The organism is Kamptonema formosum PCC 10802 (assembly GCF_000332335.1).
GTDB lineage: Bacteria > Cyanobacteriota > Cyanobacteriia > Cyanobacteriales > Oscillatoriaceae > Oscillatoria.
Genome location: NZ_KB235950.1, coordinates 217,070 through 261,926 on the forward strand (window position 1 = coordinate 217,070; position 44,857 = coordinate 261,926).

40 protein-coding genes and 1 pseudogene (1 of these 41 only partly in view) are annotated in these 44,857 nt (G+C 52.5%); 28 read left to right on the forward strand and 13 right to left on the reverse strand.

Annotated features, from left to right (window positions below; translation table 11 throughout):
• From OSC10802_RS0134755 to OSC10802_RS0134790, 7 genes are all read left to right on the forward strand, one after another.
• Positions 1 to 865: the 3' portion of a glycoside hydrolase family 57 protein gene (locus OSC10802_RS0134755; protein ID WP_017721370.1), read on the forward strand. The gene continues 746 nt to the left of window position 1, outside the view; only the last 865 of its 1,611 coding nucleotides appear in the window; the start codon falls outside the window, past its left edge; it ends in the stop codon at positions 863 to 865.
• Between the two features lie 646 nt (positions 866 to 1,511).
• Positions 1,512 to 1,712 (forward strand): glutamine synthetase inactivation factor IF7A, encoded by a 201-nt coding sequence (gifA, locus tag OSC10802_RS0134760; protein WP_026099075.1) that lies wholly within the window; start codon positions 1,512 to 1,514, stop codon positions 1,710 to 1,712.
• Between the two features lie 64 nt (positions 1,713 to 1,776).
• Positions 1,777 to 1,971 (forward strand): glutamine synthetase inactivation factor IF7A, encoded by a 195-nt coding sequence (gene gifA / locus OSC10802_RS0134765; protein WP_017721372.1) that lies wholly within the window; start codon positions 1,777 to 1,779, stop codon positions 1,969 to 1,971.
• 368 nt (positions 1,972 to 2,339) lie between these two features.
• Entirely contained in the window at positions 2,340 to 3,569 is a 1,230-nt protein-coding gene (locus OSC10802_RS0134775) for a pentapeptide repeat-containing protein (RefSeq protein ID WP_017721374.1), read from the forward strand.
• 251 nt (positions 3,570 to 3,820) lie between these two features.
• Positions 3,821 to 4,870 (forward strand): pentapeptide repeat-containing protein, encoded by a 1,050-nt coding sequence (locus OSC10802_RS0134780; RefSeq protein ID WP_026099077.1) that lies wholly within the window; start codon positions 3,821 to 3,823, stop codon positions 4,868 to 4,870.
• A 334-nt stretch (positions 4,871 to 5,204) separates the two neighbouring features.
• The gene (locus OSC10802_RS0134785; RefSeq protein WP_017721376.1) at positions 5,205 to 5,843 is read left to right on the forward strand and encodes a Uma2 family endonuclease; all 639 of its coding nucleotides are present in this window, start codon (positions 5,205 to 5,207) and stop codon (positions 5,841 to 5,843) included.
• 355 nt (positions 5,844 to 6,198) lie between these two features.
• Positions 6,199 to 6,837: a Uma2 family endonuclease gene (locus tag OSC10802_RS0134790; protein WP_017721377.1), complete on the forward strand. Its 639-nt coding sequence runs from the start codon at positions 6,199 to 6,201 to the stop codon at positions 6,835 to 6,837.
• 75 nt (positions 6,838 to 6,912) lie between these two features.
• On the opposite strand, the gene OSC10802_RS0134795 is transcribed toward OSC10802_RS0134790, so the two are convergent.
• Together OSC10802_RS0134795 and OSC10802_RS0134800 are read right to left on the reverse strand one after the other, a co-directional pair.
• The gene (locus OSC10802_RS0134795) at positions 6,913 to 8,625 is read right to left on the reverse strand and encodes a SulP family inorganic anion transporter (RefSeq protein ID WP_232731892.1); all 1,713 of its coding nucleotides are present in this window, start codon (positions 8,623 to 8,625) and stop codon (positions 6,913 to 6,915) included.
• Between the two features lie 232 nt (positions 8,626 to 8,857).
• Positions 8,858 to 9,550 carry an MBL fold metallo-hydrolase gene (locus OSC10802_RS0134800; RefSeq protein WP_017721379.1) on the reverse strand — a complete coding sequence of 231 codons (693 nt, stop codon included), beginning with the start codon at positions 9,548 to 9,550 and terminating at the stop codon, positions 8,858 to 8,860.
• Between OSC10802_RS0134800 and OSC10802_RS52080 the strand changes: the two genes are divergently transcribed.
• The 10 genes from OSC10802_RS52080 to petC all read left to right on the forward strand — a co-directional run bounded on the left by OSC10802_RS52080 (position 9,549) and on the right by petC (position 19,893).
• Positions 9,549 to 9,749 (forward strand): hypothetical protein, encoded by a 201-nt coding sequence (locus OSC10802_RS52080; RefSeq protein ID WP_155969115.1) that lies wholly within the window; start codon positions 9,549 to 9,551, stop codon positions 9,747 to 9,749. The two genes, OSC10802_RS0134800 and OSC10802_RS52080, sit on opposite strands and share 2 nt — an antisense overlap.
• 455 nt (positions 9,750 to 10,204) lie before the next feature.
• A complete protein-coding gene (locus OSC10802_RS0134810; RefSeq protein WP_017721381.1) occupies positions 10,205 to 11,521 on the forward strand; it encodes an NAD(P)/FAD-dependent oxidoreductase in 1,317 nt (438 codons plus the stop codon).
• A 603-nt stretch (positions 11,522 to 12,124) separates the two neighbouring features.
• Positions 12,125 to 13,207 carry a photosystem II reaction center subunit D1 gene (locus OSC10802_RS0134820; RefSeq protein WP_017721383.1) on the forward strand — a complete coding sequence of 361 codons (1,083 nt, stop codon included), beginning with the start codon at positions 12,125 to 12,127 and terminating at the stop codon, positions 13,205 to 13,207.
• A gap of 410 nt (positions 13,208 to 13,617) precedes the next feature.
• The gene (locus OSC10802_RS0134830) at positions 13,618 to 14,487 is read left to right on the forward strand and encodes a sulfite exporter TauE/SafE family protein (RefSeq protein ID WP_017721385.1); all 870 of its coding nucleotides are present in this window, start codon (positions 13,618 to 13,620) and stop codon (positions 14,485 to 14,487) included.
• 400 nt (positions 14,488 to 14,887) lie between these two features.
• Positions 14,888 to 15,586: a 4Fe-4S dicluster domain-containing protein gene (locus OSC10802_RS0134840; RefSeq protein WP_017721387.1), complete on the forward strand. Its 699-nt coding sequence runs from the start codon at positions 14,888 to 14,890 to the stop codon at positions 15,584 to 15,586.
• Between the two features lie 21 nt (positions 15,587 to 15,607).
• Entirely contained in the window at positions 15,608 to 16,654 is a 1,047-nt protein-coding gene (locus OSC10802_RS0134845) for a heterodisulfide reductase-related iron-sulfur binding cluster (protein WP_017721388.1), read from the forward strand.
• 78 nt (positions 16,655 to 16,732) lie between these two features.
• A complete protein-coding gene (locus OSC10802_RS0134850) occupies positions 16,733 to 17,797 on the forward strand; it encodes an FAD-dependent oxidoreductase (RefSeq protein WP_017721389.1) in 1,065 nt (354 codons plus the stop codon).
• A gap of 11 nt (positions 17,798 to 17,808) precedes the next feature.
• Positions 17,809 to 18,396, forward strand: coding sequence for a 4Fe-4S dicluster domain-containing protein (locus OSC10802_RS0134855; RefSeq protein WP_017721390.1), 588 nt, complete (start codon positions 17,809 to 17,811; stop codon positions 18,394 to 18,396).
• Entirely contained in the window at positions 18,393 to 19,259 is an 867-nt protein-coding gene (locus OSC10802_RS0134860; protein WP_017721391.1) for a CoB--CoM heterodisulfide reductase iron-sulfur subunit B family protein, read from the forward strand. Before OSC10802_RS0134855 ends, OSC10802_RS0134860 begins: the two co-directional genes overlap by 4 nt.
• A gap of 100 nt (positions 19,260 to 19,359) precedes the next feature.
• On the forward strand, positions 19,360 to 19,893 hold the full coding sequence (gene petC, locus OSC10802_RS0134865; protein WP_017721392.1) for a cytochrome b6-f complex iron-sulfur subunit: 534 nt from the start codon (positions 19,360 to 19,362) through the stop codon (positions 19,891 to 19,893).
• 171 nt (positions 19,894 to 20,064) lie between these two features.
• Here petC and acsF read toward each other — a convergent pair whose 3' ends face one another.
• A complete protein-coding gene (gene acsF / locus OSC10802_RS0134870) occupies positions 20,065 to 21,138 on the reverse strand; it encodes a magnesium-protoporphyrin IX monomethyl ester (oxidative) cyclase (RefSeq protein WP_017721393.1) in 1,074 nt (357 codons plus the stop codon).
• Positions 21,139 to 21,838: 700 nt separating this feature from the next.
• Here acsF and OSC10802_RS0134875 point away from each other — a divergent pair.
• The 4 genes from OSC10802_RS0134875 to OSC10802_RS0134890 all read left to right on the forward strand — a co-directional run bounded on the left by OSC10802_RS0134875 (position 21,839) and on the right by OSC10802_RS0134890 (position 27,436).
• Positions 21,839 to 22,588: a biliverdin-producing heme oxygenase gene (locus tag OSC10802_RS0134875; protein ID WP_017721394.1), complete on the forward strand. Its 750-nt coding sequence runs from the start codon at positions 21,839 to 21,841 to the stop codon at positions 22,586 to 22,588.
• 174 nt (positions 22,589 to 22,762) lie between these two features.
• Positions 22,763 to 24,160 carry an oxygen-independent coproporphyrinogen III oxidase gene (gene hemN / locus OSC10802_RS0134880; RefSeq protein ID WP_017721395.1) on the forward strand — a complete coding sequence of 466 codons (1,398 nt, stop codon included), beginning with the start codon at positions 22,763 to 22,765 and terminating at the stop codon, positions 24,158 to 24,160.
• Positions 24,161 to 24,374: 214 nt separating this feature from the next.
• The gene (gene bchE / locus OSC10802_RS0134885; RefSeq protein ID WP_026099079.1) at positions 24,375 to 26,411 is read left to right on the forward strand and encodes a magnesium-protoporphyrin IX monomethyl ester anaerobic oxidative cyclase; all 2,037 of its coding nucleotides are present in this window, start codon (positions 24,375 to 24,377) and stop codon (positions 26,409 to 26,411) included.
• 179 nt (positions 26,412 to 26,590) lie between these two features.
• Complete coding sequence (locus tag OSC10802_RS0134890) at positions 26,591 to 27,436, forward strand: acyl-CoA desaturase (RefSeq protein ID WP_017721397.1); 846 nt, start codon at positions 26,591 to 26,593, stop codon at positions 27,434 to 27,436.
• Between the two features lie 227 nt (positions 27,437 to 27,663).
• On the opposite strand, the gene OSC10802_RS0134900 is transcribed toward OSC10802_RS0134890, so the two are convergent.
• From OSC10802_RS0134900 to OSC10802_RS0134925, 6 genes are all read right to left on the reverse strand, one after another.
• Entirely contained in the window at positions 27,664 to 28,203 is a 540-nt protein-coding gene (locus OSC10802_RS0134900) for a ferritin-like domain-containing protein (protein ID WP_017721399.1), read from the reverse strand.
• A gap of 91 nt (positions 28,204 to 28,294) precedes the next feature.
• Positions 28,295 to 28,801: a rhodanese-like domain-containing protein gene (locus OSC10802_RS0134905; RefSeq protein ID WP_017721400.1), complete on the reverse strand. Its 507-nt coding sequence runs from the start codon at positions 28,799 to 28,801 to the stop codon at positions 28,295 to 28,297.
• Between the two features lie 272 nt (positions 28,802 to 29,073).
• Positions 29,074 to 30,075 carry an NAD(P)/FAD-dependent oxidoreductase gene (locus OSC10802_RS0134910; RefSeq protein ID WP_017721401.1) on the reverse strand — a complete coding sequence of 334 codons (1,002 nt, stop codon included), beginning with the start codon at positions 30,073 to 30,075 and terminating at the stop codon, positions 29,074 to 29,076.
• A gap of 251 nt (positions 30,076 to 30,326) precedes the next feature.
• Entirely contained in the window at positions 30,327 to 30,500 is a 174-nt protein-coding gene (locus OSC10802_RS55215) for a hypothetical protein (protein WP_017721403.1), read from the reverse strand.
• Between the two features lie 33 nt (positions 30,501 to 30,533).
• Positions 30,534 to 30,689: a hypothetical protein gene (locus tag OSC10802_RS55220; protein WP_017721404.1), complete on the reverse strand. Its 156-nt coding sequence runs from the start codon at positions 30,687 to 30,689 to the stop codon at positions 30,534 to 30,536.
• 180 nt (positions 30,690 to 30,869) lie between these two features.
• Positions 30,870 to 31,229, reverse strand: a complete 360-nt coding sequence (locus OSC10802_RS0134925; RefSeq protein ID WP_026099080.1) for a hypothetical protein — start codon at positions 31,227 to 31,229, stop codon at positions 30,870 to 30,872.
• A gap of 424 nt (positions 31,230 to 31,653) precedes the next feature.
• Between OSC10802_RS0134925 and OSC10802_RS0134930 the strand changes: the two genes are divergently transcribed.
• Positions 31,654 to 32,088, forward strand: coding sequence for a DUF4332 domain-containing protein (locus OSC10802_RS0134930; protein ID WP_017721405.1), 435 nt, complete (start codon positions 31,654 to 31,656; stop codon positions 32,086 to 32,088).
• A 118-nt stretch (positions 32,089 to 32,206) separates the two neighbouring features.
• On the opposite strand, the gene OSC10802_RS0134935 is transcribed toward OSC10802_RS0134930, so the two are convergent.
• Complete coding sequence (locus OSC10802_RS0134935) at positions 32,207 to 32,827, reverse strand: TetR/AcrR family transcriptional regulator (protein ID WP_017721406.1); 621 nt, start codon at positions 32,825 to 32,827, stop codon at positions 32,207 to 32,209.
• A gap of 169 nt (positions 32,828 to 32,996) precedes the next feature.
• On the opposite strand from OSC10802_RS0134935, the gene OSC10802_RS0134940 reads away from it, so the two are divergent.
• From OSC10802_RS0134940 to OSC10802_RS0134950, 3 genes are all read left to right on the forward strand, one after another.
• Entirely contained in the window at positions 32,997 to 34,592 is a 1,596-nt protein-coding gene (locus tag OSC10802_RS0134940; protein WP_017721407.1) for a M16 family metallopeptidase, read from the forward strand.
• A 39-nt stretch (positions 34,593 to 34,631) separates the two neighbouring features.
• Positions 34,632 to 36,131, forward strand: a complete 1,500-nt coding sequence (locus OSC10802_RS0134945; protein WP_017721408.1) for a M16 family metallopeptidase — start codon at positions 34,632 to 34,634, stop codon at positions 36,129 to 36,131.
• 559 nt (positions 36,132 to 36,690) lie between these two features.
• Complete coding sequence (locus tag OSC10802_RS0134950) at positions 36,691 to 37,785, forward strand: outer membrane protein (protein WP_017721409.1); 1,095 nt, start codon at positions 36,691 to 36,693, stop codon at positions 37,783 to 37,785.
• A gap of 225 nt (positions 37,786 to 38,010) precedes the next feature.
• Here OSC10802_RS0134950 and OSC10802_RS0134955 read toward each other — a convergent pair whose 3' ends face one another.
• Positions 38,011 to 40,836: a zinc-dependent metalloprotease gene (locus OSC10802_RS0134955; protein WP_017721410.1), complete on the reverse strand. Its 2,826-nt coding sequence runs from the start codon at positions 40,834 to 40,836 to the stop codon at positions 38,011 to 38,013.
• A 1,193-nt stretch (positions 40,837 to 42,029) separates the two neighbouring features.
• Here OSC10802_RS0134955 and OSC10802_RS0134965 point away from each other — a divergent pair.
• Positions 42,030 to 42,854 carry a PEP-CTERM sorting domain-containing protein gene (locus tag OSC10802_RS0134965; protein ID WP_017721412.1) on the forward strand — a complete coding sequence of 275 codons (825 nt, stop codon included), beginning with the start codon at positions 42,030 to 42,032 and terminating at the stop codon, positions 42,852 to 42,854.
• A gap of 79 nt (positions 42,855 to 42,933) precedes the next feature.
• Here the strand turns inward: OSC10802_RS0134965 and OSC10802_RS47050 are convergent, their stop codons facing one another.
• Complete coding sequence (locus tag OSC10802_RS47050; RefSeq protein ID WP_017721413.1) at positions 42,934 to 43,158, reverse strand: hypothetical protein; 225 nt, start codon at positions 43,156 to 43,158, stop codon at positions 42,934 to 42,936.
• A 74-nt stretch (positions 43,159 to 43,232) separates the two neighbouring features.
• Between OSC10802_RS47050 and OSC10802_RS52090 the strand changes: the two genes are divergently transcribed.
• Complete coding sequence (locus OSC10802_RS52090; protein ID WP_155969119.1) at positions 43,233 to 43,379, forward strand: hypothetical protein; 147 nt, start codon at positions 43,233 to 43,235, stop codon at positions 43,377 to 43,379.
• Positions 43,380 to 43,420: 41 nt separating this feature from the next.
• On the opposite strand, the gene OSC10802_RS0134975 is transcribed toward OSC10802_RS52090, so the two are convergent.
• Positions 43,421 to 44,161 (reverse strand): peptidylprolyl isomerase, encoded by a 741-nt coding sequence (locus OSC10802_RS0134975; RefSeq protein WP_017721414.1) that lies wholly within the window; start codon positions 44,159 to 44,161, stop codon positions 43,421 to 43,423.
• 307 nt (positions 44,162 to 44,468) lie between these two features.
• Here OSC10802_RS0134975 and OSC10802_RS53700 point away from each other — a divergent pair.
• Positions 44,469 to 44,857 (forward strand): annotated as a pseudogene (locus OSC10802_RS53700) (IS701 family transposase); the annotation flags it as partial.

Consider the following 44,857-nt stretch of genomic DNA (forward strand, 5'->3'; position numbering starts at 1 on the left):
GTGGTCAACTCAGCTGGGCTATCCGAGCGATCCAGTCTACCGGGAGTTCTACAAAGACTTGGGATGGGAAGCGGAGTACGAATACATCAAGCCCTACATCATGCCCAATGGCCAGCGGAAAAATGTCGGCATCAAGTACCACAAGATTACCGGTCGGGGGCTGAGCTTGGCAGACAAGCAGCTGTACGATCCCTACTGGGCGCGAGAAAAAGCCGCCGATCACGCCGGCAATTTCATGATGAACCGGGAGCGCCAAATTTACCACCTGCACAGTATCATGCAGCGCCCCCCGATTGTGGTTTCCCCTTACGACGCCGAGCTATTTGGCCACTGGTGGTATGAGGGCCCGTGGTTTATTGATTTTTGCGCTCGCAAGACTTGGTACGACCAAAAAACCTATGAGATGACGCACTTGGCGGATTATTTGCAAAAGCACCCCAAACAGCAAGTTGCCCGCCCGGCACAGTCGAGCTGGGGGTGGAAAGGGTTCCACGAATACTGGCTCAATGACACCAATTCCTGGATTTACCCCCACCTGCACCAAGCCACAGAGCGGATGATTGAGCTGGCTAGGCGGCTGCCGGCAGACGAGCTGGAGTGGCGAGCGCTCAACCAAGCGGCGCGGGAATTGCTGCTGGCCCAATCTTCTGACTGGGCGTTTATTATGCGCACCGGCACGATGGTGCCCTATGCGGTGCGGCGCACTCGCTCCCACTTGATGCGGTTCAACAAAATTTACGACGACATCAGCCAGGGCAAAATCGACGCCGGCTGGCTGGAAAAAGTCGAGGAGCTCGACAACATCTTCCCCAACATCGACTATCGCGTCTACCAGCCCCTGCCGGTGCCCGCCGCGATCCGCTGACAGTTGGGACAGCCAACCCCTGTAGGGTGCGTTCCCTGAAAAAGCCCCTAAGCCTGGGACTGGCAGCGGGGAACGCACCCTACCTGCTGACAAATTCACCTGACCGGCCCTGGCTCCCTCACTACTCGTGAGGGAGCCTCTGTTATATAGCAGTAGGCACTTAGGTTCGTACATTTCGGCCTCTTTTGCACCCCCACACTCCGGCTCCTATTGTCCTAACCCATATTACTACTGGGATATAGACGTAGGTACGGCGTAGCGCTAACGCGCCGCTGCGCTAACGCCGGGCCTGAAGGTCTAATGTCCTAATCTAAGTGGCTACTGCTATAGCAGCAGTCATATTAGTTAGGACCCGAAGAGCGGGGGAGCTTTTGGAGCGGGGGAGCCGGAATGCCTTCACCTAAGTGGCTACTGCTATATTTGTGCCGGTGCGGCACCGGCAAGAATACAGCCCCCACGGGAGGGACTGACAGAGGAGAGCGCACCCCGCCCGGGCCCAGCGATCCCGAAGTCCAAATTAAGATTAATGTAAATTTTTGTAAATATAAGGCATTTTGTAGTTTTAGATACAGAATCACCTGATATAGTGAATACAGAAGGGCAAACAAGCAAGCCCAACCGGCCAGACAACCAGGAGGAACCCACCATGTCCGCTCAAGAACAAGCTCGCTCTCTGATGCTCCGCCACCATCACTTCGTGAAGAACCGGCAGCAGTCCATGCTGTGCCGCGCCGCTGCGGAAGTTGGCCTTCCCGCAGAAGCCGCCAACTACTGGGGCCACATTCAAGGCAAGCCCCACTCGGAAAACCAGATCAGCTATGACCGATCGCAGGCCACGATGAGCTAAGTGCCATCGAGCAATAGAACATCCAGCGATAGAAATTGAAAGTATTAAATCGGAGGAATTTGACATGTCCGCTCAAGAACAAGCTCGCGTCCTGATGATGCGCCACCATCACCTGATCAAGAACCGCCAGCAATCCTTGCTGACTCGTGCGGCGGCTGAAGTGGGACTCGACGCCAGTGACTACTGGAACCCCATTCAAGGAAAGCCATCTGCCGCCAACCGAGTGACTTACGACCGCAGCCATGCAACGATGAGCTAACGTGCAACGATTCCAGGATCGCTTTGTGGTTTGCCTCCTAGGACTCAAGCGCAGTGGTTGCCGCCGGTCGGCGAGCCGACCGATCCCACCCACCGGAACAAGCAACTCAATATAACTCACTCAATTGAAAAAACACTGGCGGGGCGCTCACAAGAAAGAGCGCCCTTAAATTTTTGGCGGAGGGCAGGGCGGAGGGCAGGGCGGAGGGCGCAGGGCGCAGGGCGCAGGGCAGGGCGCAGAGCGCAGGGCGCAGGGCGCAGGGCATGGGGCATGGGGAAGAGGTTCAGCAATCCCCAATCCCCAATGCCCAATGCCCATATATGGTAGCTTGGGATATCAGGTAGGTCCCTACGACACGAAAATTGGCAATGCAAGCACCTCTGACCTCAAAACCCCAGCCAGACTGCCTGTCAATGGAATTGACCGGCATCCCCGCCCCCACCGGCGCAGCGGGAAGCGATCGGATTGACCTGTATTTGACGCTGCACTTTGACGAAGCTTGGCAGCCGCTGATGGGGGGGCGCTTCAAATTTGGCCTCACCGGCGGGCAGCTGAAACTGGCGCTAGAAAACTGCCAAATGGCGGAACAGTCGCGCCAGCTCACCGGCAGCGTCCAGCTTTTCGACGAAAACTCTACCGCCTGTCAGGTGACAGCGAGCGGTACGGAGGTGGAACCCTGCTGGGTTTTTGCCCTAAAAGCTCTGGCCAGCCCGCCGGTTTTAACAGCGGAAATCAAAAATTTCAAGCTCGGAACGCTGCAAGTCACGGGGATGCCTTGCGAAGTGCGGGGCGTGTTTGAAGTGCCACCGGCTTGCGTGCGCCTCACCGGTGTTGAAGGACTTTGGCCGCACGACATCAGCCCCAACAAACATGCGGTGCTCGAAAGAAAGCTGGCGATGTCCATCGAGGAGCTGCAACTGAAGCCGAATCTCAGCCGCGCTGTTGTGCTGCAATACAATTCGCTCTCTGTTTCGCCCCACTGGAGCAGTTACAAAACTGAGGAGTCGGCGGTTAGCTCCGCTGAGCTGGAAACACTGATTTACCAAGTTTTAGGGGCAAAAACTGATGACTTTGTGGCGCTGGCCAATATTGCGGGGCTCAATCCGCTCTCGGATTTCGCCGGTGCCAATTTGCAGGGCACTACCCTCAATGGCGCTAACCTTGCCGGTGCCAATCTTGCCGGCGCTAACCTGCGCGGCTCCCTGCTCAACGATGCAGATTTGAGTGAGGCGCAGTTGAGTGAGGCGAAGCTGGCCGGCGCTGATTTGAGCGGCGCGCTGCTCAGCGATGCCAACCTGGAGGGTGCTGACTTGCACCGCTGCGCTCTGGCGCTGGTTTCTTTGAGCGGCGCTAACCTCAAGGGTGCCAATTTCAGGGAGGCGAATCTCAGCAATGCCAATCTCAGCGATGCTGATTTGACTGGTGCCAACCTGGAGGCTGCTGACTTGCACCACGCTGGGCTAGTCTTAACCAATCTCACCGGCGCTAACTTGGCAGGCGCTTTGGTGCAGGAAGCGCGATTCAAAAAGGATTGCGGGCTGTCTGAGAAGATGGAAGCAGATTTAAAGCGGCGAGGCGCGATTTTTGAGGATCTCTGAGCGGCTGCAGATAGCGCTTGTTCGCGACCGGCGCGCACTGGCCCTGCAGCTTTTGCCGGCATTTCTCTCGGCGGGCTGTTTAAAGTTGCGGCGCATTTGCTGATATTATGTCGGGTTGATTCATTGCCACTGGGAGACCGGCGAGGGGGATTAGCAACGCCCAGTTCCCATTGCCCCTTGCCCAATGCCAACAGCTGTGACAGCCCGGATAGCCAGACAATATTAACATTACTATTAAGCGCGGAAGTCAGATGATGTCTGAAGCGGCTCGGCTGCTGAAACAAGGAATTGAGCAATATCAGACGGGTGAGTTTGAGGCGGCGCTGGAGTCCTGGCAAAAAGCGCTAGCGAGCTACCGGGAAATTCAAGACCGGCGGCGGGAGGGAGCGGCGCTGGGAAATCTGGGAGTCGCTTACCAGGCGCTAGGAAACTTGACAAAAGCGATTGAATGCTATAGAGAGCATTTGGCGATAGCGCGGGAAATTTCCGACCGGCGCGGAGAGGGGAATGCGCTGCTGAATTTGGGAAATGCTTTCCTGGAGTTGGGGGATGCCGGTGAGGCGATAGAATACTTGCAGCTGCGTCTGGCAATAGCGCGGGAAATGTCCGACCGGCAAGCGGAGGCTCAGGCGCTGGGAAATCTGAGATTGGCGTACAAATCGCTCGGAGAAGCGGCGCAGGCGATGCAGTGCTTGCAGCAGCAGCGCGCCCTCGCCCGAGAATTATTTTCCAGCAGCGAAACCTCTGACTTTGTGGCGCTGGCGAGGAGTCTGGGGCTGAATCCAGAGGTGGATTTTGCGGGTGCGGATTTGAGCGATATTGACTTGCACTATGCAGATTTGAGCCGTGCGGATTTGCGGGAGGCTAACCTTGTAGGCGCTAACCTGAATCTGGCGGATCTTGCGGGGGCGAACCTTGCCGGCGCTAACCTCAGCCGCGCGGTGCTGACGAATGCAAATCTTGCCGGCGCTAACCTCAGTGGCGCTAATTTGAGGGGTGCGGACCTGCGCACGAACCTCAGCGGCGCTAATCTTGCCGGCGCGCTGCTGATTGAGGCGAATTTGAGCAGTGCGTATTTATCTCGCGCCAATCTTGCCGGTGCGCTGCTCAGGGGTGCCTATTTGAAAAATGCTGATTTAACTAGCGTTAATCTGGTGGGTGCTAATCTTGCCGGTGCGGATTTGACTCGTGCGGATTTGACTGGTGCGAATGTGGATAGCGCTCGCTTTGCCGGCAATTCTGGAATTTCTGAGGCGATGAAGCAAGCTCTGACGGAGCGCGGGGCAATTTTTGAGGAGTGAAGGGTTTGTAGTTGGGCTTTAGCCCAAAGTTTGTAGTTGGGCTTTAGCCCAAAGTTTGTAGTTGGGCTTTAGCCCAAAGGTTTGTAGTTGGGCTTTAGCCCAAAGGTTTGTAGTTGGGCTTTAGCCCAAAGGTTTGTAGTTGGGCTTTAGCCCAAAGGTTTGTAGTTGGGCTTTAGCCCAAAGGTTTGTAGTTAGGCTTTAGCCCAAAGGTTTGTAGTTGGGCTTTAGCCCAAAGGTTTGTAGTTGGGCTTTAGCCCTGCAAGAAATTGACGGCAGCTAACCGTCTGTGATATAATTTAGGAAGGCGACCGTCTCAACCTGAACCAACCGCCCTATGACCACTAGCACTCTCACCCAACCCGCAGAACGAATCCAGCTCTCCGGTATCAGCTGGCCAACTTATGAAGCCTTGCTGGCTGAACTGAGCAATCGCAGGCTGCGCCTTACTTACAATCGTGGCACACTTGAAATTATGGTTCCATCACCTGAACACGAACTGTACAAAGAAATCGTGGGCCGATTTGTCGAAACCTTGGCAGAAGAATTAGCCATTAGAATTTATCCTCTAGGCTCCACTACCTTCAAACGTTCGGAACTTAGCGGAGCGGAGCCAGATAAATGCTTCTACATTCAGAACTTGAAAGCAGTTCAAGGCAAAAAGAGAATCGACCTCAATCAGGACCCGCCCCCTGATTTAGTGGTTGAGATTGATATCACCAGCAGTTCCAAAATTCGCTTTCCTGTCTATGCAGAGCTAGGCGTTCCGGAAGTCTGGGTTTACGATGGGGACTCCTTCAGTATTAATGTGCTGCGGGATAAGGAGTATGTGCCGAGTGAGCGCAGTCTGGCATTTCCCAATGTGCCGGTGCTGGACATTTCTCGATTCCTACAGCAAGCGGGAACTGCGGATTATTTAGAGTTGGTTAGAGAATTTCGCAGCTGGGTTAAGAGCCAAATTCAGCCAAATCCCTGAGGGCAGGCTTAGGGGGGTGCCGGCAGACAAATTCCCTGCGATTCCCCATCACCCCTACCCGACTTAAATTGCCCTCACACACATTCTACTTGCGCATGGCTTGGTCTGTGCTTAAGAAAATGCGCTCGCTCCCCAGCGCCGCCACAAACCCGACTTTTTCTAGTTTGTCTTGCCCCGGATATGTCAGTAATTAAATATAAAATTAAACCCCCACTGTCTTGAAATCAACTATCAAAAATTTTCCGGGTGCCAAAGCGCTGCCATTAATAATAATTAATAGCAAACAATTGACGGCAGCTAACCGTCTGTGATATAATTTAGGAAGGCGACCGTCTCAACCTGAACCAACCGCCCTATGACAACTAGCACTCTCACCCAACCCGCAGAACGAATCCAGCTCTCCGGTATCAGCTGGCCAACTTATGAAGCCTTGCTGGCTGAACTGAGCAATCGCAGGCTGCGCCTTACTTACAATCGTGGCACACTTGAAATTATGGTTCCATCACCTGAACACGAACGGTACAAAAAAATAATTGGCCGCTTTGTCGAAACCCTGGCTGAAGAATCAGAAGTTGGCATTGAACCCCTAGGCTCCACGACTTTCCAACGCCCGGAACTTAGTGGGGCGGAACCAGACGAATGTTTCTATATTCAGAACTTGAACGCAGTTCAAGGCAAAAAGAGAATCGACCTCAATCAGGACCCGCCCCCTGATTTAGTGGTTGAGATTGATATCACCAGCAGTTACAAAATTCGCTTTCCTGTCTATGCAGAGCTAGGCGTTCCGGAAGTCTGGGTTTACGATGGGGATTCCTTCAGTATTAATGTGCTGCGGGATAAGGAGTATTTGCCGAGTGAGCGCAGTCTGGCATTTCCCAATGTGCCGGTGCTGGAAATTTCTCGGTTTTTACAGCAAGCGGGAACTGCGGATTATTTAGAGTTGGTTAGAGAATTTCGCAGTTGGGTTAAGAGCCAAATTCAGCCAAATCCCTAAGGGCTGGCTTAGGCGGGGTGCCGGCAGACAAATTCCCTGCGATTCCCCCTCACCGCTACCCGACTTAAATTGCCCTCACACACATTCTAACTTGCGCATGGCTTGGTCTGTGCTTAAGAAAATGCGCTCGCTCCCCAGCGCCGCCACAAACCCGACTTTTTCTAGTTTGTCCAGCACCTGCCCTTTCACTTCTGACATGTAAAATTCAACGCCCATTGTCTTTAAATCAGCTATCAAACTTTGCAAAGTTGATAGAGCGCTGCCATCAATAATATTGACAGCACTGCACACCAAAACCAAAGAGTTTACTTGGGGGGAGTTGGCGGCGGCTTTCAGGACGTAATCTTGCAGGTATTTGGCATTCACAAAATAAAGGCTTTCGTCAACTCGAATCGCTAAAACGTGCGGGCAAGTTTGCACCTCATGACGCAGCACGTTGCGGAAATGTTCGGTTTCGCCCACGCGCCCGACAATGGCGATATGAGGTTGGCTGGTGCGCCACAGGTGCAGCGCCAGAGAAATCACCGCACCGATAACAATCCCTTTTTCCACGCTGGTGGCAAGCACCGCCACAAATGCCGCGCACCAGGCAGCGGCATCCGCTCGATCGTAAGCCCACAGGCGTTTGAGGGTGGCAAAATCCAGTAAGTTCGCTACAGCCACTAAGATAACCGCTGCTAAACTGGTGTGGGGGAGAAAATAAAAGAGCGGTGTCAGAAACATTACGGTGACGGCAATCGCGGAAGCAGTTATAATGGATGCTAGCCCGGTATTTGCGCCGGCAGAAAAATTGACCACCGACCGGCTCAACCCGCCTGTAATGGGATAGCCCCCGGTTAAGGCGGCGCTGGCATTCGCCGCACCTAAGGCGATTAATTCTTGATTGGCATCTATTTTTTGCCGTTTCTTGCTCGCCAAAAACTGGCCAACGGCAAAGGCTTCCATAAACCCGACAAAGCTAATGGCTAAGGCTGCCGGCAGTAAAGATTGAAAGGTATTGAGGTCAAAGAGGGGAAAGGTTAGCGCCGGCAGCCCTTGCGGGATTTCTCCCACGACTTTAACCCCCGCTATTTTATCGAGGTGAAACAGCCAGACAATCAGGGTGCTGCCGGTGACAGCAATTAAAGGCGAGCTTTTGGTCATCGGAACAGTGGCGGCATCCGGCAATCCAAACTTTTTCAGATGCCGGCTAAAGCCTTTGTTAAAATACACCAATAGAGCCAAACTGGCCACTCCCAGACTGAGGGTTATCCAGTTGGATGTCCCGATGTTTTCTGCCAGGTAACTGACCAGCTGTACAAAGGATTCCGTTTGGGGTATTTTCAGCCCGAACAGGTGTTTGACTTGGCTGAACCCGATGATAATGGCTGCGGCGCTGATAAATCCAGAAATCACGGACTGGCTGAGAAAGTTAACCAAAAATCCCAGCCGGCACACTCCCATTATAAGTTCTAGGGCACCGACGAGGAATGCTAAAGTCAGTGCCAGCCCTAAATATTCTGGGGTGTTTTCTTTGGCTAGAGCGCTGACTGCTGCCGCCACCATGAGGGAATCTACGGCCACCGGCGCAACTGAAAGCATGGGGCTGGTTCCCAAAACGGCGTAGACCAGTTGCGGGAGAATACTGGCGTACAGCCCTACTTGCGGGGGCAGCCCAGCCAGCATGGCGTAGCCCATTCCCTGGGGAATTAACAAGCTGGCAACGATAATGCCGGCGGTGACATCTCCGAGCAAATATTCGCGCCGGTAGTGCAGCCCCCATGTTAAAATTGGGAGAGCCCGGCTCAATCTGGAAATGAAAGGGAATCGATCAAAAGAGGGACTTTTCGCTATGGCTTGGCCAAAACTTTGGAAGGTCTTTGTGTCGAATTGCTGGCACATTTATGGCACGATTTTAGCACAGCAGAGGGAGCGGGGGAGAAAACCCGCTCAAACAGCGCTGAAAAGCCGGTAAATGCCCTGACGCTCTCACGATCAGCGCCTGCTTGACCGGCATTTTCTGGCATTTTTTGTATCGCCCCTATGCCGGCACGTTACCGCAGCGCTGGTTGGCGGGAACGGCTTCGGCAATTTTCTTGGGATCGGGCAGGTTGAGGCTGTTCATTAGCTGGATAAAACTGGCCCGATCTTTGCCGGCAAAGCGGGGGTTGTATTTCTTTTCTTCGCCAATGGTTGAAACGGTCTGCCCCCTGTAGTCGTGGCCCGGATACACTAGGGTTTCGTCTGGTAGGGAGAAGAGTTTTTGGGTGACGTGCTCGTACATTAAGGCTGGATCGCCGCTTTGGAAGTCTGTGCGCCCGCACCCGCGAATAAACAGGGAATCGCCTGTTAAAATATGAGAGCCACTCACCAGATATGACATGTGGCTGTCGGTGTGGCCTAAGGTGGCGACGGCTTGAATTTCGATGTCTCCCATGCGCAAGATTTCTCCATCTTTAATGAAGCGGTCGGCACAGGCGGCGCTGGCATTTTCCGGGACGATTCCCTGACAGCCGGTTAAGGTGCGCAGTTTGCCGGTGCCGGTGATGTGATCGGCGTGAATGTGGGTTTCTAGGCAGTACCGCAATGTTAGTCCCAATTCTTGCAGCAGTTTCATATCTCGATCGACTTGCTCGATCACCGGATCGACTAAAACCGCTTCTTTGGTTGTTTCGTCGGCAATTAAATAAGTGTAGGTGCTGGTTTCGTTGTCGTAGAGTTGGCGGAACAGCATGGTTTTCTCTCCTTGCGGTCAATCTGTTGTTTTGGCAGGAACCCTGTCTGGATGGCTGTTTGGCGCTGTTCGCGCCGGCATCGCCGGGACAGCACAACCGTCTCTCACCGGCATGGCAATGGCCCAGTGGGCGACGCCATCCAGGGCTTTTCGCCCCCTGCGGCCAGAAGCTTCACTTTCCCCTTGGGCAGTTATATGACTATACAATAATATAAAGAGTCTGATTTAGCAAGAGAGGCAAAAAAAATTTTTGCCTCTTTATTGAGTATATTAACTCAGCCGGCGGGGTGAGGCGGGCCTCCTCGCCGGGGAGGAGGGGGCGCGGTAAAGCGCTCACCAGGCCAAGGGAAGGCCAGCACCCGTCCCAGACTCCCTCCCGTGCCGGTGGGGCAGGCCACCACGGCGGCAGGTCATGGCCCAGAAGCGGCTCGCTCGCTGGCCAGGGCTGTTGGCCCTGTGCGAGCCGGTGGGAAACCGGCAGCTTGACGTTTTACAAATATTACTATATAGTGATATGACAGATAAGCTTGACAGGGGATGCAAAAAAATTTTTGCAGCAGGGTTAAGTAGATTCACCCAGCCGGCGGGGCGAGGCGTGCCTCCTGCCCCGCCCAAAGCGGGCTCGGTAAAAATGCTCACCAGGAAAAAGAGACAATGGCAACGCTAGCACAAAGACAGTCCCAGACTGCTGTTCCACAAATCCAACCGGAAGTCCGCAAAACGGTTCACTACCAGATCGTGATTATCGGTGGCGGTGCTGCTGGGATTACGACCGCTTCACTACTGTTGGCGAAAAACCGCTCGCTGGATATCGCCATCATCGAACCGTCGGACAAACACTATTACCAACCGGGCTGGACGCTGACGGGGGGTGGGGTTTTTCAGATCCAAGATACCGTCAAAAATCAACAAGATTTAATTCCCAAAGGGGCGACTTGGATTAAAGATCGGGCGGTAACGTTAGATCCAGATAACAGTGCCGTCTGCACCTCTGAAGGCATCCGGGTAGAGTATGATTGCTTAATTGTTTGCCCGGGAATTCAGACTGACTGGCATTTAATAAAAGGTCTTAAAGAAGCGATCGGGAAAGATGGCGTGACTAGCAATTATTCGCCCCGTTACGCCCCTTACACGTGGGAATTGATTAAGAATTTTCAAGGCGGAAATGCGCTGTTTACTTTTCCCAATACGCCGATTAAGTGCGGCGGTGCGCCCCAGAAAGTTATGTACATGGCGGACGATGTTTTCCGCAGTAAGTGGGGAGTGCGCCAGCGAACGAAGGTGATGTTTCTCACGCCCGCGACTAGAATGTTTGCGGTGCCGGCGTATTCCAAGATTTTGGAAGGCGTCGTGAGAGAGCGGGACATTGAAGTGAAATTCCGCCACAATCTCAAGGAGATTAAAGCCGGCACGAAAGAGGCGATTTTTGATGTCTTCGATGAGGGCGGGATTGTTGGTGAAGTGAGCGTCAAGTACGACATAATTCACGTTGCGCCGCCCCAAAGCGCTCCAGATTTTATTAAAAACAGCCCGCTGGCGGTTCCGAACAGCCCTTATGGCTGGGTGGATGTGGATAAAGACACGCTGCAGCACAACCGCTACCCAAATGTGTTTGGGATTGGGGATGCGTCTTCGCTGCCCACGTCGAAAACGGCGGCGGCGGTTCGCAAGCAAGCGCCGGTGGTGGCAGAAAATTTACTGGCGTTTATGGGCTCGCAACCTTTACGGGCAAAATATGACGGGTACACCTGCTGCCCTTTAATTACCGGCTATGACAGAACTGTGATGTCGGAGTTTGACGGTTACACTGGCCGCCCGATGTCGAGTTTTCCTCTCAACCCCGCTAAAGAGCGCTGGGTGATGTGGTTGATGAAAAAACACGTCCTGCCTTGGGTTTACTGGAACCGGATGTTAAAAGGAGAGCGGTTTGAGGGGGATTATATCAAGTTTCTGCAGTGGCGGGAAAAATAATAAGTAGGTGGGCATAAGTCTAGAAACTAATCTAGAAACCCGATTTCTTTAAGAAACCGGGTTTCTGTCTCTCAGGGGTTCTGGCTCCCATCCGATCTCGTTTATTGATGTCCAGGACTTACGCATCGACACTTAATTGTGTGGTGGGTTACGAACCGCGCTAACCCACCCTACTGTCTCCCATCCGATGGCGTTTATTCATGTCCACTCGCCTGCCCCCCCGATTTTAACCGGCGCGCCCCCAGAAGCGCCCAGAAAGTTTTGTTCGCACCCTTGACAGAAAAGGTGTTTTGTGAGTGTGGCAGTAGCCACTTAGGTGAGGACATTCCGGCTCCCTCGCTCCCCCGCTCTTCGGGTCCTTACCAATATGACTGCTGCTATAACCGGCGGGCGTCACCCTGGCCCAAAGCTGCCGGTGCGCCCCTCCCTCCCCGCCCGAAACGGCTGAAAGCCCTGATGTACCTAGATTTCAGCCATCTGGAAAAAATTTTTTTGCTAAACACTTGACAGCAGTATGACTATGTGGTTATATATAGATACAGGGACGCGAGCGCACCTGTTCGCAGACTGTAACGCATTTATCGCGAAGGAGATATCACGGCAATGACAACAGCTGTATCCCGAAAGACAGGCAATCACCTGTGGTCGCGCTTCTGTGACTGGATTACCAGCACGGAGAACCGGCTGTATATTGGTTGGTTTGGCGTGTTAATGATTCCCACAATTTTAACGGCCACCACTGTTTTTATCCTGGCGATGGTTGCCGCCCCGCCGGTGGATTTAGATGGGATTCGCGAGCCGGTTTCCGGTTCTTTGCTCTACGGCAATAATATCATTACCGCTACCGTTGTCCCCACTTCAGCAGCAGTGGGCTTGCACTTGTACCCCCTTTGGGCAGCAGCTTCTTTGGATGAGTGGCTGTACAACGGCGGTCCGTACCAGCTGATTGTGCTGCACTTTTTAATCGGCATTTACGCATATATGGGGCGCGAGTGGGAACTCAGCTACCGGCTGGGAATGCGCCCCTGGATTGCCGTTGCTTATTCCGCTCCTGTGGCAGCCGCCACTGCCGTGCTGTTAATTTATCCTATCGGTCAGGGCAGCTTTTCTGATGGGTTGATGCTGGGAATTTCTGGCACGTTCAACTTTATGATCGTGTTCCAAGCCGAGCATAATGTTCTCATGCACCCGTTCCACCAGTTAGGCGTTATCGGTGTGTTTGGCGGGGCGTTGTTTGCCGCGATGCACGGCTCTCTGGTGACTTCTTCTCTGGTTCGCGAAACCACCGAAAATGAATCGGCAAACGCCGGTTATATGTTCGGGCAAGAAGAAGAAACCTACAACATTATCGCCGCTCACGGTTACTTCGGACGCTTGATTTTCCAGTACGCGAGTTTCAACAACAGCCGCAGCTTGCACTTCTTCTTGGCCGCGTGGCCGGTGGTGGGCATTTGGTTCGCCGCTTTGGGAATTTCCACGATGGGATTTAACCTGAATGGGTTTAACTTCAACGAGTCAATTCTTGACGCTGAAGGTCGCCCCATCAGTACCTGGGCTGACGTGATCAACCGCGCTAACTTGGGGATTGAAGTGATTCACGAGCGCAACGCTCACAACTTCCCCCTCGATTTGGCTGCCGGCAATCTGCAACCTGTTGCTTTAACTGCTCCCGCAATTAACAGCTAACATTTAGAAAGCCGGTTTCTTGAAGAAATCGGCTTTCTGGCCCCCGATTTGGTGCGGGCAGGATTTAAGCCCCAAGACGGCCAGCCCCCTGGCATGACCCCCTGGCATGAAACGGATGAAAGCCTTGATTTACCTGGATTTCAGCCCTAGGACAAAAAATCATCACAGGGGGTTGACAACAATACAGCCATAGAGCTATATATATAATGTTGGCGCTCGCGAACTAGCGGGCCACAGACGGGAAAGCATCGATATCTCACTTCCCTGCGAAATCCTGTCTTAGCATTCCCCACTGGAAAAAAAGGCACAAAAAAGCAGGGTTTAGAAAAAGATGCTAAGATAGATAAAACCAGGGCCTCAAAAATGGGCCAAACTCTCACAATAACCAAAAGTTTCTTAGAGAAAAAACGATGACTGTCTGGACTGTCGGGCATTTGTTAGCTGTCTGTATTGGTATTAGTTTGGGATTGTTGGGTGGGGGTGGCTCTGTATTGGCTTTGCCAATTCTGGTCTATGTTATGGGAATAGCTCCCAAGCCCGCAATTGTGATGACCTTAGTTATTGTTGGCAGCGTCAGCTTGCTCGGAGTTATTCCCCACTGGCGGCGGGGAAATATTAATTTCAAAAAGGCGTATATTTTTGGTTCGGCTACCATGTTAGGGGCCTTTTTGGGGGCAAAAATAGCGACTCTACCTGTGGTTACAGATACCTTTCAAATGACTTTATTTGCTGTTCTGATGCTGCTCATGGCTTTCTTCATGATCCGCCGGAACTCTCAAACGAAAAATACTGCAAAAAAAGATGAATACAAACCAGATTTTTCCCCTCACCTCGTCTCCAAATATTCTTGGCTGTGGTTAACAACTGAAGGATTGGGAGTGGGCATTTTAACGGGTTTAGTAGGAGTAGGCGGAGGATTTGCGATTGTTCCGGCTTTAGTGCTGTTAGGGAATACCCCAATGAAAGAGGCTATTGGCACCTCCCTGCTCATTATTTTTCTCAATGCTGTGGCTGGATTGCTGGGCTACTTGGGTCATGTTTCATTCAACATTTCCCTAACAGTATCGTTTACAATAGCCGCTGGTTTGGGAACCTTAGTCGGCGCTTATTTAGCTCAGTTCGTTTCAGCTCAACAGCTCCAGAAAAGTTTCGGTTATTTTCTTTTAGGTGTTGCCGGGTTTGTTTTGTTTCAAAATCACTCCGGAGTTCATAAATCTCAAAGGCCAGAGAATCCTCCTAGTAAAGGAAATCAAAGTTCACTTATTAGGCCAAAATCCTAATTTCATCTCAGGAAGTGAAAAAAATCTTTGATGTTTGGAATGCGAAACTTAACGTTTGGTGCGGGCGGTATTTAGACTCAAAACGCACCGCCCCATGCCTAAAACGGCTGAAAGCGCTGATTGACCTGGATTTCAGCCATCTGAAAAAAATTGTTTGAAAGCTTGACAGCAATACAACTATAAAGTTATAGTTGTATATAGAGTGATGGCCCTCGCGACCGGGCGTGTCGCAGACGGCAAAGCATCGATCTCTCAGTTTTCTGATCCATCCTATTCTAGCATTACCCCTTTTAGAAAAAGTCACAAAAAAGCACTTTTTATAAAGCTATGCTAGTATAGAAATACAGCTAGATAGTCAAGACTTTTAAAATCCAGTTAGCTGACATGAGGAGGTTTACCTGTGGGCAAACTGTTTGAAGAACTTAAACAAGACATTCTGTACCAGCACGGCATGAATGCCTGCCTGAACTGCGGCGTCTGTACTGCCGTTTGTCCTGCAGCAGAATTCAATGAATACTCTCCGAGAGAGGTGATGAATATTTGCCAATCGGAAGATGACGAGCAGATTGAGGAGCTGCTAAAATCAGACAAAATTTGGTATTGCGGGCAGTGCTTTTCCTGCAAAACCCGGTGTCCGAGAGGCAACAGTACCGCCTCAGTCATTCTCGCCCTGCGCCGGATGTCCATCCGTCACGGTTTCTTTGCCGAGTCAGAAAAAGGCAGACAGCAATTGTTCGCCAAGCGGGTTTTTGGGGAAAATATATTAAAACGAGGTTATACCCTGCTGGCAGAAAATATCACCCCCGCCCACTTCCCAGAACTCGGGGAAAACTGGGAATACTATTACGAACACAGGGAAGAGATGCGGGAGTGGTGGGATGTGCCAATGGATCTGGAAAATAGCGCCGGCTCCCACCGAGTGATTCCCGAAAAAGACATGGAAGAACTGCGGGCTATTTATAAAGTCACGGGGGCGATTGAGTTAATGGATGCCGTTGAAAAAGGCATGGAAAGGAAACTGGGCAGCAAGAAAGAAGTAGAAAAATACTGGCAGACTTGGCTGGAAACCGGCGATAGCAGGAACTACGAAATCGAATAGCCTAAATAAGGAGCATAAATTATGAAAGTAGCAAGAGAAAATCTGGCTTGGCAAAAACACCAAAAGCAAGTCCCAACCGTAGACGATCCAGGCGGCAAATTGTGGGGATGCTTCCGCAGCTGTTTTCTACAGAGTGCGGCTCCGTACACCGAAGGGATTGCCTATAAAATCTTAAAAAACGACCTGGGTATGGAGCTGCGGGAAGCACCGGGGCATACTTCCTGTGGGGCGATTGGATATCACGGGGATGTCTCCAACCTGGAAACGCAAATGGTGGTGGCGGCGCGGAATTTTTCCGTAGCTCATCACGAACTGGGTGTGGATAATCTGTTCTCCTTCTGTGTCACCTCTTTTGCCAACTACACGGAAGTGATTAAACTCTGGGAAGAAGAACCGGAGTTGCGGGAATACACGGAAAAAACTTTAAAAGAAACTACGGGAAGAGAGTTCTGGATTCCTCACGTCTCGGGGGGCAGACCTTCTGTTGTCCACGCTTCCGATGTTTTCTTTGCCAACCGGCATAAACTGGCGGCAAAAGCCAAGTACAGCCTCAAGGGAGTTAAGGCGGTAGATCACATCGGATGCCACTACGGAAAAATCTTTCCTGGTGAAGCAATGGGTGGGGCGGAGTTCCCGCAAGTGTTAGTGGGGCTGCTGGAAGCTTTCGGTGCGGAAATTGTTGACTATCCTGAACGCCGGCACTGCTGCGGGATGGGTTTCCGCCAGTGCGCTTTCCCAGAAAACCGCGACTACACCGCGAGTAGCGTGTACAAGAAATTAAAGAGTCTGAAAGAAGCGCACCCTGACTGCAATCTGATCCTCACCAACTGTCCGGGATGTACGGTGTTTCTGGATGCCGAGCAAGGAACCATTAAAGAGGTGCTGGAAGAAGAGTTCAACGTCAGCATCCTTGACTACGCGCAACTGACTGGAGTGCTGTTGGGCTATGACCCCTTTAAGGATTGCGGGCTGAATGCAAAAGCTGTGCCGGTCGAGCCTTTGCTGGATAAAATCGGCATCCCCTATGACAAATCCAAGACGGCAGAAGAACGCAGAAGACCTTTTTAGGTCAGGAGGGGCAATTGATGAATTGCCCCCACCGGTCACACTACCGGAAGCAGCAAAGAAACGTTAAAGGTAAAAAAAATGAACAAAAAAGTAGTGGTAATTGGTGGCGGGCCTGCTGGCATGGCGGCGGCGGGAAAACTGCAGGATTTTGGATTCGATGTGGTTTTGATTGAGAAACAAGCAGAAGTGGGGGGGCATTTAAACAAATGGTATAAAGTTTTTCCTGACTTTACTGATGCGTCTGAGATTATCGCCAATCTTAAGGCGGGTTTGGGGAAGACCCGAATTTTAAGTAATGCTACGGTGACTCGAATTGAAGGAGCCGCACCTAATTTTCAAGTCACCACATCGACGGGGGAAAAAATTGATGCGTCTGCGATTCTGGTGGCCACTGGATTTAAGCATTTTGATGCGGCCTTTAAAGAGGAGTATGGATACGGGATTTACGATAATTCCATCACCTCGGTAGAGCTGGATGCGATGCTGAAGGCGCAAAGTGTTAAAACCCGAGCCGGTAAACTGCCGAAAAAAGTGGCGATGGTTCACTGTGTCGGCTCTCGCGATGAGAAAGTGAACAATAATTACTGTTCGCGAGTCTGCTGCACCAATGCCATTAAGGTGGCGATTGAAATTAAAGAGCTGATTCCCGACTGTGAAATTTACTGCCTCTACATGGATATTCGGGTTTTCGGTCGCGGCTATGAGGAACTTTACCGAACCTCTCAGGAAAAATATGGCGTGCAGTTTATCCGGGGCCGGCTTTCTGAGGCGGGTGAGAAAACTGATGGCAGTTTATTGCTGCGGTTAGAAGATACCTTAACGGCAAAACCCATGCGGCTGAGTGTTGACCTGTTGGTTTTGATGGTGGGGATGGAGGGGAATGCGGAGCTATCAGAGGTGGCCGGTTTAACCGTTGGCTGCGACCGCTTCTACAGCACCGCTCACCAGCAATATTCTAATAATGCTTCTGCCAAAAAAGGTATTTTTCTGGCGGGGACGGCAACAGGGCCAAAAGCAATTGTGGAATCCATTACGGATGGGCGCTCGGCGGCGGCGGAAATTGCCGGTTTTCTCGCAAGTACGGCAGCCGGTTTTCCAAATGGGCAGCCAGCAATCGCTACAGTGGCAGCATCGCTTAAGTGAGGTCTAGAGCAATGGCAGTAAAACCTAAAAAATGTTTTTTCGGGCTGAAAGTAGATCGCCAGCTTGATGGCGACAAAATGAACTCGGACTTTCTGAAGAAAGTCCTAGCTGAGGGGGGGGAGGGTGCGGCGATCGCCGCCTGCATGCAGTGCGGCACCTGTAGCGGTGGCTGCACTAATATTGACCTGATGGATATGTCCCCCAGAACCCTAGTTTTAATGGTGCAAAGAGGGGAGTGGGAAAAAGTCCTCAAAAGTAATGCCCTGTGGTTGTGTAGCTCCTGCTACATCTGCACGTCCAGATGTCCGCGCGGGGTGCGTCCTTCGGATGTGATTGAGGCGGTGAAGGCGATTGCGATTCGAGAGGGAATCGAGAACGACTCTACCCGGTTCAATCAGATATTTGTGGAGCTGGTTCAGAAACGAGGCATCCTCTTTGAACCCGAGCTGATGCAGAAGTATGGCGGTTTGAAAGCCATGATCGAACAAGCAGAATTGGGAGTTAAATTAGTGATCAAGGGCAAGATGTCGCCCCTTCCTGCCAAAGTTAAAGACCCGAAAGCCTTTAGTGAAGCCTTAGAAAAAGCGAAAAAACAATGAAATACTCTTACTATCCGGGATGCAGCCTGCACACGACTGCCAAGGAGTTTGATATCTCCACCAAAGTCGTGATGCGCGAACTGGGAATCGAGCTAGAGGAACTGAAGGACTGGTCCTGCTGTGGTGGTTCCGTAGCAGCTGGGGTTTCTCACGATGTCGGCATGGCTTTGGCTGCCAGAAATGTCGCCCTGGCGCAAAAGCAAAATCTCGACCTTTTGGCGTCTTGTTCCGGGTGCTACAACAAATCGGCCCGGGCTGTAAAGGCATTAGAAAATCAAACTGAAAAAGAGAGAATTACGGCGATTCTATCGGAAATGGGCGTATCTGTTTCTGACTGCAATATCCGAGTCAGAAATGTTGTGGATGTGCTGGTTAACGATGTGGATATTGCCTCGCGAGTCAAAAAGCCATTAACCGGTCTGAAAGTGGCCTGTTATTATGGCTGTCTGCTGACTCGACCGGCAGATATCACGGGATGGGACTCGCCGGTGTTTCCCACGTCGATGGATAGATTGGCTGAGATTTGTGGGGCAGATGTGGTTGATTTCCGGTCAAAAACCAAATGCTGCGGCGGGCCAATTCTGGTATCCAAGCAAGATGTGGCCTTTGACCTGACGAAGAAACTCTTGGATGAGGCCAAGTCCCTGGGAGCGGATTGCATCGTTTTGGCGTGTCCGCTGTGCGACACTAACCTGGAGTTGCGCCAGTCAGATATCGAGAAGAAATACGGCGTTTCTTACAATCTGCCGATCCTCTATATCACAGAAATCATCGGACTGGCGTTAGGAATGAAACCGGGAAAGCTGGGGATGAACAAGCACATCGTCTCGCCCAAACCTGTTTTGGCTAAATTGGGGATTTAATCGGAAATAGATGAATGTGCTTCCTGTCCGCATGGCCTAGCAATTAGGCGAATTAAGTCGCTCCACTTCGGGGAAATATTATTAATTAAGGAAAATCACAATGGACAGCAGCCTTCCGCTCGAAAACCCTTCCATGTCCCGCCGGCAGTTACTCAATTTTCTGACTGGGGCAGTCGTTGCTTCCACTGCCGGTGCCGCACTATACCCCGTCGCCAAATATTTTATCCCCCCAGCAGAAACCAGCGAAGGGGGAGCAGTCATCGCCAAAGATATCTTGGGCAAACCCATTCCCGCCGGCCAAATTTTAGCCGAACCTGCCGGCACTCGCGCCCTCGTTGCGGGGTTAGCCGGTGAGCCGACTTATTTAACCGTCAGACAGGACGGGACTTTAGACACTGCGGGAATTGTAGATAACTGCACCCATTTAGGCTGCACATTTCCCTGGAACGAAACTGACCAGCAATTTCAATGTCCCTGTCACGGTTCTCGCTACAGTGCCGACGGTTCTGTATTGCGCGGACCGGCACCTCTCCCTCTCAAGTTAGTTCGCGTTTCTGTTAAAGATAATGCGATTTTGATTTCTCCCTGGACAGAGATTGACCCCCGCACCGGGGAAACCCCTTGGTGGGTTTAATAGCGTGTTTATAAAGTAATTGTTAAGCCTGTAAGGCGAGAAACCGGGTTTCTTCAAGAAACCCGGTTTCTCTGAGCTTAACTTTTTCTTTGTAAATGAGTTTTTAGAGATCAATGAAGCGTTCGCCCCACCGTAACCTGCAACAGCGAGCGCCTCAACTCTTCTACCGCTTTACCGCACTGTTCCCCGCAGCGCTTCGGCATCAATCCCTTTGATCAGATAAATCCGCAGGAGATGACCGACAATGGACAGCTGCATCGGTAACTTGCGCAACGCCTTCACCCACTTGGGCTGAGAGCTGCGGTCGATTTCAGACATTTGCAAATTGAGTTCGGAACAGCGATGCAAGCGCTCGAAAAACTCCGGATGTTCCGTGTCCAGAACAGACGGGAAAGCGCGGGCTGCAGTTTCGTTAGTTTTGCGAATCACTTCCGCATCAAAATCCGTGGGGTCTATTCCCAGCACGCGATAAAAGCCCGTCCGTTCGTGTACGGTTAGCGTGTGGGTGGCGAAGACAGTCAGCAGGAAAAACCGGCTCCACAACCGGGATTGCCAGGTTTTCCAGAGTTTGGTTTGCGAGCGCAGCAGTACCTTAAAAACATCCCCGTGCCGGTTTTCGTCCTGGCACCAACTTTCAAAATAGCGGAACAGTGGGTAAAACTGATTTTCGGGATGTTTTTCCAGATGCCGGTAAATGATGATATAACGCCAGTAGCCAATTTTCTCTGACAGGTAGACCGTGTAAATCACCCACTCGATCGGGAAGAAAGTATAGACCCGATGCTTAGTCAGGTAGCCCAGATCCATCGTACAGCCAAAATCGCTCATCGCTTTATTTAGGAAGCCGGCATGGCGGGCTTCATCCCGCGCCATCAGGCTAAACATCTCTGCGAGGAGGGGGCTGCGATCCTTCAGCTTGCGCGACAGTTCTTTAAACAGCAGAAAGCCCGAAAACTCGGACACGCAGGAGCGCTCCAAGTAATCGATAAATGCCTGTCGGGCTTCTCCTGTAAGCTGATCCCAGGAACCCTCGAACGCCTCATCGCGCACGAAGTGGTGCCGGTTGTAATCGGCCCGCATCTCGTCCAGCATGGTCTGGAACTCAGTCTCCTGCGCCGACAAGTCCAGCTTGGCCGTCGTTTCAAAGTCCGTTGTGTAAAACCGAGGCGTGAGGATGTTTTCCTTGATGGCCTTCGTCTTGACTTCCCCCATCTCCAGAGCGGGCTTCGGCGGAGAATTAACCATAGGTCGAACTCTTCATAACTCAATAGTGTTTAAGTTATACGGCTTCCCGGCGCTTGTCAATACCTGTTACCGAAAAAGTTCTATCAATTTTCTCTCGCATATGCCTTGCGCAAAAGCGCAAAGTGTGATATTGCCTGCGGCGAGCCGGCGTTCCAGAAACTCGGTTTCTTCAAAAACCGGGTTTCTTGCCCCCGGCTTGCCGAAGTGTGCGAATCCCTTTCAGGGACTGAAATCCAGGGCACCGGCCCAGCCGCTCCGCCCCTGGGGGGCACGCACTCTATATATATGTGTGGGTCTGTGTGTGGGCCGTCGGGCTCCACTGTCCCGCTGTCCAGCCGGGAGGACAGGCGGTTCCGTGCGGGCGCGTACTGAGGGAACGCCGGTCCTCCGTCCACTCCCTAAGTGGCTCCTGCGATAACAGCTGTTCCTTAGTATATAGAGAATCTCAGGCGTGCTTACGCTACAGGTAGGGTAAGCGGCCCACTAAACCCCTACAGATGGTGGGCGCGGAATCGGGGACAGACCCCGCCCCAAAAATTAGTGTTAAGTTATGCAAACTTTTTTTCCATGAATCTCTCCATAGCTGTACAGTTATGGAACCAGGACAGTTAAGGCGTTGCCGCGCCCGAAGGACAGCACCGCTGATGGCCCTAACCGGCACCGCCCAGACCACCATTTCTCAGGAATGAGGTAATTTGACATGAGCCAGGATCTAGCCAACCGCCTGCGAGAAGGCACCCAGCACTCTCACACCGCCGCAGAAAACACCGCATATATGAAGTGTTTCCTGAAAGGCATTGTTGAGTGGGAGCCATTCCGGAAGTTGCTAGCTAATCTGTATTTTGTCTACAGCACGCTGGAAGAATCGCTGCGCCGGCACCAGGATAATCCCGCAGTGGGCCCGCTCTATTTTTCCGAGCTAAACCGCACGGCAAATCTGGAGAAAGATTTAGAATTTTACTACGGTGAAAACTGGCGCGAACAAATTGCTCCCTTGCCAGCCGGTCAGATTTACGTCGATCGCCTTAACGAAATCGCCAATACCGATCCAGCCCTCCTGATCGCTCACGCCTACACCCGCTACATGGGCGATCTGTCCGGCGGTCAGGCTTTGAAAAACATTATTCGCTCCGCACTGAATTTACCCCCAGATCGAGGGACAGGACTGCATGAATTCGACCAAATTCCCACACCAGAAGCGAGACGGGCATTTAAGGAAACCTACCGTCTAGCGCTCAACTCCCTACCCTTTGACGAGGCAACGATTCAGCGCATCGTAGACGAGGCCAATTATGCCTTTAAACTGAATCGCGATGTCATGCACGATCTAGAAGACGATGTAAAAGCGGCCATTGGCGACCATGTATTTGATTTGCTCACCCGTCAGGATAAACCGGGCAGCACAGAGGGAAGGCCGAATCGCTCCGCAAGCGAAGTCGCAGCGATTTAATATAGCATTTGACTCTATTCGTTTGACTTAAGTTAGGACGTAGGACAGGCGTCTCGCCTGTCCTCGCCTGTCCTCGCCTGTCCTCGCCTGTCCCCCTACTAGCAAGTGAGATGCCCTGTCCATTACTGACTGTCTCTGGCTAGAGAACCACTTACCAACTCAAAAGGGAACGACATGATCTTTTCGCTTCCAGCCGTTCAATTTGACTCAAAATTGCTCCGCAAGTACGACCAAGCCGTCCCGCGCTACACCAGCTACCCACCGGCGACAGAGTTGAAACCGGAGTTTGAATTAGTCGATTTCAGGGCGGCGATTGCAGTAGGCAACTATAAAAAAACGCCACTCTCTCTCTACTGCCATATCCCCTTTTGCGAAACGGCTTGTTATTTCTGCGGTTGCAATACCGTTATTACCCAGCGAAAAGAAGTAGCCGATCCCTATCTGCAGTATACTGCCCGTCACATTCGGCAGCTAGCTGAGCTCATTGATAGGGACCGCCCAATCCACCAGATGCACTGGGGCGGCGGAACCCCGAACTACCTCTCCCTCAAGCAAGTGGAAAACTTATGGGGAGCCATCAACCGGCATTTTCGCTTCGCTCCCAACGCTGAAATTTCCCTGGAGGTCAACCCCCGCTTTCTGGATCGGAACTACATTCTCTTTTTGAAAGATTTAGGATTTAACCGCATTAGTTTTGGCATTCAAGACTTTAACCCCCAAGTCCAGGAATCGATTAACCGCATTCAGCCAGAAGCCCTGCTGTTTAATGTCATGGACTGGATGCGAGAAGCTGGATTTGAGAGTGTCAATGTTGACCTGATTTATGGGCTGCCCTTTCAAACCCTGAACACGTTCCGCGACACCATCCACAAAACCATCAAACTCGACCCAGACCGGATTGCCGTCTTCAATTTTGCCTATGTGCCCTGGTCCAAACCCGTACAGCGCCGGCTCCCCCAAGAAGCGCTTCCCAAAGGGCCAGAAAAACTCGATATTTTGCAAATGGCCATTGAAGACCTGAGTGAAAACGGCTATCAGTTTATTGGCATGGATCATTTCGCCAAACCCAACGATGAGCTAGCCATCGCTCAGCGGGAAGGACAGCTGCACCGCAACTTCCAGGGATACACCACCCAACCGGAATCCGAGCTGATTGGATTTGGCGTCACCTCCATCAGCATGCTGCATGATGTCTACGTTCAAAACCACAAGCGGTTGAAAGACTTCTATCAAGCCATTGATGCGGGAGATTTACCCATTGAGCGAGGGGTGAGTCTCAGCCAAGAGGACGTGATTCGGCGAACAGCCATTATGGAATTAATGTGCCAGTTCCAACTGTGCAAAAATGAGTTCGAGTCCAAATACCATCTCAGCTTCGACCGGGATTTCGACGAATATTTTGCCGCCGAGCACTTTGAGTTGAAGAAGCTGGAAGCAGATGGGCTGCTCCGCCTCTCTCACAATCGCATTCAGGTCACTCCCGCCGGACGCTTGTTAATCCGCAATATCGCTGCCGTTTTTGATACCTATCTCCACCAGAAAACAGCTACCAATTTCTCCAGAGCCATTTAATATCATGTCCGGTAGCACCGCTGTTGTGCGCAAGGGGTAGGGGCAGGTTTATTCCTCTTCTGTTCTGTGCCAGAAATATCTTGGCAGAACCCGCCCCTACAAGGTAGGGTATACAAAACCCATGCAAGCGGACATGATATAAGACCCCGCAACGAGTTTTGAGACAGCCTAGCCACTCACTGTAAATAAGTGTAAATAAGGAGGAAGGCCAACGATGCGTATCCTGATGATTCAGCCCAATTATCACTCCGGGGGAGCGGAAATTGCCGGAAACTGGCCCCCTAGCTGGGTGCCCTATGTCGGTGGCGCATTGAAGACAGCAGGATTCAGTGAAGTGCGTTTTGTGGATGCCATGACCAACTACATAGAAGACGCTGAATTAGCGGAAATCATCCGCGACTATCAGCCCAATGTAGTTCTGGCAACCGCAATTACGCCCATGATCTACAAGTCTCAGAACACGCTGAGGCTTGTGAGAGAGATCTGTCCCAATGCCAAGACGGTTATGGGAGGGGTTCACCCCACCTATATGTACCGGGACGTGCTGACTGACGCTCCTTGGATTGATTACATTATTCGGGGCGAGGGGGAAGAGATTACCGTTAATTTACTGCGGGCGATCGCTGACGGGACGGATGAGCTAACTCGCCGCAATATCCTGGGCATTGCCTTTCTAGAAAATGGTAAAATCGTGGCAACTCCCGCCCATCCCCCCATTAAGGATTTGAATACGCTCACCCCAGATTGGAGCCTGCTCGATTGGGAGAAATACATTTATACGCCTCTGAAGACGCGCGTGGCTGTCCCCAACTATTCGCGCGGCTGTCCTTTCCGCTGCCGGTTCTGCTCTCAGTGGAAATTCTGGCGCAAATACCGTTCCCGTTCACCGAAACACTTCGTGGATGAAATTGAACGGTTGGTGAGGGATTATAAAGTTGGGTTTTTCATCCTGGCGGATGAGGAGCCAACTATCAACAAATCCCGGTTTATGGCACTGTGCCGCGAACTCATCGACCGCAATCTGGGCGTACACTGGGGCATCAACACGCGAGTCACTGATGTTTTGCGGGATGAGAAGGAACTGCCCCTGTACCGGCAAGCCGGTCTGGTTCACGTTTCCTTGGGAACGGAAGCCGCCGCCCAGTTAAACCTCAATTTGTTCCGCAAAGAAACCACGATTGCTGACAACAAGCGCGCGGTTGAACTCCTGCGGCAAAACGGCATCCTTGCGGAAGTTCAATTCATCATGGGACTTCCCAACGAAACGCCAGAAACCATCGAGGAAACCTATCGCATGGCGCGGGACTGGAAGGCCGATATGGCCAACTGGAATATGTACACGCCTTGGCCCTTCTCGGAACTGTTTCAGGATTTAGCGGATAAAGTTGAAATTCGCGATTACTCTCACTACAACTTCGTCACGCCCATCATTAAACCTGAAAATATGACCCGGGAGGAAGTTCTCAAAGGCGTCCTCCGCAATTACGCCCGGTTCTATTCCTGGAAGTTTCTGGAGTATTGGTTTGAAAAAGATCCGTTCAAGCGCCGGTATTTGCTAGGATGTCTCTGGGCCTTTGTGAGAACTACTCTCAACAAACGCTTCTACAACCTGAAGCGGGTGAAGCAGAAAGGTCTGCACACGGAAATTGAGTTTGGCTTTGACGAAGCTAAGATTCTCAGTCCGGAACAAATGGCTCAGATCAAACAGGAACGCCCCGCAGATATCGACTTTGTGGGAACGCTTTCCGCTTGCGGCGCTCCCAACGACTTGTTAGAAGGCGACACCTATACCAAAGCCCATCACCAGCATGATATAATTCAGGTGGCTGTGATTGAGGACGAGCAGCAAACTCGCATCGACTTGCGGGTGAACCTGCGGGCGCAAAATGGCATTGAAGTTGCTAGCGAAGCCACGAATGGTGAAACCGGCTTAGTGCTATTGGAATCTATTGATGTCGATGTGGCTGTTGTTGACAGCACTCTCCCAGATATGGAGCTGGACAAGTTCCTTCGCACAGCTCGCAAAGTTCAGGCAAATTCCTACGTGATTCCGTCCAAAATTCTGGTGCTGGTCGATCCCGACCGGCAAGAGGCGCTGTCCGCTACAGTGGCTGCCGGTGCCGATGGGTTTTGCTCCAAGAATGCTCCCACTCAACAATTAGCAGAGGCTGTTCGCATCACTCACCGGAATGGGAAATACCGAGATCCTGCCCTCGCCCATCTCCTTCCTGCCGCCGTGACTGCCGGCTAAATGACTTTTCTGAAATTTCCTAAGAGCCAGTTTAGAGGGGATTGACACACAAAAAGTGAAGTCACAAAACACCGGGTTTCTTTGCAGGAGAAACCCGATTACTGGACCATTCGCTGTCGGAAAAATTCCTGTATAAACACGCTCTTAGCTGGCTCAAATTTGTGGTTGAGGAACTATTTATGACATTTGACTCGCTGCCCACATCTCCTGAGAATCAACCCAGTATAAATTGGACCATTGTCTTCTTTTTCACCAGCGTACACCTCCTCGCCTTATTGGCTCCCTGGTTTTTCTCCTGGCGAGCATTAGGTGTCACCTTATTGCTGCACTGGTTTTTAGGCAGTATCGGCATTTGTTTGGGCTATCACCGGCTCTTGAGTCACCGCAGTTTTCAAGTCCCACAATGGCTGGAGTATGCACTCGCATTTATCGGTGCGCTCGCACTTCAGGGAGGCCCCATTTTCTGGTCAGCCGGACACCGGTTGCATCACGCCTATACCGAGGATGAATACAAAGATCCCTATTCCGCTCGCAAGGGATTTTGGTGGAGCCATCTGCTGTGGATGATCTATCCCCGGCAAGAATTCTTTAACTACGAACAGTACAAGCGATTCGCTCCCGATCTCGTCCGGCAGCCCTTTTACTGTTGGCTCGACCGCTACTATCTTTTCCTGCAAATCCCTCTAGGGCTTCTGCTCTATGCTTTAGGGGGCTGGTCGTTTGTAATTTATGGTGTTTTTATGCGAGCGGTTTTGCTCTGGCACAGCACCTGGTTTATCAACTCAGTCACCCATGTTTGGGGATACCGGACATTTGAAACTAAGGATAATTCCCGCAATCTCTGGTGGGCAGCAATTTGCACCTATGGAGAAGGTTGGCACAACAACCACCACGCTTACCCTAATGTAGCAAAAGCCGGCTGGCGCTGGTGGGAAGTGGATGTTACTTGGTGGGCGATTTGGCTCCTGAAAACCCTGGGTCTGGCAACAAAAGTTGTTATGCCCCCCGCAAAAAGCGCCACTTAGGGATAAGTGCGGTTAAATCCCCACAATTTCAATTTATAGCGGTTCTCATTTAGTGAGGTAAAGAAACCCGGTTTCTTCAAGAAACCGGCTTTCTGGCAGTTCATCCAACTGAGAAACGCGATAAGTGCGGTTAAATCCCCACAGTTTCAATTTTGCCTTGCGTCAGCATAACCCCCCCTGACTAAGCCGGTATGGGGGGAGTCATCTTGGTGTGATTTATTTAAATTTCAGCGCCCGATTCCAGAAAGGCTGCCGGTGCAGCGCTCAAAAGCTCTTAAGTGGTTATTTTGAGAGACATAGCGGAGTTGGGTAAAGGCAGCTTTCAGGTCAGGAGTCTGGATAAAGCCGAGAAAATTGTCGTACATTTTTACATTGGCAATTTCTGCTTCCACTCCCATTTGACACGCCGCTTGCAAGGTGTCGGGAGCTGCAACTTTTCCAGCAAAGCTGTCTTCTGGAATTGGCAGCCCGTACTGAGCGAACAAATTCTCCCACAGCTTAATGTGCCGGCCTTCAGCTTGAACAATGTTGCTAAACGGACGCACCTTGCCAAACTTTTCTATGACAGCCGCATAAAAAGCTCTGGCTCGATATTCGTCGTTAATCGCTTCCACCATCGCTTGTTGCGCTCTGTCATCTAGTGGAGTGCTAGCAACAGCATTAGTATTGACTGCAGCAGTCGCAACCGTCACAGCGCACAAACCCGCTGCAGCATACCGGTGGCAGTCAGACTTTTTACCTTTTCCAAAACGGTGCCGGTGATTCACACTTTTTACCTCCAAATTTAGCCCAATATTATATTTCTATTGTCTCGCCGCCGAACTCCCCTAGCACTCAAATGCCAGGAGCCAGTTTTTCTCAGGCTTTTCCCCGCTCTAGGGGCTCACCCGCCGCTTTCCACCCTTGAACGCTCGGCGGAAACCCCCGCACGTTTTTGTATCCCAGCATTTGCAGCGCCATCACCCCCATTGCGCTGCGGTAGCCGGTGGCGCAATACAAAACAGCGGGGCGATTTTGGGGAATTCTGTCAAGGTTTTGGGTTAAAGTTCGCAGGGGAATATTAATCGCACCGGCAATGTGACCGGCTGCGTATTCCGCCGGCTCTCGCACGTCAACGAGCAGGGCGCTCTCCCTTTGAATCAGGGATTTTAAAGCATCTACCTTCATCACGGTATAATATCCCCTAGGAATTGAACCCAGATAGCGGTCAATCTCCCCGAATACATTCTCGCTGAAGGTGGCAACTCCTTCCGGCGCTCCCACAGTTGCGCTAGCCGCCAGCGCTGCCGGTGTTGGGTTGAGAGTGCCGGCGGGCAAAAAAGACAGGCACAGCCCGAACAAGACAGTCAAGAACAATTTTAGCATGTTTGACGCTCCCACATGGCAAATCTGTTTGAGAGAGTGTTTATATCGCGGTTCTCAGTTGGATGAACTATAGCCTTTGAAACCCGGTTTCTTTTAGAAACCGGGTTTCTCAGTCCCTCACAAAGGATGAGAAACGCGATAAACAAAACGTGAAGTAGGGGCGGGTTGACTAATATTCTACACTTCGTACAGACATCTTGACTGAACCCGCCCCTACTAGAAACTGCGGGCGGCCACGGGGACCGCCCCTACAGGCCGTGTGCCTGATATTATTATCCCACCACAGCAGAGAGATTTTCTTCCCACCGGCGAGCCCCCCGCTCGCGCCGAATGTCCCGCCAAATTTGCGTCGCTGCTAGCGCCCCGTCGCCCACTGCAATCGCCACTTGATTTAACCCCACCTTTAAATCTCCAATGGCAAAAATTCTTGGGTGAGACGTGCGGCACATTTTATCTGTCACCACATTCTCCCCCTTCACCTCTAAGTGGATGTCTTTCAGATAGGTGTTGTGATAGCGCGAACCCATCGAAATCAAGCCGGTTTCCAACTCGACTGCCGAGCCGTCCACTAACTCAACCCCTGTCATCTTGTGGTTCTCTCCCAAAAATTGCTTAATCGGCGTTTCCACAAGACGATACCCGTGATCGCGCAGTTTCGCCTTCAATGCCTCGCTGACTTCAAACGCCCCGTGAGTGAACACCGTAATGTAAGGCGTGAACCAGCTCACAGCAAACACCATGTCTTCAATGCTCGCCTCGGTGCCGGCAAAAAACCCGCATTTTTTGTCGGTCATTTCGTAGCCGTCGCACACCATACAGACGTGCAAGTTGTAGCCAGCATACTCATAGACGTTCCGCATATCGTCTAAGGCCGGCAGGTGGTCGATAATGCCGCTGGCAGCAATTAAATATTTACAGCGTAACACGGGGTAAATACTGTTTTGCCGGCCCACTTTCACCCGCACGGCAAACGTTTCTCCCTCATCCACCACTTCCTCAACGTAACCGTTCAGAAAATCTCCCGCCAAACTGGCGTAGTGTTCCTTCCCTCGCTGCAGCAGCTCTCGCCCCGGCGTGTCTGGTGGCAGCCCCAAATAATTATGCAGCTCTTGCATCCAAAAAGAACGCGCTTTCCCTTTATCAATAATCAAACTGGACAGGTGGAAGCGCTGCAAGTAAATACCGGCAGACAGCCCGCCCGCACCTCCGCCCACCACGATCGCATCATAAGTATGGTTCAGGCGCTCGGAGAGATTATTCTTGGACAGTTGCATGAGCCAACCTTCCTTGACTGTAACACTATACAGTTATATCTTAGCTAGCCGCAGCTCGTCTGTCAACCGCCCTCCCACTGGGCGTTCCAGGCTCTGGAGGCGGACTCCCACCGGCACCGCCCGCCCCAATCCGGCAGCGCCCGCACTCCCCAATTGTGCGCTGCCCAGCTCGGTGAAGCGCCAAATTCAGCCAAATCCCCGATCCCTCGCCCTGTGCCGGCGGACAAATTTCGCTCGATTCGCCCTCACTCCTACCCCAGCGCCACCACACCCGCCGGCAAATCCGCCAGCAGTCGCTTCACTCTCAACCAAGGCGCACCCATGAGAATTTCCCTAAATCCCGCACCGGCAACGACTGGAATAGTAAACTCCTGTTCATCTAATAGCACTTTTCCCAAGTAGGTATTAAGAGTCGTTTCACCCATTGCGGTTATCAAATTCCTTGTCTCAACACTAGGCTACTCCAGAGCCTCTAAATCCTGGTCGTTAATTGCCAGCCACTCTGTAGAGCCGGTATCCAGCAGCGCACTGACCGGGAATATCTCGCCACTGGCAGCAATCAACCCAATCTCACAAAATAACTGTCCCCTCTCATCAAACTCACCTTGAATCATAGCCTTCCGCAGACTCCTGTTTCATTGATACAGAAGATGGCAAATATAGCAGAGTGATGCTTCTCTCGCACTTGGGTTAAGGCTACTATTTTATCTTTATCAATGAAATACTCCCCTCATTGTGCAAAACTTCCCCGTGCGCGGTCACAATACTGCCATAGGCAAAAGTCATATTGTGTGCTATAATAATCCCTTGGATCGCAGCGAACACACCGGCTTCAATCTGGGTGCCATCGGGAACGCCGCACCAGCCCCAATCAGACCGGCGATTTCCTGGCGCGCCGGCATTTCCGCATGCCAGAGCGCGCTTTTCGGGGGCGGAGCGTCTGCGAACAGTTCCAGCCGGCCCGCTTCCTGACGAATGGCCGCGCCCTCTTTGGGCGCACCGGCAAAATAAAGGAAGTGACTCAACCGCGCGAAACGGAAACTAATTTGCCGAAAAATTGCGCGGCGGGCGGCTTCCTGACCAGAGCGTGACAGGGAAATCAACCAGCGCCGCCAATTGCTGCCGGCGGTGGCGGAGTGCCGGTGCCTTGGCAATCCGTGTGAATTTCTATCATTGGGATTTATGGGGAGATAGCATCAATAAAAACAGCGATTCATTACAGGGCCTCGGGCCTCGGGCATCGGGCGCGGCTACATTAAATGTATCTAACTTGCATTGCCTACTTTCCTGTCGCCGCAGTTGCGCAACGTGCAATAACCGTATTTCAATGAAAAGCCGCTCGCCTCAGGCTCCGCACCCAATGAGTATTGCGCAACTTATATGTAGGATAGCTTGTCTCGTGTCGCTAAACTGCGGCAATTGAGTTACCCATGCCCAATGCGATGATGCCCAATGCCTCGAACTGGATGTCAGGCTGAACTGTTTTTTCAGGATTTTCATTTAACTCTCAAGATACAGAGCCATTATTTTAGATTTTAGAGTCTAAAGTTTGGCGGTTGCAAACATCGAAAAAAACCTATGGTAAACTGTGAGAAAACTTATCGAAACCCTCTCGGGCCGGCGGACTGGCCAATTGAGCGGCTGCCTGGACTGACACCTCAAGACAAATCCCAACTGCAGGAGTGCGGGATTGCCACAACTGGGCAACTGCTCCGAAAAGCCGGCACCCCAGCGAGCAGGCAGGCGCTGGCCAATCGCTTGCAGACTCACATTCAGCACGTTAATAAATGGGTAGTTCTGGCGGAGCTAGCGCGCATCCCCAGCGTCGGGTGCCAGTATTGCGGACTGTTGCTGCATGCCGGTGTGGGTTCTGTCGCCCAGCTCGCTCAGATGCCGGCGCAGCGATTGCACCAGCAAATTTTGCGACTGCAAGTCGCCACCATGCAGCGCCGAGACCTCTGCCCCTCGGTCGGGGAAGTGGAACAGTGGATTCAGCAAGCCCGTTTGCTGTAACACACTCTGGAGGCGAGACATGTCGCACAGACGCGACATGTCGCGCTCACACACTCCTGACACCCCACACAGAACCTTTTTCAGAGGGCGGGGAAAACACCTCTCGGTCGGAACCGCTTTACCCCCCATCCTTCTTGAGCACCCCATTGAGGAAAATATCAGCCAGTCCTTCTGCCATTTCCAGCATCGCTTTCGGGGAAGTGTCCTCCTCCAACAGGGTGCTGTGGCTAAAACCAGCCACCGCAAACATCCCCAAAAAGACTTGCGCCACAATCCGGGGGTTCATTTGGCGATAAACGCCGCGCTCCATCGCCGTTTGGAAAAACGCCTCAGCCACATCCGTCATTTTGGCAATCACTTCCGCCTGAATGCGCTCGCGCAAGTCGGGGTGGAACTGGGCCTCTAGAAAACAGACGCGCATCATATCAACATTCTGCTGCATGTGCAGCATCCGCCGGCGCATCACCTGCGCCACCGCCTTATAGCTGCCCATTTCGCTCAGTTCCGTCAGCAAGTCAGTGAGAATTTCCACCCATCCCTGAGTCGCCACCTCCACCAAAATGGCCTTTTTACTGGGAAAATGGCGAAATAGGGTGCCTTCCGCCACCCCAGCCGCACTGGCCAGGTCACGGGTGGTGGTGCCGTCGTAGCCCTTGTGGGCGAACAGCCGCTGCGCCGAGCGCAAGATGCGGGTGCGCGTCTGGGCTTCTGACTGAGGGGGCCGGTTAAACACACGCATAGAAATGGACTAATAGTTGCGATTAGAATTTGTAGAGTTATTGTCCTACGCCTAGAGTGAGATTCTCCAAAACTGTCATCAAACGTTAAGCTCGATCGCTGTTCTTAAAATACCCAAGGCCCTCTGTAATTTTTTATCCTGGAAATAGCACCGCTTGAATCTGTATTTTATGACTCCAAACCGCCTGCCCACTGCCCGCCGTCACAACCGGCCACCTGTAACCGCGAGGTGGCGACGCCTCACCGTTACGGTTCTGGCAGCTGTCCTGCTGTGGTGGGTGGCCGCACCGGCACCCAGTTTTGCCCGCAACATAGCGCCCTTCGCCATCACTCAGTCCATCCAGCCCTACCTGGATCGGGTGATCCAGCATGTGACGGAGTTTCGCCTCGACAATGGCATGAAGTTCATTGTCCTGGAGCGGCACACAGCGCCGGTGATTTCCTTTCTCACCTACGCTGACGTCGGCGGCGCTAACGAGCCCGACGGCAAAACCGGCGTGGCTCACTTCCTAGAGCACCTAGCCTTCAAAGGCACTACCCTGATTGGCACGCGAGACTACAAAGCAGAAAAACCACTACTGGATAAGCTCGACGAGCTCGCCAAGCGTCTTGAGGCGGCTGAAGCAGCGAACAAAAAAGCCGAAGTGCAAACCCTTCAGGCGGAGTTCAGCAAAGTGGAGGCGAAAGCCGCCAGCATCGCCAAACAGAATGAGTTCGGCCAGATTGTGGAGCGTTCCGGCGGCGTCGGACTCAATGCCAACACCTCCACAGACGCCACCCGCTACTTCTACAGCTTCCCCTCCAACAAGCTCGAGCTGTGGATGTCGCTGGAGTCGGAGCGCTTCCTCGACCCAGTGTTTCGGGAATTTTACAAAGAGAAACAAGTCGTAATAGAAGAGCGCCGGTTGCGCACGGACAACTCCCCAGTGGGCCAGCTGATCGAGGCGTTTCTCGACAGGGCTTATCAGGCGCACCCCTACAAGCGCCCCGTGATTGGCTACATGCAAGACATCCAAAATCTGGCGCGCCAGGATGTCCAGGAGTTTTTCAACACCCACTACGTCCCCAACAACCTGACGGTGGCCATTGTCGGCGATGTCAGCCCGGCTGAGGTGAAGCGGCTGGCCCAGATTTACTTCGGTCGCTATCCAGCTAAACCGGCACCTCCGGATCTGGCAGTTGTGGAGCCCCCCCAAACCGAACCCCGGGACGTGACGCTGCGCTTGCCCTCCCAGCCGTGGTATCTGGAAGGCTACCACCGGCCCGCCATGAAACACCCAGATCACGTCATTTATGAGATGATTGCCTCTGTGCTCAGCAATGGGCGCACCTCTCGCCTCTACAAGTCGCTGGTGGAAGAAAAGCAGCTGGCGCTGGCGGCTGAGGGCTTCAGCGGGTTTCCAGGGGAGAAGTACCCCAATATGATTTTGTTCTACGCCCTGACGGCTCCGGGCCACACCGTGGAGGAGGTGGCGGCGGCGCTCAACAAAGAAATTGAGCGCTTGAAAACAGAGCCGGTGGGAGCTGATGAACTCGACCGGGTAAAAAACCAGTACCGCGCTGGGTTGCTGCGCTCCTTGGATTCCAATGAGGGCATGGCGCAGCTGCTGCTGGAATATGAAGTGAAAACCGGCAGCTGGCGCAACTTGTTTAAGGAACTGGAAGCGAGCGCTGCGGTGACTCCGGCAGATATTCAGCGCGTCGCTCAGGCGACTTTCCAGCCAGCAAACCGCACTGTCGGGCGGCTTTTGCCTAAGGAGGGCTAAGAAATGAACCGCAGAGGCGCAGAAAACGCAGGGGGAAGAATGGCTGTCAAGTGGCTACGGCCCAGAAAGAAGATTTTCAAGGAGAAGCGGGTGATGTGGGCGGGGTTGCTGGCGCTGGTGCTGCTGTTTGTCTCGCAAGTGGGCCAGCCGGCTGCCGGTGCGGCGGCGAAGCACTACACTGAGTTGCAGTTTCCGCCGGTGCCGGAGATTAAACTGCCCGATTACACCCGCTACCAGCTCGATAACGGGCTGACTGTGTTTCTGATGGAAGACAGGGAGCTGCCCCTGGTGAGCGGTACGGCTCTGTTTCACACCGGGGACCGGTTTGAGCCGGCCTCTAAAGTGGGTCTGGCTGATATGATGGGCGAGGTGATCCGCACCGGCGGCACGGTAAAGCACTCTGCCGATCAGCTCAACCAGATGCTGGAGCAGCGGGCGGCTTCTGTGGAAACTTCGGTGAGTGGGACTTCCGGAAGCGCCAGTTTTAGCGCTCTGAGTGAGGATTTGCCGGAAGTGTTCGGGCTGTTTGCTGAGGTGATCCAAGAGCCGGCCTTCGCCCCCGACAAGCTGGAGCTGGCCAAGAAGCAGCGGGCCGGTGCGATCGCCCGCCGCAATGATGACCCCGGTGATATTGCCAGCCGGGAATTCCAGAAACTCCTCTACGGCAGTGCCAGTCCCTACGCTCGCACGATTGAGTATGCGACGATTAGCAATGTCAGCCACGAGGATTTGCTGCAGTTCTACCGGCAGTATTTCCACCCGAATAATATGATTTTGGGGATTGTCGGCGATTTCGACACCCAGAAGATGCGAGCCCTGATCCAAGAGAAGTTTGGCTCCTGGCCAAAGGGGAATCCCAACATCCCCCCCCTGCCGCCGGTATCTCAGGAAAAGCAGGGTGGCGTGTTTTTTGTCAGCCAGCCCCAGCTGACTCAGAGTTCTGTGCTCATGGGCCATTTGGGCGGCCAGCTCAACAGTCCTGACTATCCGGCGCTGTCTGTACTCAATGATGTCCTCAATGGCTTTGGGGGGCGGCTGTTTAATGAGGTGCGCTCCCGCCAGGGTTTGGCTTACTCGGTTTATGGGGTTTGGAGCCCCCGGTATGACTACCCGGGCACCTTCACTGCCGGTGGCCAAACCCGCTCGGAGGCAACGGTGCCATTTATTAAGGCGATTCTCGGGGAAATTGAGCGCATCCGCACTGAGCCGATCGCTCCCGAAGAGTTAGCTCTGGCGAAAGAATCCTCGCTCAACTCGTTTATTTTCAATTTTGCCGATCCCGCTCAAACGCTGTCGCGCCTGATGCGCTACGAATATTACGGCTACCCGCCGGATTTTATTTTCCAGTACCGCAAGGGCATCGAAGCTACAACTATTGCTGACGTGCAGCGAGTTGCCCAAACTTATCTCAAGCCAGAGAATATCGTGACGCTGGTGGTTGGCAATTCGGCTGAGATTCAGCCTCCCCTGACCAGTCTGAAAAGCGGCATCAGCGTTACCTCCATCGATATCACGATTCCAGAGCCTAAGAGCAGTTAGTTTTTCGGGAACCGAATGCGGGTTGCCTTACGGAAATCTCAGAAACCGGCTTTCTAGAAGAAAGCCGGTTTTTTACTTTTGCACTTTCTCAGAAACCGGGTTTCTAGCTTTCGGCGTGTCCCAGAAACCGGGTTTCTAGGAGAAACCCGGTTTCTCACTCTCGCAGTGTCCTAGAAATCCGGTCTCTCACTATCGCAGGTAGCCCATAGCACACAAAAGCGATTTTGTCAAGAGATATGGGCGGGAAACCTGGAACTCCCCAGCGGGAAATTGCCCAACAAGTGCTCACAACTCTTAGGTTCTGGGGAGCCGCAATGCTTGCCGAGCCCCTGCGCTGGTGGCGAAATGCAAGATATAAGACAACTTTAAACAGTTTAGTATGGCATTTACTTGTAGTTTTAGTTAGTCTTCTTTCAGAAGGAGGGTAAGCTAATCGCCAGCATGCTGGATATAAATCTGCCCTAGGAGGGATGGCAATTACACGGTAAGCGAACTTAGAATAGCATATCTCAGCATCTGACACATACATCAAATCGTGCATCAGTGGAGAGGAGCGACCGTGAAACCAATTTTTATCAAGCGTGCGCCGGCAATCGTCAGTCTGACAGCCTTGAGCGTGGTTTTGGCAGCAATACCGGCTCGCTCGGAAACGAGTAGCGCCGCAGTGGTGGCTCCCACCCCAGCCGCCACTGCGGAAATGGCGGCTTCAGGACCGGCACCCCGGCGGGATGTGGCGGAGGGACAAACTGCGCCAGTGGCGGCTTCCGCAACGGAAATGGCAAGCACGGCTAGGGCGGCGACCGGCATGGCTGCCCCGGCACCGGCAAGCTGGCTGAACATCCCCTTTGAGCGAAAGACTCAGGCGGCAGGGGGTGGGGCTTTGCAAGCCAGCACCAGCGCTGAATCCCAGATTGCAGCCGCTGAGCCGGTCAGTGTGCCGGCGCGGGAGTCAGCGAGCGTTGGGGCGAAGCAATCGAAATTAGCAGCGAGTGGCTCTCAAACGCCAGATGGGGAAAGCGCCAGGGCTGAAGCGGACTCCTCCGAGCCGGTGGCCAAAGCGGCGGCGAGCCCTTCGGAGGCGGAGCGGCCCCAGCCAGTGCCAGGGGAGCCGGTTTCCACCTCAGCGGCGGATTTAACCCCAGTGCCGGCACCGGCGGAAGAAACTGGAGTGGCACCGCAGGAGAACGCCCCCGCCATCGCCCAGTTGTTTGGCAGGAGAAACACACCGCCGGGAACAAACTTCATCGGTGCCGGCGCTAGCATTGGAGACAACGATGACTTTGCTGACTTTGTTATCCTCAGCAAAATCAGACTGCTGGAATTTCCCTTTGGGGAGGATCGGGCGTGGAGCCTGTCGGCGCGTCCCTCACTGGCCTTTAGTAATGGCCTGATAGACCTGCGCTTGCCGGCAACCATCGAATTCAAGCAGCCGACTCTCGACACTGGCGAATCGGGAGACAGACTGGCTCCCTTTGCTGGGGCGGGAGTTGCGGTGACGCTAAAAGAAGATGACGAAAGCCGGTTTGATTTCATGCTCACCGGCGGCATCGATTACCTGCTGACGCCGGACTGGACGCTGACAGGGATGGTGAATTTCCTGTTTCTCAGCGACATCAACGTAGAAGCCCAAATCGGGTTGGGTTTTAACTTCTGAGGGAGGAGAGCTGATGTATAGCAGCAGAGAGCTCAGGAATGGACATGGGCATTGGGCATTGGGCATTGGGCATTGGGCATTGGGCATTGGGCATTGGGCATTGCCCATGTACTAACCTAAGTGCATACTGCTATATAAGGCGTAGGACAGGCGTCCCGCCTGTCCTTTGTGTCCTAACGAATATGACTGCGGCTATAACAGTGCGGCGCGTTCCGCCGGCAGCGATTAATTGCTGCGCAGCCCGGCGTCGAGAGTCTTGGCGATGCGGTCGCGAGTTTCTTCCAGGTGAGCCCGCGTGTAGGCGTCAAGGTTTCTGCCCTGTCTTCTCAGCTTTTTGTCAATCGACTTGTGCAACTGGCGCAGCTCCTGCCAAGCCAGGGTGCGGGCGTCTTCAGGCACATCAGAAGTCCGCAGCACCATTTTCATCAAAATACCCAGGTGATCGCGCTGCAGGGAGCGGCGGACGCTGGAAATGGACAGCGAATCGCTATCTCCTGGCAGGACTTCTGTCCAGATACCGGACTCCAAGGAGTCAAACAGTTCTGGAAGCGTCAGCGCCTGTCCGGGCGGGCTCTTGAGTTCGATATCGCGCAGGCGAGTCAGGCGATAGCCGTCGAGGAGGACTCGCAGCAGCACGCCCTGCACGAAGTAGAGCCGGTCGTGAATCGGATAGTCGAGACTGAGTGCCGGTGCGTTGCCCCAGTCGCTCCAGCGCTCGGAGGCCAGCTTGTTGAGCAGTTGCGGCGAGAAGCGAAAAGCGTCCTGAGAGAAGATATACTTTTGCAGGGCCGCCAGGGCTTGGCGCTGTTTGTCCACCGGCACCGGCTCAAAGGGCAACCGTCCGTTGGGGTCGCTGGGACGGTCGCGGTGGAAAGACTGCCCGCCGATGTAATTGGTGAGGAGCATGGCTTGGTTGAAATAGTAACCCAACACCGTGTCAAACATCTGGCGAATGTCGCTGTAAGTTTCGTCGGTTGCTGGCTGGCGCTGTTCCAGGCGCGACCAAATTTCCCGGGCTAAGTCCATCTGCAGCTGGGAGTGGCGCAGCACGTCGCCGCTCAAGTCAAAGGTATTGGCACCGGGGTCAATATCAGCGCTGTCCTCATCTGTAGAGTAGGCGAGTTCGGGGTGGGGGGCTTGCTGGGCAATCCCCTGCAAAAACTGCGATTCGGCTAGGGGATTGCCTGCCGGCACCGGCGCGTAGCCGTACTCGATGGCCCAGTGGTCATAGGGACCGACCAGAGTGGTATAGTAGTCTCCCTGCCCGACGCCGGGAGGGGCGAGGTTGACGCCGTTGTAGTCCATCACAGAGCCAACCAGCCCGCGAGTGCGGGTGATTTCGGTGTTTTCGAGCTCTTCCGGCATCAGCATGGTGCTGCCGTGGAAATTGTGCCGCAGGCCGAGAGTGTGGCCCACTTCATGGGCGATCAGCTCCCGCAAATACTGGCGCACGTACTCTTTCATTTCGGGGCTGTCGGGCGCGGCATTGCGGAGCAGGGACAGGTTGAGGGCTCCCATTGCGAAATGCTGGGTGGACTGGAAGCCGTGGCACAGGTCGTAAGCTCCCATCAGGCGCGACAGCAAAGAGCGCACCTGCACCGGCAGTTGCTGTGGTGCGGGGACAAAAGTTTGACTGCTCGTTTGTCCGGGCGAGCCGGTGTTTTCGACAGTGGCGCTGCGGGGCGTCTGCGCCCGGGATGGCAAATCGTAGGAGTGGCAGTAGTTTTCTGCGATCCGCCACAGCAAAGATTTTTCGGTTGCGGAGCGAGGTTCGACAAAGGTGCGAAACCCCTGCTTGACCGAGCGCACGACGCTGCCATCGACAATGATGTCGGCGTCCAAGATTTCCCCCGTCAGCGGGTTGACGCGAGAGGGGCCAATGGCAGCGAACCAGCTTTCAAAGGAATTCGACCAGCGGATGGTGTTGTAGCGCACGTCAGCGGGGTCCCAGCTGGCGCTATCCGGCATCTGCCGCACTTCAATAGCATTGAGGAATCCCGCTGTCTCGAAGGCTTTGTTCCACATCAGGACGCCTTCTTTGATGGTCTGGCGGTACTCCACCGGCACGGTGTTTTCAATCCAGAAGACTATCGGCTGTTTCGGGGGAGACAGCGGGGCGCTGGGGTCTTGCTTTTCCAAATGCCAGCGGTTGATGTAGCGCACAAACGGATCTTTTCTGCTGTCGTTGGAGAAGTCTTTGTAGGCGGTGAGGAAGTAGCCCACGCGCTCGTCAGCTTTGCGCGGGCGGTAGCCGTTATTTTCCGGGAGTTGGGAGAGGCTGTAGCGCACCGAGATGCTAAAGGCGCGGCTGTCAGGCAGGCTGGGTATGTATGCCGGTGTGTCCCCGCCTCCGGAAAAACCGTAAACAGACTCTAGCTCTACGTTTAAGGGGAAGGCTTTTGCCGCACCGATATAGGATTTGTCCTTATCCAGCTGGTAGGGGGCACCCAACATCCACGGCAGTATTTGTGTCAGCCCGGGCACGTCGCTGAGCAGCAATTCGCTGAAGTCTATGAGCAGGGTTTTGCGCTGGGGGTGAATGCTTTTGATTTTCAGGGAGTACAGAACTGAATCGCTAAACGACGATTGCAGAGAGCGGGCTTGCGGGTCGTCTGGCTGGGTGCGAAAATTGACGTTGCGCACGACAAAATGTAGGTTTTTATTGACGCGCCGGAAGTAAAATAGGAATTCCCCCAGGGGAAATCCCCTGTAAAGAATGCCCTCGCCAATGCCGGATTCCATCGTGATGGCGGCGAGGTAGTTTTTGTTGAGCTGTTCTGGCTTTATTTCCAGGTAAATTTTGCCCGTTTCTTTCTGGCGGTAGAGGGTGAACAGTCCCTGCAATTTTTCAGCATCTTTGACTGCGGTGTCAAACGGCGTCATGTCTGAGTTGCTTTCGTCACCGGCACTGCTTTCAGAGGGTGGGTGTTCGGGCTGTTGGGCGAGGGCTGCCGGTACCGGCGACCGAGCTGGCGGTTCCTGCGCGCTTAGGGGCCCGATTCCTGAAACTGTGCCGTGCAGTATAATCGCACAAAACGCTAATATTTTCATGAAAATCTATCCTCTAGACACCCAGGGTTTTAGGTCTGGGAGGAATATTTTGAATTTTGCACTTTTGGGTGCCGTCTGCGATAAAATTTGGAAAAGAAAATAGTCCAGAGAGGATGACCCCTGACCGAAGCGGGTTGACGCTCCCCAACAGGAGCTCGCAGACTGGCGGGGTGCGTTCCTTTTTGAGGAACGCACCCTGCGAAAGGTTGAAGCGTGGGCGCTGGGCGAGGGAATCAACATAGAGCGAAAGTGAAAGTGCGCTCAGAGCCTTTTTTAGGCGAGAGACTGGAGGCGAGTGAAACTGTCCGGCTTGTTTAAACCCTGCGGGGGAGTAAAGTCTAGCAGGTAAGCCTGCCTTTGTTGGAAAAATCCTACTGCCTTTCAGGCGCGGCAGCGTCAATTTATCCACTTTTGATAAGCGTTCTCGGTTGAGTTTTCGGCTGCGGTTCAATATTAAAATACTATTTTTTAGGGGGGTCATCCGGTTTGTGGGGGGCGGGAGCTAGGGCCATAAGCTGGCAGCCTGCCAGCTTTTGTGGGGCTGCGGCTTTCCGGGTTTGAGGCTTTCAGCAGATGTCTGGCTTTTTTGTGATGCACCTATTGCCAGTGCGCCGCCGGGGAGCGGAAATGCTCCTCTGGCTGCGCCGTCTACTACAATTGTCGCAGGGAAATGTAGGAGTCAGCGCCAATCTTTACAGTATGATATATCCTCTGCTGGCTGTTCGGGCTGCCCCTAGGGATGAAAGCCCAGTCCTGACGCCGCAGCACGGTTGCGCCGGTCCCGAGCGAGGAAGCGGACGGGCGCTAGGTCTTGGGTGTCAGGGGTCAGGGCTCAGGGGTCAGGTGTCAGGTGTCAGGTGTCAGGTGGGGTAAAGCTGAACGATGAAACCCCCTCCCCTATACCGTAGGTATTAGGTCTTAGGTCTGAGGTGTGAGGAGTTAGGTGTTAGACCCAGCCCCTGACTCCTACCCCCTACCCCTTAACCCCTACCCCCTAATCCCTACCCCCTGGCCCACAGTCTTCTGTGGCACTGCCAACGTTTACACCTTAGCACGCGATTTCATATTTTCTTAATACAAAAGGTGCCAACCTGGCACCACTCATCTGGTCCGATCATTTATCTTTTTATCAAAGTGCCAAAATATTTGGCTGAAATATCGAAATCATTTTTAATGGGAGCGGCGAGGATTGTATGAAAGCAAGTCAGGGATTTGCTAGGCGGTTGCTATTGCTTATTGCTCCTTTAGTGTTGAGAAGTGTTGCGGCGTCGCCGGCTCAGGCTGCAACTCTAGCCTTTTCTGAAGGGTTATTCGAGTTCGGGGATTTCAGTCAAAGCCCTTATTCAACTGAGACTTTTTCTGGTGCCAGCGCTTTTACCTTTTCCAAAACCGGAGCCTCTGCGGCTGCCTTCGCTCAACAAGAGGCGCTTTTTTTTAGCGCCCCAACATGGACTTTTGATTTGTCGTCCAATCTAGCGTTTGGCGAAAGTAACGACCACCTGGGAGTGGCGGAAACAGAGTCGAAACTTATCGGGCAGTTTTTCATAGAGTCTGGACAGGAGTTTTCCTTTGATTTCGCAGCTTATTTAAATATGGGAACTTCTATTGATTTTCCCAAAGAAGAATATGCCGGTGCGGATGGGAATTTATTTTTCGGTGTGTTCGACACAACTGACCAGCCGGTGCTCTTAGACTTTTTGGCGATTTCGAGTGCGATAGCTACCCCAGAAGGACCGGACTCTCTCGATTTTATCAAAAGCGATAGCATAGCTCTGTATCAGAATCTGGCTGGCGCTGCACTGGGAGGGAACCAAGAAGCTGTCCAGGTGCAGTTGGCGGGGTCGTTTTCGCGGTATTTCGATAGCCCAACTCACCTCACTTTAATTCAAACTAAGACTAATAAGGCTATCGTTAAAGTCCCGGAACCCTCAAGCGCGTTCGCTTTACTCTCCTTCGGCTTGATATGCCTGCGGTTTAAAGTCCGAAAGAAGCCGGTAGAGACCAGAGATCGCAACTGACTTCAGAAGAGAGCAGCCGGTGGTCAGCCGGTATACTAATTTTGGATTTTAGATCCCCTAATTATGGATTGAAACAAGGCTATAAAACCTTTTTAAGCCATAGTTTAAAATACCATAAATTACGCAAATGCCCAGCCGGCAGTGTCAAATATCCAACCCGCTCGTCTGGTTGCCAAGACATTCGTAACTGAGTGGGAAACAGGCGGGTGTCCAAATACTCTACCGCCGCACCGGCTTGTGTGAGAGCCTGCTTCATGTGTGCGGCGTGAGCGTCTGAGGAATTTCCCAGAATTAAAATATTCATAGAGTGACTGCTATAAGTCGAGCTAGAGGTTGAGCTGCTGCACTGTCACCAGAGGCAGTTTTGACTGTAACAGGTTGGCGAATTTTTACTTTGAGCCGCACCGGGAGAGAAAGGCTGCCGGTGACGTTACGTTTATCTCTGCTGAGATTGTCCGTTGGATTAATCCTTTAGAGTATATCATCCCCCGCCGAAATCCTGTCGCTCAACTTATAAGTTTATAATATAGTTTAGCAAACTTGTAATAAAAAAGAGGGATGAGCTTTTAACCTGCTTGCGAGTGGAGCATATAGGTTAGCTCGCTGGCCAGCCACTCCTTAAACATGCGCTCCTTAATCTCTTTATAAATATCCGGTGAGAGCTCAGCCGGAATAAACTCCTCAACCATCAGCAGGTGATACCCCAAATCTGTTTTGATGGGGCCAACGACCTGTTTGGGGGTAGCGCTAAAAATAACTGCTGCTATATCGGGCTTTAAGCTCCAGCGGTAAAGCTTTCCTTCATACCCGCACTGCTGCCGGCGTTTTTCATCAATATCATAAAGGTGCGCCGCTTCATAAAAGCTGATTTCCTCCTCTTCTATTTGATAGAAGAGTTCTAGGGCCACCTTGTCATAGGGAACAATCAGTTGATAGAGGACTAATTGCTGAAAATCCAGCCGATTTTGGGCAAAAAACTTTTCCACTTCTTTGGCGAAGAGAGCCTCAGATAATTTTTGAGACAGCACGCGATCTCGAATGCCAGCCTCCCAGTCATCCGCTGAGATCAGCTGATCTGCAAGCCAGGCTAGTGTGTCCGCAGCTTTCTCCAACCGCTTTTCATAGCGCTGGCGGTTCGCCTCAGCTTGAATTTCTTCGGGCGTGACTGTTAAATTTCTTTCTTGAGCGGCTTTGTTAATAATTTTCTGATAGAATACAGTCAGGCAGACGTCTTTAAACTGCACGCTTTTTTTCAGAGAGCTAACAATTTCAGCAGGCTCAATAGATGCCTTTGATAAATTAATCATTGTTCTCGCCTGTCCCTAGAGGCTGTCCCCCCTCTATTCCGTCAAATAAGCTAATAACACGCCCACGTTAATTGGCGTTGCTGTGGCGTTGCAGCAGCAACGCAAAGAGTTGCTTTTTTATAAGCTATTGCGCATTTAATTTCTGCTATAGCAGTATGCACTTAGGTTAGAATATTAGACCTTCAGGGGGGGCGGGACGCTTGCCCTACGTCTATATAGCAGTAAGCATTTAGGAAACCTACATTCCGGCCTCCCTTGCTCCAGAGCTCCCGAAGCTTCTATTGTTCTAACCAATATGACTGCTGCTATAACTACGGATAAAAAAACGCTCCCGTCAAATTATACTTGGTATGTGATGACGAGAATTCCCGGCCTCACTTACCTTAATGTTGGCAATTTTTATGGGAGCCGAACTTGGATAGAATATAGGTTCAAAGAAAGCAAAAATGAACTGGGCTGGGCGGATTTTCGCCTCACTCAGTACGAGGACATTGAAAAATGGGGAAAAATAGTAGAGAGCGCTTATTTAATGGTCAGTCTTTATGCTGCCTCTAGTCAAAAAGGGTCGAGGTTTTGCCTGAATCCCCCAAGTCCTGTTCACCAAAGATTTCCTCAACATCAGCAATGGGACGAAAAAGAAGGCTGGAAAAATCTTTTGAACAATCTGCGCTTAATTCTTCTCCCTCTAGTCTGTTT

Bases quoted from the DNA above. Each gene is read 5' to 3' on its own strand.
- gifA (WP_026099075.1), top strand. From the start codon at position 1,512: ATGTCCGCTCAAGAACAAGCTCGCTCTCTGATGCTCCGCCACCATCAC.
- gifA (WP_017721372.1), top strand. From the start codon at position 1,777: ATGTCCGCTCAAGAACAAGCTCGCGTCCTGATGATGCGCCACCATCAC.
- OSC10802_RS0134775 (WP_017721374.1), top strand. From the start codon at position 2,340: ATGCAAGCACCTCTGACCTCAAAACCCCAGCCAGACTGCCTGTCAATG.
- OSC10802_RS0134780 (WP_026099077.1), top strand. From the start codon at position 3,821: ATGATGTCTGAAGCGGCTCGGCTGCTGAAACAAGGAATTGAGCAATAT.
- OSC10802_RS0134785 (WP_017721376.1), top strand. From the start codon at position 5,205: ATGACCACTAGCACTCTCACCCAACCCGCAGAACGAATCCAGCTCTCC.
- OSC10802_RS0134790 (WP_017721377.1), top strand. From the start codon at position 6,199: ATGACAACTAGCACTCTCACCCAACCCGCAGAACGAATCCAGCTCTCC.
- OSC10802_RS52080 (WP_155969115.1), top strand. From the start codon at position 9,549: ATGGTTTTCTCTCCTTGCGGTCAATCTGTTGTTTTGGCAGGAACCCTG.
- OSC10802_RS0134800 (WP_017721379.1), bottom strand. From the start codon at position 9,550: ATGCTGTTCCGCCAACTCTACGACAACGAAACCAGCACCTACACTTAT.
- OSC10802_RS0134810 (WP_017721381.1), top strand. From the start codon at position 10,205: ATGGCAACGCTAGCACAAAGACAGTCCCAGACTGCTGTTCCACAAATC.
- OSC10802_RS0134820 (WP_017721383.1), top strand. From the start codon at position 12,125: ATGACAACAGCTGTATCCCGAAAGACAGGCAATCACCTGTGGTCGCGC.
- OSC10802_RS0134830 (WP_017721385.1), top strand. From the start codon at position 13,618: ATGACTGTCTGGACTGTCGGGCATTTGTTAGCTGTCTGTATTGGTATT.
- OSC10802_RS0134845 (WP_017721388.1), top strand. From the start codon at position 15,608: ATGAAAGTAGCAAGAGAAAATCTGGCTTGGCAAAAACACCAAAAGCAA.
- OSC10802_RS0134850 (WP_017721389.1), top strand. From the start codon at position 16,733: ATGAACAAAAAAGTAGTGGTAATTGGTGGCGGGCCTGCTGGCATGGCG.
- OSC10802_RS0134855 (WP_017721390.1), top strand. From the start codon at position 17,809: ATGGCAGTAAAACCTAAAAAATGTTTTTTCGGGCTGAAAGTAGATCGC.
- OSC10802_RS0134860 (WP_017721391.1), top strand. From the start codon at position 18,393: ATGAAATACTCTTACTATCCGGGATGCAGCCTGCACACGACTGCCAAG.
- petC (WP_017721392.1), top strand. From the start codon at position 19,360: ATGGACAGCAGCCTTCCGCTCGAAAACCCTTCCATGTCCCGCCGGCAG.
- acsF (WP_017721393.1), bottom strand. From the start codon at position 21,138: ATGGTTAATTCTCCGCCGAAGCCCGCTCTGGAGATGGGGGAAGTCAAG.
- OSC10802_RS0134875 (WP_017721394.1), top strand. From the start codon at position 21,839: ATGAGCCAGGATCTAGCCAACCGCCTGCGAGAAGGCACCCAGCACTCT.
- hemN (WP_017721395.1), top strand. From the start codon at position 22,763: ATGATCTTTTCGCTTCCAGCCGTTCAATTTGACTCAAAATTGCTCCGC.
- bchE (WP_026099079.1), top strand. From the start codon at position 24,375: ATGCGTATCCTGATGATTCAGCCCAATTATCACTCCGGGGGAGCGGAA.
- OSC10802_RS0134890 (WP_017721397.1), top strand. From the start codon at position 26,591: ATGACATTTGACTCGCTGCCCACATCTCCTGAGAATCAACCCAGTATA.
- OSC10802_RS0134905 (WP_017721400.1), bottom strand. From the start codon at position 28,801: ATGCTAAAATTGTTCTTGACTGTCTTGTTCGGGCTGTGCCTGTCTTTT.
- OSC10802_RS0134910 (WP_017721401.1), bottom strand. From the start codon at position 30,075: ATGCAACTGTCCAAGAATAATCTCTCCGAGCGCCTGAACCATACTTAT.
- OSC10802_RS55215 (WP_017721403.1), bottom strand. From the start codon at position 30,500: ATGGGTGAAACGACTCTTAATACCTACTTGGGAAAAGTGCTATTAGAT.
- OSC10802_RS55220 (WP_017721404.1), bottom strand. From the start codon at position 30,689: ATGATTCAAGGTGAGTTTGATGAGAGGGGACAGTTATTTTGTGAGATT.
- OSC10802_RS0134930 (WP_017721405.1), top strand. From the start codon at position 31,654: ATGGTAAACTGTGAGAAAACTTATCGAAACCCTCTCGGGCCGGCGGAC.
- OSC10802_RS0134935 (WP_017721406.1), bottom strand. From the start codon at position 32,827: ATGCGTGTGTTTAACCGGCCCCCTCAGTCAGAAGCCCAGACGCGCACC.
- OSC10802_RS0134940 (WP_017721407.1), top strand. From the start codon at position 32,997: ATGACTCCAAACCGCCTGCCCACTGCCCGCCGTCACAACCGGCCACCT.
- OSC10802_RS0134945 (WP_017721408.1), top strand. From the start codon at position 34,632: ATGGCTGTCAAGTGGCTACGGCCCAGAAAGAAGATTTTCAAGGAGAAG.
- OSC10802_RS0134955 (WP_017721410.1), bottom strand. From the start codon at position 40,836: ATGAAAATATTAGCGTTTTGTGCGATTATACTGCACGGCACAGTTTCA.
- OSC10802_RS0134965 (WP_017721412.1), top strand. From the start codon at position 42,030: ATGAAAGCAAGTCAGGGATTTGCTAGGCGGTTGCTATTGCTTATTGCT.
- OSC10802_RS47050 (WP_017721413.1), bottom strand. From the start codon at position 43,158: ATGAATATTTTAATTCTGGGAAATTCCTCAGACGCTCACGCCGCACAC.
- OSC10802_RS0134975 (WP_017721414.1), bottom strand. From the start codon at position 44,161: ATGATTAATTTATCAAAGGCATCTATTGAGCCTGCTGAAATTGTTAGC.